The 56,693-nt window shown below is 58.6% G+C and carries 54 protein-coding genes and 4 pseudogenes (1 of these 58 running past the window's edge); 29 read left to right on the forward strand and 29 right to left on the reverse strand.

Annotated elements, in window-relative coordinates; genetic code table 11:
- The 5 genes from tssI to BJF91_RS24620 form a co-directional block, all read left to right on the forward strand.
- On the forward strand, window positions 1-1,654 hold a 1,654-nt coding region (gene tssI / locus BJF91_RS20780), incomplete at its 5' end, for a type VI secretion system tip protein TssI/VgrG (protein WP_075616464.1).
- A gap of 10 nt (window positions 1,655-1,664) precedes the next feature.
- The gene (locus BJF91_RS20785; RefSeq protein ID WP_075616465.1) at window positions 1,665-2,792 is read left to right on the forward strand and encodes a DUF2169 family type VI secretion system accessory protein; all 1,128 of its coding nucleotides are present in this window, start codon (window positions 1,665-1,667) and stop codon (window positions 2,790-2,792) included.
- Window positions 2,789-4,255 carry a DUF4150 domain-containing protein gene (locus tag BJF91_RS20790; protein ID WP_075616466.1) on the forward strand — a complete coding sequence of 489 codons (1,467 nt, stop codon included), beginning with the start codon at window positions 2,789-2,791 and terminating at the stop codon, window positions 4,253-4,255. The genes BJF91_RS20785 and BJF91_RS20790 overlap by 4 nt, the downstream gene beginning before the upstream one ends.
- A 12-nt stretch (window positions 4,256-4,267) precedes the next feature.
- Entirely contained in the window at window positions 4,268-5,353 is a 1,086-nt protein-coding gene (locus BJF91_RS20795) for a hypothetical protein (protein WP_139310806.1), read from the forward strand.
- Window positions 5,354-5,553: 200 nt separating this feature from the next.
- A complete protein-coding gene (locus BJF91_RS24620) occupies window positions 5,554-5,766 on the forward strand; it encodes a hypothetical protein (protein ID WP_234801688.1) in 213 nt (70 codons plus the stop codon).
- A gap of 286 nt (window positions 5,767-6,052) precedes the next feature.
- On the opposite strand, the gene BJF91_RS20800 is transcribed toward BJF91_RS24620, so the two are convergent.
- The 5 genes from BJF91_RS20800 to BJF91_RS20820 all read right to left on the reverse strand — a co-directional run bounded on the left by BJF91_RS20800 (window position 6,053) and on the right by BJF91_RS20820 (window position 10,737).
- Window positions 6,053-6,832 (reverse strand): anti-sigma factor family protein, encoded by a 780-nt coding sequence (locus tag BJF91_RS20800; RefSeq protein WP_075616468.1) that lies wholly within the window; start codon window positions 6,830-6,832, stop codon window positions 6,053-6,055.
- Complete coding sequence (locus BJF91_RS20805) at window positions 6,829-7,356, reverse strand: RNA polymerase sigma factor (protein WP_075616469.1); 528 nt, start codon at window positions 7,354-7,356, stop codon at window positions 6,829-6,831. Before BJF91_RS20805 ends, BJF91_RS20800 begins: the two co-directional genes overlap by 4 nt.
- 53 nt (window positions 7,357-7,409) lie before the next feature.
- The gene (locus tag BJF91_RS20810; protein ID WP_075616470.1) at window positions 7,410-8,870 is read right to left on the reverse strand and encodes a YncE family protein; all 1,461 of its coding nucleotides are present in this window, start codon (window positions 8,868-8,870) and stop codon (window positions 7,410-7,412) included.
- Between the two features lie 17 nt (window positions 8,871-8,887).
- On the reverse strand, window positions 8,888-9,367 hold the full coding sequence (locus tag BJF91_RS20815) for a DUF305 domain-containing protein (RefSeq protein ID WP_075616471.1): 480 nt from the start codon (window positions 9,365-9,367) through the stop codon (window positions 8,888-8,890).
- A 653-nt stretch (window positions 9,368-10,020) separates the two neighbouring features.
- Window positions 10,021-10,737 carry a FadR/GntR family transcriptional regulator gene (locus tag BJF91_RS20820; protein ID WP_234801689.1) on the reverse strand — a complete coding sequence of 239 codons (717 nt, stop codon included), beginning with the start codon at window positions 10,735-10,737 and terminating at the stop codon, window positions 10,021-10,023.
- Between the two features lie 129 nt (window positions 10,738-10,866).
- Here BJF91_RS20820 and BJF91_RS20825 point away from each other — a divergent pair, with 129 nt between their 5' ends.
- The 3 genes from BJF91_RS20825 (at window position 10,867) to BJF91_RS20835 (ending at window position 14,475) form a co-directional block, all read left to right on the forward strand.
- Window positions 10,867-11,796 carry a dihydrodipicolinate synthase family protein gene (locus BJF91_RS20825; RefSeq protein ID WP_075616473.1) on the forward strand — a complete coding sequence of 310 codons (930 nt, stop codon included), beginning with the start codon at window positions 10,867-10,869 and terminating at the stop codon, window positions 11,794-11,796.
- Window positions 11,797-11,835: 39 nt separating this feature from the next.
- Entirely contained in the window at window positions 11,836-13,026 is a 1,191-nt protein-coding gene (locus tag BJF91_RS20830) for a mandelate racemase/muconate lactonizing enzyme family protein (RefSeq protein ID WP_075616474.1), read from the forward strand.
- A gap of 78 nt (window positions 13,027-13,104) precedes the next feature.
- Entirely contained in the window at window positions 13,105-14,475 is a 1,371-nt protein-coding gene (locus tag BJF91_RS20835) for an MFS transporter (protein WP_075616475.1), read from the forward strand.
- A 284-nt stretch (window positions 14,476-14,759) separates the two neighbouring features.
- On the opposite strand, the gene BJF91_RS20840 is transcribed toward BJF91_RS20835, so the two are convergent.
- Window positions 14,760-15,659, reverse strand: a complete 900-nt coding sequence (locus tag BJF91_RS20840; RefSeq protein ID WP_075616476.1) for an AraC family transcriptional regulator — start codon at window positions 15,657-15,659, stop codon at window positions 14,760-14,762.
- Between the two features lie 171 nt (window positions 15,660-15,830).
- Here BJF91_RS20840 and BJF91_RS20845 point away from each other — a divergent pair, with 171 nt between their 5' ends.
- Genes BJF91_RS20845 through BJF91_RS20855 form a run of 3 tightly spaced genes read left to right on the forward strand, consistent with a single transcriptional unit; the run spans window position 15,831 to window position 17,914 of the window.
- A complete protein-coding gene (locus BJF91_RS20845; protein ID WP_075616477.1) occupies window positions 15,831-16,589 on the forward strand; it encodes an SDR family NAD(P)-dependent oxidoreductase in 759 nt (252 codons plus the stop codon).
- Between the two features lie 23 nt (window positions 16,590-16,612).
- Window positions 16,613-17,287: a glutathione S-transferase family protein gene (locus BJF91_RS20850; protein ID WP_075616478.1), complete on the forward strand. Its 675-nt coding sequence runs from the start codon at window positions 16,613-16,615 to the stop codon at window positions 17,285-17,287.
- Window positions 17,288-17,317: 30 nt separating this feature from the next.
- Complete coding sequence (locus BJF91_RS20855) at window positions 17,318-17,914, forward strand: isochorismatase family cysteine hydrolase (protein WP_075616479.1); 597 nt, start codon at window positions 17,318-17,320, stop codon at window positions 17,912-17,914.
- A 22-nt stretch (window positions 17,915-17,936) separates the two neighbouring features.
- Here the strand turns inward: BJF91_RS20855 and BJF91_RS25090 are convergent, their stop codons facing one another.
- The 9 genes from BJF91_RS25090 to BJF91_RS20895 all read right to left on the reverse strand — a co-directional run bounded on the left by BJF91_RS25090 (window position 17,937) and on the right by BJF91_RS20895 (window position 26,625).
- A complete protein-coding gene (locus tag BJF91_RS25090; RefSeq protein ID WP_162843901.1) occupies window positions 17,937-18,113 on the reverse strand; it encodes a hypothetical protein in 177 nt (58 codons plus the stop codon).
- A 3-nt stretch (window positions 18,114-18,116) separates the two neighbouring features.
- Window positions 18,117-18,824 carry an ABC transporter ATP-binding protein gene (locus tag BJF91_RS20860; RefSeq protein WP_075616480.1) on the reverse strand — a complete coding sequence of 236 codons (708 nt, stop codon included), beginning with the start codon at window positions 18,822-18,824 and terminating at the stop codon, window positions 18,117-18,119.
- Window positions 18,817-20,538, reverse strand: a complete 1,722-nt coding sequence (locus BJF91_RS20865; RefSeq protein WP_083943432.1) for a branched-chain amino acid ABC transporter ATP-binding protein/permease — start codon at window positions 20,536-20,538, stop codon at window positions 18,817-18,819. Before BJF91_RS20865 ends, BJF91_RS20860 begins: the two co-directional genes overlap by 8 nt.
- Before the next feature lie 25 nt (window positions 20,539-20,563).
- Window positions 20,564-21,397 carry a branched-chain amino acid ABC transporter permease gene (locus BJF91_RS20870; protein ID WP_075616481.1) on the reverse strand — a complete coding sequence of 278 codons (834 nt, stop codon included), beginning with the start codon at window positions 21,395-21,397 and terminating at the stop codon, window positions 20,564-20,566.
- Between the two features lie 51 nt (window positions 21,398-21,448).
- Window positions 21,449-22,597, reverse strand: a complete 1,149-nt coding sequence (locus BJF91_RS20875; RefSeq protein ID WP_075616482.1) for a substrate-binding protein — start codon at window positions 22,595-22,597, stop codon at window positions 21,449-21,451.
- Between the two features lie 35 nt (window positions 22,598-22,632).
- Window positions 22,633-23,478 carry a nitrilase family protein gene (locus tag BJF91_RS20880; protein WP_075616483.1) on the reverse strand — a complete coding sequence of 282 codons (846 nt, stop codon included), beginning with the start codon at window positions 23,476-23,478 and terminating at the stop codon, window positions 22,633-22,635.
- A 211-nt stretch (window positions 23,479-23,689) separates the two neighbouring features.
- On the reverse strand, window positions 23,690-24,328 hold the full coding sequence (locus BJF91_RS20885; protein WP_075616484.1) for an ANTAR domain-containing response regulator: 639 nt from the start codon (window positions 24,326-24,328) through the stop codon (window positions 23,690-23,692).
- Window position 24,329: 1 nt separating this feature from the next.
- Window positions 24,330-25,463 carry a transporter substrate-binding domain-containing protein gene (locus BJF91_RS20890; RefSeq protein WP_075616485.1) on the reverse strand — a complete coding sequence of 378 codons (1,134 nt, stop codon included), beginning with the start codon at window positions 25,461-25,463 and terminating at the stop codon, window positions 24,330-24,332.
- 379 nt (window positions 25,464-25,842) lie between these two features.
- The gene (locus BJF91_RS20895) at window positions 25,843-26,625 is read right to left on the reverse strand and encodes a TIM barrel protein (protein ID WP_075616486.1); all 783 of its coding nucleotides are present in this window, start codon (window positions 26,623-26,625) and stop codon (window positions 25,843-25,845) included.
- A 527-nt stretch (window positions 26,626-27,152) separates the two neighbouring features.
- On the opposite strand from BJF91_RS20895, the pseudogene BJF91_RS20905 reads away from it, so the two are divergent.
- Window positions 27,153-27,437, forward strand: a pseudogene (locus tag BJF91_RS20905) (TetR/AcrR family transcriptional regulator); the annotation flags it as partial.
- A 48-nt stretch (window positions 27,438-27,485) separates the two neighbouring features.
- On the opposite strand, the gene BJF91_RS20910 reads toward BJF91_RS20905, so the two are convergent.
- Window positions 27,486-28,082, reverse strand: coding sequence for a TetR/AcrR family transcriptional regulator (locus tag BJF91_RS20910; protein ID WP_075616488.1), 597 nt, complete (start codon window positions 28,080-28,082; stop codon window positions 27,486-27,488).
- Window positions 28,083-28,227: 145 nt separating this feature from the next.
- Here BJF91_RS20910 and BJF91_RS20915 point away from each other — a divergent pair, with 145 nt between their 5' ends.
- Window positions 28,228-28,680: a nuclear transport factor 2 family protein gene (locus BJF91_RS20915; protein WP_075616489.1), complete on the forward strand. Its 453-nt coding sequence runs from the start codon at window positions 28,228-28,230 to the stop codon at window positions 28,678-28,680.
- 88 nt (window positions 28,681-28,768) lie between these two features.
- On the opposite strand, the pseudogene BJF91_RS20920 reads toward BJF91_RS20915, so the two are convergent.
- From BJF91_RS20920 to BJF91_RS20935, 4 genes and pseudogenes are all read right to left on the reverse strand, one after another.
- Window positions 28,769-29,023, reverse strand: a pseudogene (locus BJF91_RS20920) (IS6 family transposase); the annotation flags it as partial.
- Window positions 29,024-29,056: 33 nt separating this feature from the next.
- Window positions 29,057-30,775, reverse strand: a complete 1,719-nt coding sequence (locus BJF91_RS20925; RefSeq protein WP_075616490.1) for an FAD-dependent monooxygenase — start codon at window positions 30,773-30,775, stop codon at window positions 29,057-29,059.
- 48 nt (window positions 30,776-30,823) lie between these two features.
- Entirely contained in the window at window positions 30,824-31,330 is a 507-nt protein-coding gene (locus tag BJF91_RS20930) for a MarR family winged helix-turn-helix transcriptional regulator (RefSeq protein ID WP_234801690.1), read from the reverse strand.
- A gap of 181 nt (window positions 31,331-31,511) precedes the next feature.
- Window positions 31,512-32,060: a TetR/AcrR family transcriptional regulator gene (locus tag BJF91_RS20935; RefSeq protein WP_075616492.1), complete on the reverse strand. Its 549-nt coding sequence runs from the start codon at window positions 32,058-32,060 to the stop codon at window positions 31,512-31,514.
- Window positions 32,061-32,155: 95 nt separating this feature from the next.
- On the opposite strand from BJF91_RS20935, the gene BJF91_RS20940 reads away from it, so the two are divergent.
- Window positions 32,156-33,211: an aldo/keto reductase gene (locus tag BJF91_RS20940; protein ID WP_075616493.1), complete on the forward strand. Its 1,056-nt coding sequence runs from the start codon at window positions 32,156-32,158 to the stop codon at window positions 33,209-33,211.
- A gap of 538 nt (window positions 33,212-33,749) precedes the next feature.
- On the opposite strand, the gene BJF91_RS20945 is transcribed toward BJF91_RS20940, so the two are convergent.
- Entirely contained in the window at window positions 33,750-34,172 is a 423-nt protein-coding gene (locus tag BJF91_RS20945) for a winged helix-turn-helix transcriptional regulator (protein WP_075616494.1), read from the reverse strand.
- A gap of 94 nt (window positions 34,173-34,266) precedes the next feature.
- Here BJF91_RS20945 and BJF91_RS20950 point away from each other — a divergent pair, with 94 nt between their 5' ends.
- Window positions 34,267-34,995, forward strand: coding sequence for an SDR family NAD(P)-dependent oxidoreductase (locus BJF91_RS20950; protein WP_075616579.1), 729 nt, complete (start codon window positions 34,267-34,269; stop codon window positions 34,993-34,995).
- A gap of 425 nt (window positions 34,996-35,420) precedes the next feature.
- Here BJF91_RS20950 and BJF91_RS20955 read toward each other — a convergent pair whose 3' ends face one another.
- The 5 genes from BJF91_RS20955 to BJF91_RS20975 form a co-directional block, all read right to left on the reverse strand.
- Window positions 35,421-36,542, reverse strand: a complete 1,122-nt coding sequence (locus tag BJF91_RS20955; RefSeq protein WP_075616495.1) for a glycerol dehydrogenase — start codon at window positions 36,540-36,542, stop codon at window positions 35,421-35,423.
- 92 nt (window positions 36,543-36,634) lie between these two features.
- Window positions 36,635-37,432, reverse strand: coding sequence for an SDR family NAD(P)-dependent oxidoreductase (locus BJF91_RS20960; RefSeq protein ID WP_075616496.1), 798 nt, complete (start codon window positions 37,430-37,432; stop codon window positions 36,635-36,637).
- Between the two features lie 28 nt (window positions 37,433-37,460).
- Complete coding sequence (locus tag BJF91_RS20965) at window positions 37,461-39,041, reverse strand: GMC family oxidoreductase (protein WP_075616497.1); 1,581 nt, start codon at window positions 39,039-39,041, stop codon at window positions 37,461-37,463.
- Between the two features lie 45 nt (window positions 39,042-39,086).
- Window positions 39,087-40,619, reverse strand: coding sequence for a UxaA family hydrolase (locus BJF91_RS20970; RefSeq protein WP_075616498.1), 1,533 nt, complete (start codon window positions 40,617-40,619; stop codon window positions 39,087-39,089).
- Window positions 40,616-41,305 carry a GntR family transcriptional regulator gene (locus BJF91_RS20975; protein WP_075616499.1) on the reverse strand — a complete coding sequence of 230 codons (690 nt, stop codon included), beginning with the start codon at window positions 41,303-41,305 and terminating at the stop codon, window positions 40,616-40,618. The genes BJF91_RS20970 and BJF91_RS20975 overlap by 4 nt, the downstream gene beginning before the upstream one ends.
- 287 nt (window positions 41,306-41,592) lie before the next feature.
- On the opposite strand from BJF91_RS20975, the gene BJF91_RS20980 reads away from it, so the two are divergent.
- The 12 genes from BJF91_RS20980 (at window position 41,593) to BJF91_RS21035 (ending at window position 54,485) form a co-directional block, all read left to right on the forward strand.
- Window positions 41,593-42,705, forward strand: a complete 1,113-nt coding sequence (locus BJF91_RS20980; RefSeq protein ID WP_075616500.1) for an iron-containing alcohol dehydrogenase — start codon at window positions 41,593-41,595, stop codon at window positions 42,703-42,705.
- 39 nt (window positions 42,706-42,744) lie between these two features.
- A complete protein-coding gene (locus BJF91_RS20985; RefSeq protein ID WP_075616501.1) occupies window positions 42,745-43,782 on the forward strand; it encodes a sugar ABC transporter substrate-binding protein in 1,038 nt (345 codons plus the stop codon).
- Between the two features lie 72 nt (window positions 43,783-43,854).
- Window positions 43,855-45,363, forward strand: a complete 1,509-nt coding sequence (locus BJF91_RS20990) for a sugar ABC transporter ATP-binding protein (RefSeq protein WP_075616502.1) — start codon at window positions 43,855-43,857, stop codon at window positions 45,361-45,363.
- Window positions 45,360-46,337, forward strand: a complete 978-nt coding sequence (locus tag BJF91_RS20995; RefSeq protein WP_075616503.1) for an ABC transporter permease — start codon at window positions 45,360-45,362, stop codon at window positions 46,335-46,337. Before BJF91_RS20990 ends, BJF91_RS20995 begins: the two co-directional genes overlap by 4 nt.
- Window positions 46,338-46,358: 21 nt before the next feature.
- Complete coding sequence (locus BJF91_RS21000; protein ID WP_075616504.1) at window positions 46,359-47,357, forward strand: ABC transporter permease; 999 nt, start codon at window positions 46,359-46,361, stop codon at window positions 47,355-47,357.
- Between the two features lie 55 nt (window positions 47,358-47,412).
- Window positions 47,413-48,444 carry an aldo/keto reductase gene (locus tag BJF91_RS21005; protein ID WP_075616505.1) on the forward strand — a complete coding sequence of 344 codons (1,032 nt, stop codon included), beginning with the start codon at window positions 47,413-47,415 and terminating at the stop codon, window positions 48,442-48,444.
- Window positions 48,445-48,466: 22 nt separating this feature from the next.
- On the forward strand, window positions 48,467-48,892 hold the full coding sequence (locus tag BJF91_RS21010) for an RbsD/FucU family protein (protein WP_075616506.1): 426 nt from the start codon (window positions 48,467-48,469) through the stop codon (window positions 48,890-48,892).
- Between the two features lie 24 nt (window positions 48,893-48,916).
- Entirely contained in the window at window positions 48,917-49,741 is an 825-nt protein-coding gene (locus tag BJF91_RS21015; protein ID WP_075616507.1) for an amidohydrolase family protein, read from the forward strand.
- A 43-nt stretch (window positions 49,742-49,784) separates the two neighbouring features.
- The gene (locus BJF91_RS21020) at window positions 49,785-51,323 is read left to right on the forward strand and encodes a sugar ABC transporter ATP-binding protein (RefSeq protein ID WP_324615726.1); all 1,539 of its coding nucleotides are present in this window, start codon (window positions 49,785-49,787) and stop codon (window positions 51,321-51,323) included.
- A complete protein-coding gene (locus BJF91_RS21025; RefSeq protein WP_075616509.1) occupies window positions 51,323-52,321 on the forward strand; it encodes an ABC transporter permease in 999 nt (332 codons plus the stop codon). Before BJF91_RS21020 ends, BJF91_RS21025 begins: the two co-directional genes overlap by 1 nt.
- An 11-nt stretch (window positions 52,322-52,332) precedes the next feature.
- On the forward strand, window positions 52,333-53,289 hold the full coding sequence (locus BJF91_RS21030; protein WP_075616510.1) for an ABC transporter permease: 957 nt from the start codon (window positions 52,333-52,335) through the stop codon (window positions 53,287-53,289).
- Window positions 53,290-53,378: 89 nt separating this feature from the next.
- Window positions 53,379-54,485: an autoinducer 2 ABC transporter substrate-binding protein gene (locus BJF91_RS21035; protein ID WP_075616511.1), complete on the forward strand. Its 1,107-nt coding sequence runs from the start codon at window positions 53,379-53,381 to the stop codon at window positions 54,483-54,485.
- A gap of 88 nt (window positions 54,486-54,573) precedes the next feature.
- Here BJF91_RS21035 and BJF91_RS21040 read toward each other — a convergent pair whose 3' ends face one another.
- The gene (locus BJF91_RS21040) at window positions 54,574-54,819 is read right to left on the reverse strand and encodes a lysozyme family protein (RefSeq protein WP_075616512.1); all 246 of its coding nucleotides are present in this window, start codon (window positions 54,817-54,819) and stop codon (window positions 54,574-54,576) included.
- A gap of 14 nt (window positions 54,820-54,833) precedes the next feature.
- Window positions 54,834-55,144 (reverse strand): annotated as a pseudogene (locus BJF91_RS21045) (DDE-type integrase/transposase/recombinase); the annotation flags it as partial.
- On the opposite strand from BJF91_RS21045, the pseudogene BJF91_RS21050 reads away from it, so the two are divergent.
- Together BJF91_RS21050 and BJF91_RS21055 are read left to right on the forward strand one after the other, a co-directional pair.
- A pseudogene (locus BJF91_RS21050) lies at window positions 55,140-55,313 on the forward strand (transposase domain-containing protein); the annotation flags it as partial. The pseudogenes BJF91_RS21045 and BJF91_RS21050 sit on opposite strands and share 5 nt — an antisense overlap.
- 60 nt (window positions 55,314-55,373) lie before the next feature.
- Window positions 55,374-55,826, forward strand: a complete 453-nt coding sequence (locus tag BJF91_RS21055) for a hypothetical protein (RefSeq protein ID WP_075616513.1) — start codon at window positions 55,374-55,376, stop codon at window positions 55,824-55,826.
- A 523-nt stretch (window positions 55,827-56,349) separates the two neighbouring features.
- On the opposite strand, the gene BJF91_RS21060 is transcribed toward BJF91_RS21055, so the two are convergent.
- Window positions 56,350-56,693: the 3' portion of an Eco57I restriction-modification methylase domain-containing protein gene (locus tag BJF91_RS21060; protein ID WP_075616514.1), read on the reverse strand. 3,736 nt of this gene lie beyond the right edge of the window; only the last 344 of its 4,080 coding nucleotides appear in the window; the start codon falls outside the window, past its right edge; the stop codon is at window positions 56,350-56,352.

Here is a 56,693-nt window from a genome sequence, read left to right on the forward strand (position 1 = left end):
GAGCCAGCCTTCGGCCTCTGCGGAAGGCGCCGACAAGGTGAGATTAGCGCAGGGATCGTCGGATCGCAACCATATCAATGAATGGATGCGGCAGTTTGCCTTCATCCCTGGCCAGCGCGCCGGCGCCGACTGGAATTTCGAGACACCGAGCACGGTGCCGCTCAACGTCACGCCATCGCTGATACAAATGCCGGGGGCGGCCAAGCGCGAGCTTTACGAATATCCGGCCCGCATCAGCGATGTGAAGGAAGCCGAACAGGCAGAGACCTTCCGCATGCAGGCGGTGGAGGCCGATCATGAGCGGGTGACGGGTAAGTCCAATGTCCGCTTTCTCGAAGCCGGCCGGCGCTTCACGCCCTATGAGGAGCCGCATCCCGAACATCAATACGAAGAGCATGTGATCACCAGCATCACCCACTGGGTGGTCGACCGCTCCTATGAGACGACGGAGAATGAACAGGAATATCGCAACGCGTTCGAAGCCATTCCCTCACGCGTGCCGCTGACGCCGCATCGCGACACCAAGCGTCCGCGCATCGAAGGCGCGCAGGTGGCGATTGTTGCAGGTCCCTCCGGTGAAGAGATCCACACGGATCAGTATGGCCGCATCAAGGTCTGGTATCCCTGGGACCGGCGCGCCAAGAAGGATGGTTCCGACACCTGCTGGATCCGCGTCAACCAAGCTTGGGGCGGTGGCACCTGGGGCGCACAGGTCATTCCCCGCATCGGCATGGAGGTGATGGTCTCGTTCGTTGATGGCGATCCGGACCGGCCTCTGGTCATTGGCGTCGTGCCCAATCCGAAGAACCCCGTGCCTTACGATCTTCCCGCCAACAAGACCCGAATGGTGCTGCGCTCCAACACCCACAAGGGCAGCGGCTTCAACGAGATGACCTTCGAAGATGAGAACGGCAAGGAGAACATGTTCTTCCATGCCCAGAAGGATCAGACCACTCGAGTGCGCAATGACCGCACCAAACGCATCGACCGGCATGAAGTGGCCTCCATCGGTGGCAACCGTGCCGTGGAAGTCGCTGGTAACCAGAAGCATGAAATCGGCGGCTCGGTGAACACCGTCGTTGGCGGCACGGGACCGATGGCGATGGCTCTCATGGGTGCAGTCCAGGGGATTTCTGGCCACACTGCGGGCCTTCTTGCTCAAGCTGGCCAGATTGCGGGCGGTGGCGGTCCTGGTCTGGCAAGCTTTGCCACAACGTTGGCATCGTCTGCGCTAGGCTTCCTTGGTGCGGGTGGTTTGATGGCTCGCGAAGGTGTGGTGGATGGCTCAAATCCCCGTACCGACGCTGGTACCGCTCTTGCAGGGTCCGGGACAGGCGTTGGTGATGACGCTGCTGGTCTCTTTCCGATGCCCGGCATCATGAACACCATCGTCGGTGCCTTCAAATCCGATACGATCGGCGTGGCACGCGCCGAGCAGATCGGTGTCAGTAAGGTTACCAATGTCGGACAGACTTCGCTTGAAAGCGTCGGCAAGTTCAAGAAGATCGCCGTCGGCGAAGAATTCGTCATCGAGTGCGGGGATTCCAAGTTCATCATGAAGTCGAACGGGGAAGTGATCATCCTTGGCAAGACGTTCAATTTCGTGGCGACGGACCACTTCCAGCTGCGCGGCACCCCAATTGATCTGAACTGAGGAGAGGCAGGTGGAACTGATCAACCGCCTCCCGTTCCCGGCCATGGCGTTCAGGCAATTCGATGCCGAAGGCAACCTGGATTGCATCGTCTCGATGCGTGGAACCTTCCTGCATGTTCAGGATGACATGCTTGACATCGCCCCTCAGCAGGAGAGCTTTCAATGGGAAGATGCCTATGAAGGCGACCCCCACGCCAGCGTCATGCTGCGGCAATCCGATCTGACGCCTGACAAGCCGGGCACCGACGTCACCTTCCTTGGAAACGCCCATGCTCCTGATGGCAAGCCTGCCACGTCGTGGCAATCGAGCCTTCGCGTCGGCTCCGTCTCCAAGACCGTTGAGGTGCATGGTGAGCGCTACTGGCAGCCCAAAATTCGGGAGAAGTGGGCGGGTTTTTCCGCCAAGGAACCCAAGCGGGTCATCAAAGATTGGGAATTGACGCAAGCACAGCCGACAGACATGGTGCCACTATGTTGGTCGAAAGCTTTTGGCGGCTCGATCCCAGGTACAGGCGATCCGGAAAAGGACACTCCTGTGGACGTCGAGCGCCGTAATCCGCTCGGCTGCGGTATTGTCAACTTGGATATGGCCCATGATGTCGGACCTGTTCCAGCGCCGCAGATCACCCACGTCGGCCAGAGCCTGGACTGGCGCGAGCGATACGAGCCGCAAGGGTTCGGATTTGTCTCTCCCTGGTGGAGATCACGACAGCAATATGCTGGCACCTATGACGAAGCCTGGCTGAATGAGCGGCACCCGCTTCTTCCGCGCGATTTCGATCCTCGGTTTTGGCAATGCGCTCATCCCGATCTGATCGCAACACCACACCTTACCGGAGACGAGGCCTACCAACTCGATCATCTTCATCCGCGCTTTGCCCAAGCACGAGGCCGCCTGCCTGGACTGACATTCGGGGTCCACTGTCAGCGCGAAGATCGTGATGATTGGCAGGTTCTCAAGCTCGACGGTGTGCATTTCGACTGGCGCTCGAAGGAAACCGTCATGCTGACCTGGCGGGTTCGATTCCCCCTTCCAGACGCTGGCGAAACGACGCTCACGTTGACTCGTGTTCGCGTGAAAGCCACGCCTGAAGCGTCCGTAGCTTCACCCGCCAGCCAAGCCACGGAGGACGCATGAGTATTCCCCGCGACCCTTATCTCGGTGAACCTGGCTATCCGGAGCCATGGACCACGAAGCAACCGCGTGAAGGCCTTCGCGATCTCGACGAAGCCAAAATCGTCTCGCTGTCCCCGGATGTGTGTTGGACGCCTTGCGGATCGTCGGTCGTTGCTGTCCCCTACCCCATCGTCGATTTCTGCGGACATGACGAAGGCTATACCTCCTCGGTTCGCTTCACGGGCAAGAAGGCCATGGTCATGCGGTCCCGCACGGCCCATGTGCACAACGACAAGCCTGGCACCAAAAAGGGTGTGAAGTCTGGAACGGTCGGTGACGTTTGCGAACCGGTTGGACACGCTGACCAGGTTCGAGCAGAGGGGTCTCACGTCATTCGTCATCTCGACCGGTTCAAGATGAACAAGGGCAACACCGATGGTGAAGCGCTGTTTGTGCGCGACACCTCGACCTATGCCCCTCCTGTCAATGATGATCCGGTTCCTGGGTCGTTGCGCGCTGTTGAAGTGGCCGATGCGTCTGATCCAAAGAAGACGGCGACCGATGCTGGCGGGTCAGGGGGGGCCACCCTTGGCTTCCTCGCTCCCGCAGCAGCACGTGCTATTACCGCAGCTGGCGGAAGCGGCGTCGCGACAGGTGGTGGAGCGGCTGCAGCGACTGGCGGATCAACAGCAGGTGGAGCTGCTGCGGCAGGAGCTGGTGTTGGCTTGGGAACTGTGCTGGCTGGCATAGGTGTATTTGCCGTTGGTATGCTGTTTCCGACCAACAAATCCAATTTTTCAGACTTCGTTCCACAGGATGAATTTGAGCGGCAGAAAATTTCGGATGCACAAAAACGGATCACCAACTTGCCGTTTTGGGACAGTGGCTCCTCGGTCCGCGACGACACAATCGCGGAACTCCTTCGTAGAAGGCAGACAGTGCCAAAACCTCAAGTCGCTCCACTCCCCCAGTCCGAAACTGTTCGGATTGCAGAGCGGGATGAATATCGCAAAAAATGTCAGGTTGATCGCTACGCCAAGATGAAAAACATCTGCGGTCAATATAGCATGCAGGCACATCATATTGTGCCGGATTGGACTTTGCGATACGACCGGCGACGAGCATCAGATGCGAGAATACCAAACATGCCCAGTTTGGATGATGGCATGAGCATTTGTGTTTTGGGGAACGCCTCCACGGACGGCACCGAGCATAATCAAGGACATGCTGCAGACGACACTATACAAACGGTAGGCGAGCGGTCTAATCCGAAATATACTGCAACACTTAATCAGGTTAAAGTAATTTCCATAGCCGCAATGATAAAAGTACGGCCTGATTGCGCTAAGCAAATTGTCGAAGCCGTCAATAAGCAGTTCGCAGGGAACAACCCCAATCAGCTTCTGAGAGCCAAAAGACTTCCCCCGTTACCAAACGAAACAGTCAAGGCGCTTAAAAGTGGCGCTATTCGCTCGCTTCCTTAAAGGAGTTATATTGTGATCGCATTCACACGTGCCGCCGCGTCGTCCCCTGACACCCTGATGGTTTCTGCGGTTTTGGATGAAGAACATAACGATGAAGCTATTTATGAAGCTGCAGCGAGGGTGTTCCAATACGAACACAAAAACGATCCGGATCGACGGTGGTATTTTGATGATCTTGATCTGAGCGTGCAGAGCATTGCTTATATAAATGACACTCAGATATCTCCCCCTTCGTCACATTTCTCGCTTCTAGGAGCGGAAGGTGATGTTTGTCATATAGTGAAACCAAGCCATAGTGTCGAACGCATCAAAGGTGCTGGCACAGCTTATCCAGAATCCAAATTTTACGGAAAAGTTTTTAAGCTTATCCAGATCGAAGACCGTTTATACGTCTGTGGAAGTGGCGGTCAAATATACGTCCGCCGGAAATACGACAGTTGGGGATTGCTGACTGATGCGGTAATATTTGATCCTGATGCTCATGTTAAACTGATGGAAAACGCTCCAAACACCGAAGACCCCGGTTTTTTGGAATGGCTTTTAAAAACACAAGAAGAAGAGCCAAGAAACTTGTTTTTTAACGACGTGAAAGGCCTCAGTAAAAATGAAATATATCTGTGCGGGGAAGAAGGGGTAAAACCTGTCCTCTGTTACTGGGATGGGTCAAAAATTCACGAAATTAACGTCTATCTACCTGAGGCAGCGCTAACTGGTATCTATATCGAGAACTCTGACAGTGTGTGGGTCTGCGGGCGTGAGGGAGTTCTTCTGCACGGCAGCTACGCAAGGGGATTTGCTCCTGTCAGTCTAAATACTCAGCTCAATTTGTTTCACATGATAACGCCCTATCGCGGCAAACTGGTTATGCCTGCCAGTGTGCGCCCCGGTGGCCTGTACGAGTATGATCCCAAAACGGGTGACTTTGGAAAGTTCGATCCGCCTCTGCCTCGCCTCCGCAGCCGAGATGATCCAAAGTCCATTGATGGTGGACCTTTCTTCGCGCAAGCGGTCGGAGACGTCCTATGGGTTGTCGCGTCAAAAGATATTTTCAGGTTCGATGGCAAGGAGTGGGAGCGGATTGATCATCCCGATCTGTGAGTAGGCTGCTCGCCGAGACCGTAATGCTGTGGTATCTGCTGCTCAACATCCGGTGGTTGGCTACGAGTTTCCAGTTCAAAAGTCCTGTCGGATTTCGACCGGAAAGTGAAATGACGAATAGCAAGAATGAAAGACCTCCTGGGAATGTCTCGTCAATGCAGTCAGATCAGGGTCATGGAGGCTGTTTTCACGATGAGGCCATGTACACCATCAATCGGATAGAAACGAGCCGACATCGTCAAAATGCTTGGCTGGTCCATTTAACCAGTGCTGGAAAGACAGCTCGGCGTATGGCCGAAGAAGAGCGCATCCGAATGGTGCTCGCCGTCGAAAACGGCCAAGACCCGGCCCTGCGCCGTCGACAAGCTGTTCAGTTGCACAGGAAGTTCTCGACAGACGACACATCTGACTGACTGGCACTGGCGAGACTGGTCGCGATGTCGAACACTAGCGGAATTTTTTCACTGTGATCACCTCGACCTGGTTCTTCCCATTAATTATCTTTCACGAGTAAGGAGCAACTTCGCCCTTGAAAGGCTATAGGTAGGATGCGCCAAGAAATCGCCTTCAGCGGAATCAAACCGGCGCCCCCTCAGTAGACCAGCTAAGCCCCTGAAATGAGATCGTTTTGGCGTAATCTAGTTTCCTAATATTTGCGCCAGAGGCCAGTTCGGCTCGGCCGGAGTGTTCCGGCCGCTTCTATAGCGATGTTGCCACTTGTGCTTTCGCAAGGTCGGCAATGGAGTGAAGATCGGCCGCAGGGAGCGAACCCACCAGGCTGAATCCCATTCCATTATTCGCCCAACTCCAACCTCTGACACTGGCATCCGAGTTCGCCACCATCGGTTTATCCTGATCGACCTGCATCCGCCGGGTCAACATGACAAGCCGACTTCCCTTGTCGTTGTCGTACATCAGCATGAGTCCTGGACCATGGGCGGTTGGGACCACGCGTCCACCCATCAGGCGATATCCGGACTTGCTCAAGTCCGGCAAAACGGTCAGCGCACCCAGAGTGTCGGAAGCGAGCTGCTTGAGACTGTCGGTCCCGTCAGCCCGAACCTCGACAGGACGGATCCTGTCCGAAGCAAAGACGCCGTAGCTGGCGGATGCTTCCTGCGCCAGAGCTGCAACGCCTTCTGTGGCGGGAATGGAAAGACCCTTAAGAGTCCAGCCCCCGGTCGCACCTATCGCGAGGATAATTGCCGCGGCCGCGGCCATCCGCCAAAACGACGGCGCTGTATTCGCTGCGCGGTTTGCAGCAATGTTCGCGAGATTAAGCCGGCTTGGTATTGGTTCCCTGGCGACGGGGTCCAATGATGCCCTCAGCATCAAGGATTGCCTCTCGTAGGCAGCAACTCGCATGGAAGCGTCGGGGTTGGTCAGGAGGTATTCGGCGACGTCGCCGCAACGTTCTGGAGATAGCGCCTTGTCGACATAGGCCTGCAAATCGTCTTCCGTTATGGGTTTCCTGGTCATTTGACCCTCCTGAGATGGGAACCGCCAACTCTAACGCCGGTCGGAGAGCTTTCGAGAAGTATACGTAACTGTTCACGCGCGCGAGATAATCTGGACATCACGGTACCAACAGGAACGGCGAGAATTTTCGCTGCCTCGACGTATGAAAGATCCTCGACCGATATAAGCAAGAGAACGCTTCGATGATCGGGTGGCAAAAGCTCGATCACCGACATGACTTCCTTGCCATAGACCGTTTGCTCTTGCGTAGCTTCGCTGGCCCCGCTCGCTTCAGGCATATCCTCGAGAGCCACCATATTTCCGCGGCGGGCCTTCTGTCGCAGGCGGTTCACGGCGAGATTGTGCAGGATTGCAAAGACCCAAGAGCGCGCGTTGTCGTCACGGCGGCGGCTCCAGTTCGCGACCACCCGCTCAAGGCAGTCCTGCACAATGTCGTCGGAGGCCTCGACGTCTCCAAGAAGACCTCGAGCGTAGCGACGGAGCGCCGGAATCATCGGCTCCACTTGCAACAGCATGTCGTCCATCAGCGATCTCCAGATGGGCGACCCGCATAGCACGCGGATCGCCTTGTAAGCTACTATTCGGCTTGGACCTGCACGACGTCGCCAGGCTTGTCATCGACCGAGGATGCGACGACCAGATACTGGCGCTCGTCCTTGCGCTTGGACTCGACGATCTGCCTGATGGGGCCGACCGCGTTGACGATCGCCGAGCCTGCCGGGTTCGTCATGAAGTTCGACAGACCCTGTAGTGGACCTGAGCCATCCGGCTTGCCGGACAAAGCCAGGACGTATGGCTTCTTCGGATCGAGCCCAGTCACGGAAGCCTGGAGGACCTGCGTCAGTCCCTGGTCAAACAGCGTGACTGTGGATGGCGTATCCTTTGATCCTTTATGACCTTTGGCGGCAAGTTTCAGATGAGCTGCCTCGCCTGCCTTGCCGAGCGGCACCAGATTTGCCAGGCCATCGCCTTCCGGCACGGCGTTCGGGACATAGGCGACTGCCTGCGGCGCCTGACCAATCGGAATGTTGGCGATGACCTTGTTGGTAAGCGTGTCGATGACCGCGAACTGATCCGCATTTTCCAGTCCGACATAGACGCGGGTGCCGTCGCCCGATGGCCAGATGCCGTGCGGTAGGTTACCGACCGGAATGGTCGCGACCTGCTCAAAGGTGTCGGTACGGAAAACCTTCACCTCGTTCAGTCCTCCGATAGTCACATAGGCGAAGTTCCCCTTCTTGTTGGTGACGAGATTGACGTGGTTGGTTATTGGGCCGGTATCGAGCGTCTTGATCAGGTCGAAGGGTGCCTGCGCGTTGAAGACCTGCGTCTTGCCGACATCCTTTAGCGTGAACCAAACCTGCTTGCCATCGGCAGAGGCGGCAATGTTCGGGCAGAATGGGCTTTCCTGCTTCACATGACCGACGATCTGATGGTCGGCGACGGACACCACGACCGTTTCCGGATTGAAAGAGGAGCAAATGTAGCCGTATTTCCCATCGGGCGAGAAAATCTGCATGCCGGGACCGGAGGGCACCTTGATCTGTGCCTTCTCCAGGAATGTCGAGGCGTCGATGACCGAGATATAGTCCTCACCGCGAACTGTCACCCAAACTTCCTTGCCGTCGGGGGTGAAGAATGCCTCATGCGGCGACCGCCCCACATAAGTCGTGTGCTTCACTACATTCGTGGCGGTGTCGATAAAGGTCACGGAATTGGAGCCGATGGAGACGACCGCAAGCGTCTTGTGGTCTGGAGAGAACCCCATCCCATGAACCAGGACCTGACCCTTGTAAAGCGGACTGAGGTTTCCGGGCTGCGGATCTCCGAGCTTGATGACGCCGAGCAGCTTGTTGGTCGAGGGGTCGCTTACGGACACGGTGTTCGAAAACTGCTCTGCCGCATAGACGCGGTCCTTCCCGCTGACTGGGATGTCCGGATCGGAAGAGGCTCCGGGAGCCTGGCCAGCGAAGACCGAAATGGGCGCAAGGATGCTGCCCGCCAACAGAGTGGCGGCGATGGATGCTCGGATATTCATGTTGATTGCCTCTTCAGTTACATTTTCATGCTCGGGTCCATGCCTTTCATGGACGCTGCTGGGCCAGTACTCGGTGTCACCTGGGTGGGGACAGCTTCGGACGGGGGGAGTGGATCGCCGATCGCGAGCTTCATCGCCGCTATCTCTTGTTGCTGATCCACAATGATTTCCTGCGCAATGCGCTTTAGCTGCTCGTTCTTGCCGTACTTCAGCACGGCCAGAGCCATGTCGATCGCGCCCTGATGATGCGGCGTCATCATCGCGACGAAGTCGCGGTCGACGTCGCCGCTGGGTTTGACCTCCATATCAGCCATCATTTTATCCATCGCGGCATTGTTCTGATCGAGGTAGGCCTTCTCCGAAGAGAGATCAGAGGTGGCATTTCCGTTCGCAGGCACAGGCGCTGTGATATCGGCAGCACGGGAAATCGAAGGGCCAAAAGCGAGCAGCCCCAGAACTGCACATGTGGCGGTCAGGTGCGGGATCGGTAGGTTCATCGTCGTTTCCTTTGTTGGTTCATGTTGGTAGACAACGGCAGCGACGATCTATTCCAAAGACATCGGAAATCTTTTCAGGAGGGGTCCTGGAGCCCGAATGAAGCGACCAGCGCAATCGCAGAAATGCCAAGCACTATCTTCGCCGACGTTCCTATGAGCAGCCAGTATCTGGACGGAACGGGGATCGGTTCTCAGCCTCGGCACGACCATGTACCGGTCGGTCAAGGCGATGCCGGTCATCGAGAAGCCGGCGCACACCTTCACGATCAGCTAGCCCGAGCGTGGGCAACGGGCTGTGCATGGGCGACTTGCACAAGGCTACTGGCATCCGCAGGTCTGCTCTTTCCCAGCATCTCCCTATATGGCGCATGGCCGACCTTGTAGAAACGCGTCGCCAAGCACAGACCGCTCTTGATATGGGTTCGCAGGCCGGTCTCGCCCTACCTTTGTCCAAGAGCGCGGCAAGCGGTGGAGATACCGTCTCGCCTAGTTCGAGCGTTTGCTCAAGGATCGTCAGCTTTTGTTCGATTGTCCACCGCCTGCGGCGCACATGACCCTTTAGCAGTTCATGTGTCGCTACGCGTTAGACATAGGGCTGTGCTTGAGCCTTTCTGCTTATGCCGATTGTCCAATCGAAAAGGAGACCAGTTCATTCATCGATCTCTGTGGCTGTCGGTTACCCGCTGTCTTAGTCGGTCCAGGTGGTATCGCATGGCAAGTTCGGCGCTTTGAACGTCTCGCCGCTCGATTGCCTGGAAGATCGCGTAGTGTTCGTCGAACACCCGCCTAGCGCGTTCTGGAGTACCTTCGCGCGTTAGGCTCAGCGCCACAGTCATTCCGCGCTCGATAAGATCGTTTAATGTCTGAAGGACTTGCGGGAAGAGGACGTTACCGCTCGCGGCCGCGACCGCGTAATGGAAAGCAAAGTCTGCGGACACTGGCAGATTGCCGGTCTTCATCTCTGCCTCAATGGCACTCAGGGCGTTTTCAATATCTTTCAGTTCCGACGACGTGCGACGAAGGGCGGCCAAGGCGGCCGCTTGGCTTTCAACAGCCATTCTCAACTCCAGACAGCGTAACATTTCCGAGACATCGGAAGGTTCGGCGAAACGCGTGAGGCCTTCAGGGGGCCGCTTCTGCACGAAGGTGCCAGCGCCTTGGCGAGATGCAACCAACCCGTCAGCTTGTAAACGTACGAGAGCTTGACGGACAACCGGACGCGATACGTTGAACGACTGGCACATTTGATTTTCAGACGGCAGCCGATCACCTTCACGCAAAACCCCGGATACGATCTGTTGCAGGATCTGCCCGTAAAGCTTGTCTCCCAAACGTTCTTTTTTCTGTGGAGTGAACATCAAAGCTGCCACCTATTTCCCCATTTGCGTCCGGATCGATGCCGGAACGATAAATCCGCGGCACCCTTGACTTGTTCGGAAACTTGTAAATATAAATTACATGTTAGCCATTCGCCGCACATCATTAGATGGAAGAACAACATGAACCAAGTCAACACGTCATTGAGAAAAGCGCTTTGCGGCGTCTCCGGTATTCTCGTCACGCCGTTCGATGCCGACGACCATATAGCTCCGCAGCATTTGACGCCGATTGTAGATCGGGCCGTCGCCGCCGGTGTCGGCACCTTGGTTTCGAATGGCAATACCGGGGAATTCTACTGCCTGACGACCGCTGAGGCCGAGGCGATGGTGCACGCGACCGCCGAGATCGTCGACGGCCGTCTGCCGCTTGTCGCCGGTGTAGGCCGCGGCATCCAGGATGCGCTGACGCTGGCCAAAGCGTCGCGCATAGCTGGTGCTTCCGCACTAATGGTGCACCAGCCGCCGGATCCATTTGTTTCTCCCCGCGGCGTCGTCGCCTATGTGGCAAGGATAGCAGAAGAGGGTCAAGATCTTCCGGTTATCCTCTATCTCCGCGATGATGAGATAGGACCAGATGCCATCGCGGCACTGTGCGCGATCCCGAACGTGATCGGCGTCAAATGGGCGTCAGCGTCTCCGCTCCGCCTTGGCAACGCAATACAGGCGAACGATCCATCCATCGTCTGGGTTGGTGGGCTAGCGGAAATCTGGGCGCCGGCATTTTATGCCGTCGGCGCACGCGGCTTCACCTCCGGATTGATCAACGTCTGGCCTGAACGATCCGTCGCCATCAACACCGCCCTGGAAAATGGCGACTTCAGCGGCGCCAATGCGCTGATCCGCGGCATGTCGGCCTTCGAGGCGTTGCGAGCCGAGGAGCGCAACGGCGCGAACGTCTCTGTCGTCAAGGCTGCACTGAAGCTGCTCGGACAGGATTGTGGACCGCCACGCGTTCCCGCGGCCTGGCCCCTGACGGCAGAGGCGAACCGCAGGCTTTCGGCGCTTCTGTCGGAATGGCCGGTTCCGCAGTCTGTCGCTCAGGCAGGCTGACGACAGACTGTCGTCGAGATAGATTGGGAGGAGCTCCATATGAAAATCGAACACGTGCATGCTTTCATGTCCAGGGACAAGGACCGCCCACGCGTCCTCTTGTCCATTCGCACGGATGACGGGATTACCGGATGGGGCGAATGCTACAACCACGGCCCAGACCGAGCGCTCATTCCCATACTAGAGTACCTTTCAACGTTCATTGCCGGCCATGATCCGCGTCGTATCGAATATATCATCCAGCTGCTGATGCAGCAGACGCGATTTCCGCCGGGCGCCTTGGGGCTGGCGGCAATTTCCGCCATCGACCATTGCCTCTGGGACATCTCTGCTAAGGCATTGAACGTGCCGGTATACATGCTGCTCGGCGGCCATGCGCGTGATCGGATCAAGGTCTATGCCGGCGTCTATACGGCGCCCGATCCCGACCATGCCCGCGACGAGATGGCAGCTCTTCACGAAGGCTGGGGCTTTTCCGCCTTCAAGCTCAGCCCCTACCGGATCGACATCCATGCCAATCGCTGGGGTGAAGTGGTACGCACAAGCGCCGAATATTTTCGCGAGCTGCGTGAGACCGTCGATAGCACTTTCGAAATTGCCTTCGATGCCCACGCCAAGATTTTTGAACCGCGCCAGGCCGTCCAGCTCGGCAACGCCCTTGCTCCATACGATCCGCTTTTCTTCGAGGAGCCGATCCGGCCGGAGAACTTCGAGGCCTGGGGGGAGCTGCACCGGGGGCTTAAATGTACGCTGGCGACCGGTGAATCGCTCTACAGCCGGTTTGAGTTCCTGCGTCTGCTGCAAGTGCGCGGCTGCGATATCATTCAGCCTGACATCTGCGTTGTCGGCGGCCTCCTAGAGATGCGCAAGATTGCCGCTATCGCAGAGGCTCATTATGTCACGGTCGCGCCCCACAATCCGATGGGGCCGCTGGCCACCGCCGTGAATTTGCACTTCAGCGCATCCCAGCCGAATTTCCGCATTCTCGAATACCGGCTACCGAACGAGAAGGCGGCAGCCAATGGCGCAAGGGTGCTGCGCGGCCAGACCATGGGCGACGCCCATTATGTCGTAGACCCCTATCTCCCCAAGAACGGCCACCTCGAGCTGCGGCCGGACCGCCCCGGCTGGGGTGTCGAAATCGACGAAGACTATCTGAAAACCGACCGCTATGTGCATTGGGAGCGCAAGGTCCCAAGCCGGCCGGATGGGTCGACAGCCTATATGTGACATAAAATTCACGAGCGATCTTCCGGGAGAGAAGATCGTCAACGCCCTAGATCAGGGCCGTTTTGGGAGAGAACCACCATGACACCGAGCGAGCCAGGCAGAGCCGGCTACCAACGATTCATCGTCCTTGCGCTGATTACCATCGTCCTCGCGCTGAGTACCGGAGACCGGGCGACGCTGTCTGTGGCTGGGCCGGGGATTGCGCGCGACCTGGGGATTACGCCGGTCAACATGGGCTGGCTGTTCTCGGCCTTCTCCTGGAGCTATTTTCTCTCGCAGGTACCGTCCGGCTGGCTGGTCGACCGGACCGGCGCGAAGGCTGCGATCTTGGTGTCGCTGGCCGGATGGTCGACAACGGTGTTTCTGGTCAGCGGTATCGGCTGGATCGCTTTTCCGGTTGTCACCCTATTCATCCTGCGCCTTGTCCTCGGACTGCTTGAAGGACCGGTTGCCCCAGCCTCGGCGCGCATCATAGCAGCTTGGTTCCCATCCGACGAACGCGGCGTCGCCGGCGCCATCTTCAATTCCGCGCAGTACCTCGCGCTGGCCGTCTTCACGCCGCTGATGGGCGCTCTCTACCACTATTTCGGTTGGGAATCGATCTTCTCGGTTATGGGCGGTCTGGGCCTTGTCCTCGCCATCGTCTGGAGCCTGACATATTTCGCACCAAGCCAACACCCGCGAGTCTCACAGTCCGAACTAGACTACATCAGGTCGCGGGGCGCATTGACCGATGTCGGTGCGAAACCCGCCCCCGATGCGCCGCCGCCGCTTGCGACCCGTCACGCCATCAAACAGATTTTGACAAACCGGATGCTTGTCGGGATCTTCCTGGCGCAGTATTGCATCGCTTCGCTCTCGACCTTCTTTATCTCCTGGTTTCCAAGCTACCTCGTCGAAGCGCGGCATTTTTCGATGCTTCAGGCTGGGTTTGTCGCATCGCTGCCGGCCATCTTTGGCTGTATCGGCGGCGTAACGACGGGCTTCTTTTCCGATTGGCTGCTTCGCCGGACCGGGTCGCTGAGCCTGGCCCGAAAGATACCAATCACACTTGGGCTAGGGCTGAGTGCGAGCATCATCCTCTGCAATTACACCGAGACGAATTACATCGTCGTGGCGATCATGTGCGCAGCCTTCTTCGGGAAAGGGTTTGGTGCGCTCGGGTGGACAGTCGTGGCAGACACGGCGCCAAAGGAAGCCATCGGACTGACTGGTGGCCTCTTTAACGCTTCGGGCAGTGTTGGCGGAATCATCACGCCCGTTGCCATCGGTTACATTATCCAAGGCACAGGCTCGTTTCACGGCGCCCTCGTCTATGTTGGACTCCATGTCATCTGCGCCGTGGTCAGTTACTGGCTGCTGGTCGGGCCGATTGAGCGCTTCACGCTTTCGCCTGCGCCGGTAGAAACCGACGTGAGAAAAGCGGCGCCATTGGCCGACGTCGGATAAAGCTTTGGGATAATCAGGTTGATTTTGCCGGCTCCCATCGTGTCCGAATGAAGCGTGTTCCCAAGTGAGTTGCGTTGAAAAGATCTGAGCCGGTCGCTCGGTAACTAGGTGACATTGATTATCGTAATTTTGGCAACATGCTCCGCTCCGGAATGACCGATATCGGGCCGGAAGCGGACGGTCAGATGTGAAGTTGGCAAAAGGCCCAAGCAGAAGAACATCCACCCGCAACCATTTGTAATTTTGGCAGGGCGTCCGGATAGCATCCCGACGCGGCCAGCCGACTATCCGACCACCTGCCCCCCGATTGACTGCCTGAGCTTGCGCATGTCACGGACCGGCGGCGCCCCGAATTGCCGTAGGTATTCTCGGCTAAACTGAGAGGCACTTTCATAGCCCACCGCATAGGCGACATCAGAGGCACTCCGCTCGCCCGCGAGCAACAATTGGCGTGCCTCCTGAAGGCGTAGCATTTTCTGATATTGGATCGGGCTCAATCCGGTCAGCGCAACGAAATGACGATGAAGGCTCGCGCGGTTCATGCCGGTGGCATCGCACAGCGCCTCGATCCTCAGTCGGGTGTTGCCGTGGTCCCGAATCCACTCAACAGCGCGGCGAATTCGACCAAGCGCCCCTTCCGGTTGAGCAATGTGGCGCAACAGGCGGCCCTTCGGACCTTGTAAGAGACGATAAAGTAATTCGCGTTCAGCCATCGGAGCAAGCGCGGGAATGTCTTCAGGCGTGTCAAGGAGTGCCAGCATACGCAGCAGTGTGTCACGTAGCGGAGCGGTCATCGGGTTGATCGCGATGCCACTTGTGGGCGTTTCCGCATCACGCGTGACCGGCATCGTCGAGGCGACCTCGGCAAGCAGCGCCGGATCAAGGACGAGCGAGATCGCCACATAGGGACTGCCGTCGTCGGCGTCATGGATCTGACCGCTTAAGGGAAGATCGAGTGCGCTGACCAGGTACTGAGATGCGTCATACCGGAGTAGGTCATCGTGGATCGCAACGTCCTTCGATCCCTGCAATATGAAGCAAATCATTGAGCGATAGAGACATGGCGACGTCCCTGACGTCGCCTGTCCAACGTTGATTTCGAGGCGCGGGATTAGTGTCTGGGTGATGCCGATCCGCCCGTGCCGGAGTGCGGCATCACGATGCGGCTGAAGGTTGTTTGTCATGCCAAAGAATATGACACGTTTCCTCACGTCTGCAAGGTCCTGAGACAATCAGGCAAGACTTTGAGAGCATCAGACGGCGCCTGGACTGCGCCAATCCTCTATCTGATCTGCAGCGGACGGACCGTTCTGAGGCCCGCCCTTCAGAAGATCAGACCGGAAGGAACCTAAATCATGTCTCAAAAAATCGTCCTTATCACCGGAGCCAGCCGCGGGCTGGGCCGCAGCATGGCGTTGACTCTCGCAAAACGTGGTGTGGGCGTTATCGGCACTTACCGAAACGGCGCTGCCGAGGCCGACACATTGGTGAACGAAATCGAGGCCTCGGGCGGCAAGGCCATGATGCTGGCGCTTGATGTGACCGTCGCGGACAGCTTTCCGGCCTTTGCTGAGCGCGTCGCGAATACCCTCAAGATTACATTCGGCGCAGAGCGGTTCGACTATCTGGTGAACAACGCGGGCGAAGGCGTCTATGCGATGGTCGCTGACGCGACCGAGGCGCAGTTCGACCAAATGGTCGACATGCATATACGCGGCCCGGTGTTCCTGACACAGAAGCTCCTGCCGCTCATCAACGACGGCGGCCGCATCCTCAACGTCTCCTCCGGCTTTGTGCGGGTCACCATGGCAGGCTACGGCCTGTATGCCGCCGCCAAGGCGGCAATCCAGACCCTCACCAAATTCATGGCGGTCGAACTCGGCGCACGCCAGATCCGTGTCAATGCAATCGCGCCCGGCGCAATCGCAACCGATTTCGGCGGTGGTGGCGTGCGCGATGACGAGCACATCAACGCCTATGTCGCCGGCACTATAGCGCTAGGCCGCGTTGGCCAGCCCGACGATATCGGCGCAGCAGTGGCCGCAATCCTGTCAGACGATCTGAGCTGGGCCAACGGCACGACATTCGACGTCTCCGGCGGCCAATCGATCTGACGCCTCATCATTGGAGATATGTCATGACTAACAATAGCCTCACTCTCATTAGCCATCCCCTTTGCCCATTTGTCCAACGCGCCGCGATCGTCCTCCTCGAGAAAGGCGTCGTGTTCGAACGGATCAATGTCGACCTTTCGGCCAAACCTGACTGGTTTCTGGCACTGTCGCCGACCGGCAGGGTGCCGGTAATGAAGGTAAGCCAGCCGATCGGAGAGGATGCAATCCTCTTCGAAAGCGTGGTCATCTGCGAATATCTCAACGAGACCCAAGGCGGCGCGGCAATGTATCCCGACGACGCACTGTCGCGGGCCCGGCACCGCGCCTGGATCGAATTTGCGACGCAGACCATGGCTGAAGGCTGGCAGTTCCTCCACGCCAAGGACACCGCGACCGCCGACGACAAGCGAGCCGCGTTTCGTGATCGCTTGGCCAAGCTTGAGGCGGAGTTGGGCGACGGGCCATACTTTGCCGGAGCCGACTTTGGACTGGTGGATGCTGTCTACGCACCGCTGTTTCGCTACTTCGGAATCCTCGACGCAGCAATATCCGCCCCGATATTCGACGGCCTGCCACGCGTGACCGCATGGCGCGCCGCGCTCGCCAACCGACCCAGCGTCAAGGACGCCGTGCTCGACACCTACCCCCAACTCTTCCGCGAACACCTGCGCCAGCAGGGTGCGATGATCGCTGCCTGAATCTCAACAGTAAACAAACGGAACAATCATATGACCGAACCAAGCAAAAGCGCTCTCATCCTCATCGAATATGTCAACGACTGGCTGTCGCCGACCGGCGGCATCTACCCTATGTTCCAGGACCGAGAGCAGCTCGATACGGCAGTTGCCAATTCGAAGATCATCTTGGATGAGGCCCGACGTCGCGGCATGCACGTCGTCCATGCCTCGCTGAAATTCGAGCCGACATACAAGGTCCTCGGCGAGGGCAAGTATGGCCTTCGCTCAATGATGCGCACCTATGGCTCGTTCCTCGGAGAGCTGGCAGACTTCTACCCCGGCTTCGAGCCTGCCGAAGGAGAGTTCGTCGTACGCGAACGTGGCGGTGGGAGCAGTGTCTTCGTCGGCACGACGCTCGACAGCTATCTGCGCAACAACGGCATATTCGACATCTATCTGGCTGGCTTTTCGCTGCGCCAGTGCGTCGAGTCCTCGATGCGCAATGCGCACGACCTCGGCTACCACACGAACATCATCTACGACGCATCGGCGGGATACACCCGCAAACAGCAGGACGACTTCGTGGCAGAGATCGCACCATTCTACGCCAACGCTATCACAACGCAGAATTTCTTGACGCAGGCCTGATCAGACGCCCCATCCGGCCCCATCATGGGGCCGGTCCGTTGAGCAGCAGATGCGAGCTGGCGCGACTCTCGGTGTGTTGGTCCAGCGCAAAGTTAAACTCGAACAATGTCGAAGTCCGAGCGGAAATAATTTCCGCAACGGGGCCAGGAGCAGACTGTTCCGGCGGATAGGGGAGAAATGCATCGGCAAGATGATTCATGGATCAAATCTTCAAATGCTGGAGCACGCGTTCGCGCGTTCCGGGGCCGTTCTGATCCTGGTCGTCGATCGCGCCAAGCTTCAGTACGGCCCAGCGATCGGCGACGGAGAGCGCAAAATCGAGGTTCTGTTCCACCAGAATTATGGTCGTTCCGTTGTCATCTCGCTCATAGGCGAGGACTTCTCCGATCTTAGAGACGACCGAGGGCTGCAAACCCTCAGAGATCTCGTCGATGAAGAGTAGGCGAGGCTTGAGCATCAGTGCGCGCGATAGGATCAGCATCTTCTGCTCACCGCCGGACAGCGTTCCGGCCTTCTGCTGCATCCTCTCCTTCAGAAAGGGGAAGTAAGTGAATACACGCTCGAGCGCCGGCTTTAGGTCCCGGTCGGTTCTGAGCGCAAGTCGCAGGTTGTCACGGATCGAAAGATCCTGAAACAACGGCTGCTCCTGCGGCGCATAGCCGATCCCGGCTGAGATCAGTTCGGCAGTGCTTCGCCCGCTTATTGGCTTGCCGTCGACGCTCACCTCGCCTTGGGTCGGTTTAATCAAACCCAAGATCGACTTCAGAAGCGTCGTCTTTCCCATCCCGTTCTTGCCCATCAGGGCAAAGATCTCACCTGATTTTACGGAGAGCGTTACACCGTTGACGATGCTGACGCTTCCGTAGCCGCTGCAAAGTCCCGAGAGTTCGAGTTTGACGGTCTCACGCATGGGCGCCTCCCGAATAAATAGTACGGACGGTCTCCGACTGCACGACGTCTTCGACCGTGCCATCGAGAACCAGCTTGCCCTGGTGCAAGACCACAATCCGGCTTGAAATTTCGCGAACGAAATCGAGGTCGTGTTCTACGAGAATTGCGGCGAAGCCCAGGTCCGCTGTCAGGTGTTTGAGGACCGTGCCGATGGTCATGCGTTCTGCCTTGCTGAGGCCGGCCGTTGGTTCATCCAGCAGAATGAGCCGCGGTTCCAGGGCCACGACCATGGCCAGTTCCAGAGCCTGGCGCTGTCCGTGAGACAGGAGAGACACAGGCCGGTCTGCCATGTCGGTCAACCCCGTCAGACGCAGGATCTCGATCGCTGCAGCGGGAAGGTCGATTGCATCATGGCTTTGCGTCAAGGCAGGTCTCTCGTGGCGCATACGCACCATGCGCAGGCACTCAGCCACGGTCATGCTGTCGAAAATGCTCGCCACCTGAAACTTGCGGCCCACACCGAGCGCTACAACGTCCTGCGGCGGCAGGCCGGCAATATCCCGGCCGGCAATTTCGACACGACCTTCGATCTTCTCCGTTCCATCGGACAGGCATCGCATCAACGTCGTCTTGCCGGCTCCGTTCGGTCCTACCACGCTGACGAGCTCGCCTGGCCGAACGGCAAAGTCGATACCCTTGAGCACGGAGAGTGCGCCAAAGGATTTACCAAGCCTCGTGACGGAGACAACCGGAACACCAGAGGCCAGCGTACCCAGAGGGGCCGTTGACGTAAGTGCGGCAAGACGATGCTTGCGTTCATTCCGTCGGAAACGAACCGTCACCAGAGATGCAAGGCCACCCGGCAAGAGGATGATCATCACCACGAACACACCCCCGACGACAAGTTGCCACAGGAATGGCAGCTCGCCGGACAGATTGGCGCTCAGATAATCGACGCCAATCGCGCCCAGTAGCGGCCCAAAGATCGTGCCGCGACCTCCCAGAGCAGTCCAGACGACCAGTTCCGTGCCGAACACGAAACCACTGTTTTCAGGGGCAACGACACCGGAGGCATTTGCGAAGAGAAAGCCTGCCAGCCCGGCCACGCCTGCGAGAACAGCCATCAGGGCGATCTTGATCCGGGCTGGGCTGATCCCGAGATAGGCGACACGCGTCTCGTTGTCGCGAATGGCAATCAGCAGACGACCGGCATCCGATCGCACGAATACGAAGGCAGCGACGGCAAGCACGAGCAGGCAGAGCCCCGTCAGCCGGAAGAAGCCCACGAGCCCGAGCGGCAGTGTTTGGTAACCGACCAGACCGCTCGACGAGCCGGTCCATATGCCACCTGAATAAATGAGTTGGGTAATGACGATCGGCACCACAAGGGAGATCACGGTTGCATAAAGGGGCGTCGAGCCGTGATAGAAGGACAGCCAGCCGACGGCGAGACCCAGCACGAGCGGAATGAGAACAGCAGCAAGCAGCGCCAACACAAAGAAGGAGGAGCTCGCGCCGATACGGGTCAGGACCATGGCTGTGGCATAGGCCCCGACACCGAAGAAGGCTGCCTGGCCGAATGTCAGAATACCGGTGTAACCCCAAAGCAGATCGACAGTGATGGCAAGCATCGCGTAGATCATCGACCGTGTCAGCACATTGAGGCTGAAGCGGTCAAGGATCAGAGGGCCGAAGACGACCAGCAACAAGGCGCACAGCGCGAGGGCAGCCATCAGGGTCAGTCGGAATTTGTGTTTGTCAGGCACGGGCAAATCCCTTCGGACGAATGCGCAAAACGATGGCGCAAAGCAGGGCGACGGTGATTCCGCCAAGGACAGGGCTTAAAAACATGGAGACCAGCACCTGCGCTGCGCCGAAAAGCAGACAAGCGGTGGCAAGCGCGCCAAAGGAAGTGCCGGCGACCATGACCAGCATGAAGGCGCCCGTCAGCCAGGCAACACCCATGTTGGGATCAACGCTGGTCAGCGGAGCCAAAAGCACACCGGCCAGTGCCGCGAGACCTGTGCCGATCATGAATGTCACCAATCGGATTTTGGTCGTGTCCATGCCAAGCGCGCGCGCCAGGTTCTCGTTCATGATGACCGCTTGAGCCGAGAGGCCGAGACGTGTCCCCTCGAGTAGAAAGGCAAAGCCGAGGCCGATCACGAGTGCGGCCACAACGGCAAACAGACGGTAGAGCGAGTAACTCGCACCGAAGACGTCGAGCGTGCCTGGCAGCAGAGCCGGCGTGAAATGCACATCGCGTCCGAACCAGAGGGTGATCAACTGTCCGACAACGATCCCCAAGCCCCAGGTGGCCAGGATGGCATCCAAGGGACGACGGTAGAGTGGGCGGACGATAAAGCGTTCGGCCAAGGCACCGAGAACTGCGCCGGTGATAAAGGCTAGGACTGCTGCCAGCCACGGGTTCCAGCCCAATTGATTGGCCACGACAGCACAATATGCACCGATCGTCAGCCAGGCCCCATGGGCAAAATTGATGATCTTCAGCACACCGAAAATGGTCAGCAGGCCGGATGCGACAACGAAGAGGATCGCTGCCGTACTGATGATATCTAGGAAAAGTGTCATGTATGTCATCCCAGGATCGAAGGTGGGGCTTTCGCCCCACCTTGCCAACAATCAGAGCTTCGGGCACTGCTCGCCGGGATCAACGTCCTTGTAGCTGTCGACCACCTTGACACTGCCGTCAGCCTGAACCTGCCCAAGATACATGGTCAAAGGTGCGTGGTGTTGCTTGCTCATTGCAATGGTACCACGCGGACCTGTGAAGGAGACAGACAGCAGTGCGTCACGCACTGCAGCCGTCTTGGTCGACCCAGCCTTTTCCACCGCAGCCTTGTAAAGGTAAATGGCTTCATATTGAGGAACCGAGAGATCGTTCGGCGTGCGAAGATCTGCACCGAACTTTTTCGCCATGGCGGCGAGAAAAGCCTTGTTTTCGGCACTTGCAATGCTGGTAACATAGGATGCCGACAGGAAGATGCCGCTGGCTTCACCACCCATGCTTTTCGCCGTTCCTTCGTCTACCGCGAGGTTGCCATAAGGGAGCGCAACACCAGACGAGCGAAGCTGCTTGGTCAGCGTTACGTTGGGCGCGCCGCCAGCAGTTGAAGTGATGATGGCATCAGCACCAGAGGCCTTGAGTTTTGAGATAACGGCTGTCCAGTCACTGCCGTCCATCGGCAGATATTCCTCGCCGACAACCGAGGCGCCAGACTTCTGGATGTAGGTTTTGGCAAACTGCAGCATCCCACGGCCGAAGGCATAGTCGGAACCGATCAGGAAGAACTTCTTTGCGCCCTGCTTGCCAATGAAATTGTCGACCAGCGGCGGCACCTGCTGTTCAGGGACCCAGGCGTTAACGAAGAGATTGGCATTGCATGACTTGCCTTCGTAGAACGAGGTGTAGATGTAGGGCACATCTCCCTTGGTGATGTTCGGCAAGCCTGCGTTCCGGGCAGCGCTGGTTTCCATCGAGATCACGACGTCTACCTCTTTCTGGAAGACGAGTGAGTCGAAAGCTTTCTGCGCGCCTGCAGCCCCCGAAGCATCGTCCGCGATTTCGAGTTTGAGTGATCGGCCGAGGACGCCGCCTTTTGCATTGATTTCCTCGACCGCCAGTTCGGCTGCCTGAACGACCGATGGTGCAACGACGCTGTTGGCCCCGGACAATCCGACAGGTACGCCGATTTTGATCGGATCCGCTGCATAAGATGCCGGAGTGAAAGCGACGGATGCCAGAGCGAGCATGATGGTTGTACGTATCATTGTGTTCCCCTTTTTTTGATGGTTATGGTTGCTTGTCAGCGATAGACATCCGTCCGGCGATCGCCGAGCAGATGATTGAAACTGTTGAGGATGCGGCTTTGCGGCACACTCGATAGATCAATTACGGCGAGAAGAACCTCCTCGCGATCTGCACTGGCCGGGCCGGCCAATGGCCAGCCGTCAGGACCGACGATCAAGCTGCGGCCAATGAAGGGCTGGCCGCGCTCGGTACCGATCCGGTCCGCACAGACAATGTGAACGCCGTTGGAATGCGCTGCCGCCTTGGTAAGAATGTTCGACATCGTGTCGTCCCGACTTTCCGAGCCGGGCATGGGAACCCAGTTGGTCGGCACGCAGATCAGTTCGGCACCACTGAGTGCGAGCTGGCGAAACACTTCCGGGAACCAGCCATCGTAGCAGATCGCGATACCGACCTTGCCGATGCCAATGTCGAAGACCGGCAGCCCCAGATTGCCCGGCGCAAAATACCGGTTCTCGTCGTTCCACAGATGAAGCTTGCGATACTTGCCGAGATAGCCTTCCGGCCCGGTAAGGATTGCAGCATTGTAGAAGCTGTCGCCATCGCGCTCAGCGAGACCGCAAACGATGTGAATGGCGAGATCACGGGAAAGCGAAGCAAGGAAGCGCACGCTCGTGCCATCCGGAACCGATTCCGCAAGGGTGGCAAGCTCGGTCGTGCTTTGGAACAGGTAACCTGTATTGGCGAGTTCCGGCAGGACGACCAGATCGGCGCCTTCGCTCGCCGCTCGACGAACCATCCTGTCGATGGCAGCAAGATTGAAAGCTCGATCACCGATGTGCGGCTCGAACTGGGTCGCTGCCACTGTCAAATTTCGTGACGTCAGAACCGGATCGGACAAGTCATTCTCCAAACGCAAAAAACCTCCGGCACGGAAATCAATCCGTGAACCAGAGGCTGCTTAGCCAAAATGTGAAAGCGGCAACCTTGCCGCAGAGCAGTCCTGCTCGCCGACAAAGCTTCCACGGAAGCAAACGCAAGTCAAGACGCAAAATTGAGCAGATTTGGCCGCTGTTTAAATCTTCGGCAAAAGGGCCTTAACCGGGATCAGGTCAAGTCTCGGTTGTCTTCTTCACCGTCGAGCCCGGCAGAGGCAGTCCGAAGCTGCGCATGGTGTCATGCGCAGCAACGATCGATTCAGCGACCTGGGACATGGGAACCCGCTTCGCAGTCGCCTGATCTCGCAACAACTTATAGGCGGTATCTTCATCAAGGCTGTTCATGGCACGCAAGGCCGCGACAGCCTTCTCCACGAGCCGGCGTCCCTTCAACGTCTCTTCGAGTTTCTGAACCTTTCCGACCAATCGCTTCTCGTAGCTGTGCCGGTAGCGAGCCAAGGCAAACTGGGTAAGGATCCCCAGTGGACGGAGCGGTTTGGAAATGACGCCATGGGCATTTAAGTCTATGATTGCCTGCAATGCAGTGGGACTTTCATAGGTTAGGATCGCGATAATTGCCGGCTGCTGTGCCTCGCTGATTTGCACCGCGTGCTCGACGGACGTATCCTCTATATGCAGAAACAGGGTGTCGATGTCAGGCGGCAAGCTTGCAGGCAGGGGCCAGATTGCCCTCACCTCGCAACCGAGGCGGCGGAGATGAGAGACCAGAACATCGCCGTCTTCGTCACGTGGGTGCGCAACCAAAACGCGAGCTCGCCGTAGGTCTTGAATGATCCTGTTGGGCCCAGCCATCTCAAACCTCCAGCCATGCATCTTCGAAGCGAGATGCCGTGAGATAAGGATCGGGCCTAATCGGGCCGGGTGCTTGCCAGGCGATATCGAACAAGCCGTCCTCGCGGGCAATGCCGATCCGCGGATGGAGCCAGAGGTGACGTGTATCGCTGTCGAAACTGACACGACCTTCCGGGGCCATGAAGTCCTCCATCAAGACCTCTTCGGAGATGCGGTGTGTCTCAAGCGAGCCGGCGCGTTCGAGCGCCCGCGCAAAAAGATGGACCTGTGTGTAAGCCGGCTGCGACCAGACGCTAGTGGTCACATCACTCCCGAAGCGGCTCTTATAGGCCTCGACGAAGCGACTGTTTGCCTCGCCTTCAACGGTCTGGAAGTAGGTCGCAGACAGAATGTGCCCGGTGCAGAGGTTAGCTCCAATCTCGCGGATCTCGGTCTCGGCCATGGTCAGACTGGCGATCGGCATGTGACGGCGGTCGAACCCCGCGTCGGCATACATCCGATAAAACTCCTGGGCCGGCCGGCCGACCACGGTCGAAAAAATCGCATCCGGCTTCAGTCGCGTGATGTCCGAGAGCACCTGCTGCAGAACATCGCTGTCGGCATGCAGCGGAATGTAGCGTTCACCAACGACCTGTCCGCCCTTGGATTCGACGATGTCGCGCATCACCCGGTTTGATTCACGAGGGTAGATATAGTCGACACCGACGAAATAAATGCGCTGGCCATAATTGCGCAATAGGAACTCCGCCAGTGCAAAGGTGTTCTGGTTCAACGTGGCGCCGGTGTAGACGACATTTTCCGAATACTCGAAGCCTTCATACATCGAGGGATAGAAGAGCAAACCATTGTGACGCTCAACAATCGGAAGCACCGCCTTGCGGCTCGCCGAAGTAGAACAGCCAAAGATGATGTTGACGTCGTCCTCCGCCAGAAGGCGGCGGGCCAACTTCCGATAGGAACCGCTATCCCCGCCGGGGTCATAGACGATTGGCTGTATCGGCCGTCCAAGCACGCCCCCCGCAGCATTGAGTTCTTCAACCGCCAATGCGGTTCCCAGGAAATGCTCCGTCTCGGTCACCGTGGTGACACCGCTGCGGGAAAAGAGAACGCCCACGCGCCATTCGCTGTTTGACATATCCAAGCCCCATCAGGTCCATTGGTCTTGAAACCTATAGAGCGGACAGCTCTTGCGATATCAAGCAGCGGTGTCGCTTCGGCGCGTTCGTTGGTCTTCCACAGGCTTTCCTGGTCCCAAAACACTCACCACCGGTCGCGGATGCCGGATGGCGTCAACCTCTCGCGACACCATCACGGCAGAGCACAGCACTATTACTGGATCGAAAGCGCCTATGAGACGAGTGCGCAAGCGTAGCCGTGTCCGCTTTCGGGCGGCGGCAAAAACGAGATCTATGACTGGGATGGAAGCGCAAACCTGCCGGCCTGAACATTTCGGTGCGCGCAAATACGCCGGCCCTAGCATGTCATAACATGCTCGCTCGTCCAGTTTCTGCTCGTCATACCGTGAATGCCGCTCGAAACGCTTCAAGTGCGACTGCCGGATCACCTTTCGCGAAGGCTTCCATCCCGACTGGCCCACGATAGCCCATCTCGAAAAGAGCCCGAGCAATCGCATGGTAGTTGATCTCTCCGGTCCCTGGCTCACAGCGTCCTGGCACGTCAGCAACCTGCACCTCGCCAATCCAGGGCAAACATGCCCGGCAGGTCTCGATGAGATTACCTTCGCCAATCTGCACGTGGTAAAGGTCGAGGTTCAGCCTCAGACGTGGATGATTGACCGAAGATACCAGAGCCAGAGTGTCGGCGGCCCGGCCGAATGGCGTACCCGGATGGTCGACTGAAAGATTGAGGTTCTCCAGTGTGAAGACGACATTTTCTTCTTCTGCGAGCTCCACAATCCGGCAAAGCGTGTCTCGGGCCTTGAGCCACATGGCGCCAGTCACGATCTCCGCCGGTCGAGCAGGTAGGCCACCGGGACCGAGACCAGTCCCATGCAGATTCAGCCTCGCCACGCCAAGGTGTTTGCCGACCTGCGCCGTCTCTCGTGCGGACCGCAGCAGTTCATCCGCTCCCTCGTCATCGGCCAGTCTTCCAGTCAGGTAGCCATTCATGATCGAAAAAGTGGCACCCGATCTCTCCAAGGCGTTCACATCATGATCCGGCCAATTCCAAAGCCCCACCTGAAATCCCATTTCAGCAAGACACGCAGCCCGCCACTCGATCGGGCGATCCCGCCAGATCATTTCGGCGCAGGCAGCGAGAACGAATGGCTGTTGCATGTCAATTCTCCTGTTCAATTCTATGTAAATGAATGTGGGGACGTCTGAGGCAATTGCGGCCCCCAGTTATATCGTCTGGGCGAGCAGCATGCGATCGCTATTCGATTTGGCCATCGCATTGATCACGTGTTCGATCCCCAGTCCTTAAGCGAAATCCGGCCCGGTGTTCGGTGCGCCAGCTATCGCCATCAGGAGATCCTGGGCCTTTATGATCATCTGCTCATTGAATCCGGAATTGTGCCCGGGTGCGGGGCAGAAGACCAAAAAATCGGGTTGATCGGGGCCAGTAACATAGCGGACCAAGCCCGCCTCCCCGGGCCTGTGTATCCACAATTCGTTCATGTTCTCCTGGCAGAAGACGATCGTGCCTTGGCTCCCATGGGTCTCCCATTGTAGCCTGCACTTCCGACCACGAGCCACGCGAGATCTCGCGAAAGATCCATGCGCCTGAGCGAAACGCACCGCCATCGCACTGTACTCGTTCTCGGTCGCCTTTGGGTCGTTCGCCGAAGGCCGGGCGGGACCGCGATCCGGAGATCCAGCGCATCGTGCTGCTGGATGGGCCGGCCGTTCTTGGTGATCCCTCGCAATGGCCGAGCCAGAGCAGTTGTTTACAAGCCACCAAACGCACTATCGAGCAACTCGTCTCCGATGGGGTTATGAAAGACGTTGATCCTGAAGCAGCTGCCCGGTTAATGAACGGCGCGGCGCTAAATGCGGCTTTGTGGGTTGCGGCTAGCGATAAGCCGGAAGTTGTCCTACCAAAGGCCATTGAGGCCTTTCGTCTCTTGGCTGAAGGATTTCTTGCCTAGCCTTTATAAGGAACGCTTCTGCATCAAGCCAGACAAAGACACGCCGGATTAAGACCCACTGAGTGGTCGCGACCACGTAGAAATAATATGATCCACTACCGGCCGAAGCAGGTCTTTCGAGACACCTGCCTTGGCTTGAACGGCCATCCCTTGCGTCACCATCATGACATATTTCGCCAGGGCGCCACAATCCGCTGAGGCGCTGAGTTCACCCTCATCTTTTGCCCGCTCAAATCTCCCTCGCAATGCGGCTTCGGATTGTGTCCGTCGATCAATCAGGGCTTGGCGGACGGCTTCCGCATCATCAGAGCACGCCAGGGCGCCGTTTATCCCAAGGCATCCGCGGCTTTCACCGCCAAACGTATGAATGTCCAGCGCGTCCTCTAGGATGATGCGAACAACATCTTGAACTTTGGGCTCGTCAAGCGCGTCCGTCATGAACGCCATGTGCTTGGCTTCATATCGTTCGAGTGCTTTTCGAAAAAAGCTCTCTTTGTTCCCGAACGTCGCATAAAGGCTTGGGCGCGCAACGCCGGTCGCGCGCGTGAGATCATCGAAGGAGGTACCCTCATAACCTTTCTTCCAAAACATGGTCATGGCCGCTTCCAAAGCGACGTCCACATCAAATTCACGAGTTCGCCCCATCGCCCACCTCTTTCTGTACCGTTCGTTATAAAACGCTTGACGACACATGTCTAGATAATCTACCGCTCGTTACTATAACGATCGGTAAAGTATCCAGCGGCAGCTGCGTGCACGCTTGCGCCGGAAAACCAGAAAGAGACAGACAATGACCGAAGACCGAAATCAGCAGCGCATCGCCGTGGCAATAGACTACTTCCGCAAGGTGGACGCTGGCGATCCATCGATAATGGACCTTCTGACCGATGACATCCAAATTTATTTTCCGAAGTTCGGGGTGGGATATGGCAAGGCCGACGTCGGGCGCGCTGTCCAGGGAATGATGAGCTCACTCCGCAAAATCGAGCACGACTTCGATCGCATGAATATTCTCGTCTCGGGAGATCATGTGGTGGTCGAAGGCTTCGAAGGCGGGATTAGCGCCAATGGCACGCCGTGGCCGGTCGAAGGACGCTCCGAGGGCCGCTACTGTAATGTTTTTCAATTCGACGGTCTCAAAATAAAGCGTCTTCATATCTACGTCGATCCTGACTTCGGCAGCACGCACGAAGAGCGCTTCTTATGGCAGACAGTTGGCATGACGCGTCCCGGCGATATCTGATTTGAGAGGAAGTGACGCGGCCGCTGACCGTCTGCCCTTCAACACGATCAACAGAGCAAAACCGCCATTGCTTCTTGCCGCGGATTTAAACAACAACCTCATCGAGGTACCATTTATCTCCGAGCGGACCGGATGATCGACGGCGGATCTCTTTGGTGAAGGTGCGGCCGAATTTTTCCGCCCACTGCTGGATTGTCTGATGGGAGACGATGATCTCACGGGCAGCCAGCAGGCCCTCGACCATCCACAGGCTGAGAGGAAACTGGAAATACAGCCAAGGCGCATGGGCAATGACTTCAGCAGGTAAGTGATGGTGGCGATAGAGCGGATCACGGTCTTTCACGGCCGTCATCCGCATATCAAATTCCAGATTCCGTTACATTGACGATACCTGTGCATCGCCTGACTTCGCCGCTGGCCCGAAGATCTTCTCGCAATAGGACCGTAGCTTTTCCGGATGGTCCGCGGCTCCCCGATAGGCGATATGGCCGTCGGGACGCACGAGGATCAACGCTGCCGCCTGAAGGCCATAGGCTGCGTGCGCTTCGTGATCCAGGTCCGACAGGGTGATAAGATCGCTGGCGGAGGCGAACGCCGCGGCGAGAACCAGCCTAGGACGCACGAATTGCCAGCCGCGCACTGCGGCGCAGGCGGCGTCGAGTGCCGCGATCGCAGCTTTATCGCGCCCGTCGAAGGCGAGAAGCGTCCAGCCCCAGCTGTGACCATCGGGATTGTAGAGATACTGGAACAAGGTCGCCGAGCGTCCATCCGGCGCAATGACCTTGGCATCCGGCGCGCGCTCACCCGCCTTCGGCGCGTGTTTCCCGACGAGATCGGCGAGGCCGGTGAGATGATCCTCGTTCAGTGGACTGTCCGGATAGGCGACAGACAATTGCTGAAGATCGGCCGTGCCCTGGATGTATGCGCCGATGCTCGGCACGAAACGGGCGGTAAGATCGATGGCGGCATCCTTGAGGACGCCACGATACACGCTGTTTTCGAAGCCGCGCACCTGGCGACCATCCAGTGCACGATGCTCGCTGCCGCGCTCCGGGTCGTAAGAATCCAGCACAAGGGACGTACCGCTCCTGTTCAGGGCCATGGCCAATCGCCAGGCAATGCCGACGGCGTCGTGGAAGCCGGAATTCATGCCTTGCCCACCGGCAGGCAGGGACTCGTGACCGGCGTCGCCAACCAAATATACCCGTCCCGCGGCATAATGGTCCGCGGCGCCATGCTGGAAGCGGCTGTGTGTGATCCAGATCGGGTCCGTGATGGTCAGCGTCTCGTCTTCCGTCACCTCCCGCGCGATCGCCTGCATCTCCTCCAGCGTCGGATCACGATCGGGGATGCCGGTATCATCAGAGAGGAAGAACAGACGATGATACCCCTTCCAGACTGGAAGCACGCCACAGAAGCCATGACGATAATAGAAGAACCACAGGTGATCGAAATCGAGCGATCGACGCCAGCTGAGCTTGGCATCAAGCTGCCGATTGATCACGTGCGGCAGTTTCTTTAACTCGAAATCGAGGCCCAGCGCCTTGCGCACGGTGCCGCCATGGCCGTCGGCACCGATCAGGTATCGGCACCGTAGCTGCTCAGTCGGCCCCTGCACGTGATGACCATCATCGTCTCCGACGGTTCCGATCGTCACCGTGACACCAGCGGTATCTTGCTCGAAGGAAAGCGCCTTGATCCCCCGCTCCACGCGGCCACCTTTGGCCTCGATCTGCTCGGACAGCGTTTTCTCGATCACGTCCTGCCCGCTGTAGAGAACTGGTCCGTAACGGCTTGGCACATCGGCGATGGCGACCGGATCGACCGGACGCCCGTTCAGAAGCGTGTTGATCTGGGTGATGCTATAGGCGTTCTTTGCGATCGCATCGCGGATGCCGATGCTGGCCAGAAGCTCTTGCGGCCGAGCCCAGAGATTGTTGGCACGCGAGTGCGGCTTCGGATGCCGTCGCTGCTCGAACAGGCGGAATTTGATGCCGTGATGCGCCAGCGCACAGGCCGTGGTGAGGCCGATCGGGCCGGCCCCGATGATGATGACATCCGTATCGAAACCGTCATGCACGGTTGCATTGGTCATGGGTATTCCCTTTTCTTTACGGGCTTGGAAAGCCTTAAGCGGAATGGCCTAATCGGGGTGGGTTGGCACCGGTGTTGTCGCGAGTGTCTCATCAATGACCTCGTTGAGGTGGCGCAAAACCTCCATGGCGACCGCGAGACGTTCGCGGCCAATCCGGTCGAGAATTCGTGCATCAAGGGGACGCGAGGCGGCTTCGGCGCGAGTCAGCACGTCGCGCCCGGCGGGGGTTAAAACAACGAGCTTGGCACGCCGATGATGGGGGTTGGGCTCAAACGTGACGAAGCCCTGCTCGACGAGAAGGTCGCTCACCCGCTGCACTGCCTGGCGGGTCAGCCCCATATTGCGGGCGATGTGAGCCACGGGCAGCGGCACCGGCGAATAACCGAGAGCGCCCAGAACCTGCCACCAGGCGGTGGTCAACCCCAAGGGTCGGACTAGCGTATTGCCCGCATCCACAAGGCGGCCATTCGTCTCGAACACGGCGAGCACGAGTTCGCGAACATTCTTTTGAGCGTCTTCAGTGATCATGACAGCCTGACGTCCTTTCGACAACATGCTGTCAATGCCTAGTTTAGAGTTTAGTTCCGAAAACCTCTACTGCATTCACATATTCCAGCGGGACCAACGCCCTTGGCGGTCAGTCTGACATTAAACGTCTGCTCCAACGAGCAAACAATGGCAACGCCCTGCTCCCGAAGATGTCGCGCGACCCCTGTGGCCGGCGCTAGCGGGCCGTTTATTGGCGCACCATGATTGCGTTGGAAACAACCTCGAACAGGTATTCCGCTCGCGGCTTGAAGGGAGCTTGATCGTTCATCCAACCGAGCGCGCCGATTAGTGCGAACAAGTCGCTTCCTTCCATGTCGCTGCGCGCCACTCCTTGGGCTTGAGCGCGTTTTAGAAGCCGCTCACCTGCCTTGCGTAATTCATCGCACGAAGTGTGCAGTGCGGATTGAGGGTCTGCGAGGGCTGCCGCCATAATCGTCACCACGCCGCTGTAGACCTGCACAAACCCGACAGCATCGCGGAGCCAGATCAACAATGCTTCCCCTGGCGAGGACGAAAGTTCCAACGAGCCTGCTTTTGCCGTTAGCTCTTCCAGGCTCTTTCGCAGCAAGGCATCGAGCAACGCCTCACGCGTCGGAAAATGTCGCAACAGTGTGACGTGGCTCACCTCGGCTCTTCGCGCAATATCACGCAAAGAAGCACCCGCCCCTTGCTGCGTGATCACGTCACGAGCGGCGACAAGCAGGTGGTGATAGTTTTCTTTTGCGTCAGCGCGCATCGATCATCCTTGACAAACGGACCAGTGGTACTTTTATATGTACCACTGGTACAGTCTATGCAATCGCCCTATCAAGCACAACAAGGAATGATCAATTGCGCTACAAACTGTTTGGCAAGCACACGGGGCTTCGGGTTTCCGAACTCGTTCTCGGAACCGCTAACTTTGGCACAGCTTGGGGAGGGCATGGTGCTCAACCCGAAGAAGCTCGACAGATTTTAGATACATACGCAGAAGCGGGCGGCAATTTCCTCGACTCGGCAAACGGCTATCAAGAGGGACAATCGGAAATGGTTCTTGGCGACCTGCTCGCCGGCCGTCGCGACGAGTTTGTTTTGTCGACGAAATTTGCCGTGAAGACGACTGCGGATTCTGGCCTGCTCGTCACAGGAAATAGCCGACAGGCAATGGTTCTTTCTGTTGACGCGAGCCTGAAACGACTGAAAACAGATCGGATCGACCTGTACTGGGCACACGTTTCGGATGGCGTGACCCCACTTGAGGAAATCGTCCGCGGTTTCGACGATCTCGTCAGGGCGGGTAAGATACTCTATGCGGGCCTATCGAATTTCCCGGCCTGGCGCGTGGCGCGTGCCGCGACAATTGCCGAGCTCAGGGGAGCTGTCCCCATCGCTGGCATTCAGGTCGAACACAGCCTCGTCCAGAGGACGACAGAACAGGATCTAATCCCGGCCAGCAAAGCCCTCGGTCTTGGGGTTGTGGCGTATTCTCCACTGGGTGGCGGTGTGCTGACAGGCAAATACCGTTCAGGCAAATTTGATAATAGGCGCGACGAAGCCTGGGCTGGCGCAGGTTTCCAGCCTGAAAACTCGCAGCAGCGGACTGCGATCATCGACACCTTGATCGCGGTCGCCGAGGAGGCTGGCGTGACACCCGGCGAGATAGCGATTGCCTGGGTTGCCGGCAAGGGCTCGCTGCCGATCATCGGGCCACGCACATTTGCGCAACTTGAATCAAATCTGGCAGCAGCGAAGGTGGTTTTATCGGCAGAACAAGTGACGCGTCTCGACGATGTCAGCGCAGTACCGCGGGGCTATCCCTACACAGTGCTTGACGACCCTCGCATCAAGGACCTCATAACGGGCGGGAAGTTCGATAAAATCGATGTTCCCGCGGAGCCCATCGCCTAAAATTCAAAACAGCGCTCGTGCAACTGGCGGCGTTATCGGGCGAGTTCCACCTCCTCTATGATTTGGAATAGGTCATCTTGCGCCGATCTGTAGCCACGACGACCAATTTGGGCAAGGTCCGGGCAGGACGATAGGTCGCGGCTCATCTCAAGCGATCTTCCGTGAGGCTATTGAGTGGAGTCGAACAGCCGTTCACCTAGATAATGACTTTGGTGGTGTTCGTTGGAGTGACAGCGGCTTCATGGCCTATGCCAGCCTGCACAACATCGGTCACCCGACGCCTGGTGAGACTGTAGTCGTCGCCACGGCTCGCGGAGCGGTTGGCTCTGTCGACAGCCAGATCGCCGATCCAGGGGACACGCGTTGTAGGAATTGCCGGGAGGCCAGACATTTCATGCCAGTTAGCAGCGGCCTGCCCGAACTGAATCGATATCTATTTCGAAAATGTCGGCGGTGCCGTCTGGGGTGCGGTCCTGTCTGGCAAGCTGGTCGTTCAGGGTGTCGGGCTAGCCGTAGAACGGCGCCGGGTGCCAGCGCGTTAGTCGCGAACGCGATCGTATTCCTGTTGCGCGGCCTCAAGCTCGGGACCGTAGGTCATCGACCATGCATATAGCGCCTCGAACGGTTGCTGGAGGGAGCGGCCGAGCGGGGTAATGGTATATTCGACACCAACAGGTGTCGTTGTGGTCAGCACTTCGCGGCGGATGAGCCCATTGCGCTCCAGGCGCTTCAAGGCGTCGGAAAGAGCCTTGTGCGTGATCCCATCAAGGCGCCGCATGATCTCGTTGAACCTGGATGGCCTGGAGCACAGGACTGTCAGGATCAGCACCGACCATTTATTGGCAATCTGCTCCAGCACTGGCCGGGCCTTCTCCACGTCCAGCAGTGCCTCGGTGGAGACGGCCTTGGGCCGGCGTGATGAATTGGCTTTCGCTGACAGAGCTTCATCCAATACGGGCATGGGTATACTCCTCGATATCTGCTTTACTTATAGTGCGTTATTGACCGTAGGTATAGAGGATATATCTATCTCCATCATTATTGAAGGAGTGAACATGAGCAAATTGGCAAACAAGGTCGCCCTCGTGATCGGCGGCGTCGGTGGCATCGGCGGAGCTATTTCCAAGAGGTTCGCCAGCGAAGGCGCGCAGGTCTACTCGACCAGCCGGAAAGGTGGGGAGCGCGCGTCCGAAACAGGGGGCTTGGGCAGCATCCGGATCATTCAGGCGGACGCCAGCGAAAAGGCCGATCTTCATCGCGTCTTGGAGCAGATCAGATCGGAACAAGGCCGCATCGATGTACTTGTCGTAAACGCGGGTCTATCCGAACATGCGCCCCTTAAAGAAATTTCGGACGACCATTTCGACCGGACATTCGGCCTGAACGTCCGATCCCTCGTCTTCGCCGCACAGGGCGCGATCGACCTCATGTCGTCCGGCGGAACGATTGTGCTCATCGGCTCCATTGCCGGCGACATAGGCACAAAGGGATACGGCGTATATGGTGCGACGAAGGCAGCAGTCCGTTCGTTTGCCCGCACATGGGCCAGCGAACTTGCCCCCAGAGGCATTCGCGTCAACGTTGTCAGCCCAGGACCAACCGATACAGCGATGATGGCAAGCGCCTCACAGGAGGTTCGGGATGCTTTATCCAGCATGATCCCTCTGGGACGCATGGGTCGACCTGAAGAGGTGGCGGCAGCAGCTCTCTTCCTCGCAAGCGACGAGAGCAGCTTTACGACAGGTGCGGAGCTGGCTGTCGATGGAGGAATGGCCCAAGTCTGATGTTCACCGTCGATTGGCTCAGGGAACACGCCTGTGCCAGACGACTTAAACCGCATGGTACCAAAGGGAGCCGACCGGAACGCTGCGCATCCAGACGTCCCTCGGAGCTTCGCGGATGGTTCTCTCACCTCTCATTGGTGAATATCTACGCCGCTCTCTGTATTACCTAGGTCGCCGAAATATCCCTGCAAAATTGCGATGCTTAGTAAACCTCATCGGACCGATGAGAGCGGCAGCTCAAGCTACGACTTCTGCGGATCATCCCTTAGACGAATGGCGTTGAGCCGATCCCGAGCAACCACCGAAACAGGAATAAATTGATGGATGGTTCATGAGCTATTTAAGCAGGAAGATGGAACGGCCAATAGGCCGCTCCATTATCGCATTAACCGTGAGGTCATTGAATCAGACTGTTCTGCCAGAAATTATCCTGGATAACCTGGGCGACGTTTCCGATCCGCCGCCAGCGAACTGGCAGTCCAGATGCAGTCGGCAACCAGTTGAGGGGTTAGCTTTACAGGCACGGAATGGATAACGCTCTTCGGATCGAGCGCGATTTCGCCTACCTTCAGCAGTTCTTCCGCTGTGACGTTCTCCAGTCCAAGATCGGTGAGGGTGGTGGGTAGGCCGATATCCTGGCAGAAATCGATCGCCTCATGGATTTCCGTCAGTGGACGGTTTTCCAGAACAAGAAGGCCGATGATGCCGAATGCAACCTTTTCGCCGTGGAAGAAATGATGCGTCGGCTCCAGTACCGTCAGAGCGTCGTGAATACCGTGCGCTCCGGATACGCCGCAGTTTTCAAAGCCCAGACCGCTTAGCAGCGTATTGGCCTCGATGATGTTTTCCACCGCCTGCGTCAGCTTGCCATCGCGGGCCGCAGCATAGGCCGCTCGACCGTCCCGCATCAGCACGTCATGGCAGCGCCGCGCGATTGCTTCCCCGGCTGCCGTGGTGACATAGCCATCGCCGATATAGTTGTTGGAGCGGCTTTCAAAATTCGACCGCGCCTCATACCAGGTCGAGAGCGCATCGCCCATACCAGACACCAGGAAGCGGACAGGCGCCTTGATGATCAGGGCGCTGTCGACCAGAACGACATCGGGGTTGCGCCCGCAACGGATAACGCGATCATAGACCCCGTCTTCGCTATAGATCACACCGAGCGAACTTGTAGGGGAATCGGTCGATGCTATGGTTGGAACGGTTGCCGTCCGCGCGCCGAGATGTAGCGCGGAAATCTTTGCCGTATCGAGCGCCTTGCCGCCGCCGATGCCGATCACCACCCCTGCCCCGGTGGCCTTACCCTCGGCTATCGTTCGGTTCACCTCGTTGTCGGAGGATTCACCGGAAAACTTTACAAAATGGCTTTTGACGCCCTGCACCGTGAGATTGGCTTCCACCTTAGGGCGCAGCGTTTCCCAGAAGAAGCCGTCGATCACGATCAGCGCCGATTTTGAAAGCGGTGCGATGTAAAGCCCGATGTCATCGATGACGCCAGGGCCCTGCACGTAGCGAAGCGGCCCGCCATATCCTCTTGCGGTCATGGTCTTGTTCCTTTTGATTTATGGCAGATCAGCGCGTCGGACCGAAAGGTGGGGACCGGTTTTCGGAAACAATTCGACGCGCAAACAACAAGTTAACGCAGCGTCAGGCCGCCATCGACGGTGATCACCTCGCCCGTCGTGAACGAGCCGGCATCGCTCGCGAGATAGACGACCGACCCGGCCAGTTCCTCGACCGTGCCGATACGGTTCTGCACAGCACCCTTTTCCCAATAATTGGCGACGACATCAGGGTGCTCGCGCAGCACCTCATCGGTCAGTTCGGTGCGGATATAGCCAGGCGCCAGCGCATTGACGCGGATATTGTGCTCTGCCCATTCGGTGGCGAGCGCCTTGGTCAGCATATGCACACCCGCCTTCGACACGTTATAGGCGGCGTGGCGGAAGGGCCAGTTGACGATCCGGCCCGACATGGAGCCGATATTGATGATCGACCCGCTCTTTTGCGCAATCATCCGCCGTCCGACATGCTTCGAGACGAGGAACACACCGTCGAGATTGACGGCCATGGTCTGGCGCCACTGGTCAAGGCTGCAATCCTCCGCCGGTGCGGGTAGCACGATGCCGGCATTGTTGATGAGAATGTCGATACGCCCGAAGCGGTCGATTACACCTTGCGTCATCCGCTCCACATCAGCCTCGTCGGAGACATCGGCCTGAAGCGCGAAGCTGTCGCGGCCCTGGGCCTTGATGGAATTGGCGACCTCTTCTGCGCGATCCAGCGTCGAGCGCACGATGATGGCGACGTCGGCACCATGGGCAGCGAGCGCCTCTGCCAGCGCCTTGCCTATGCCGCGCGATCCGCCCGTGACGATCGCCTTGCGACCAGTCAGATCGAATAGGCGGCGGTAATCCTTAGCCGTGTTTGACATATTGTTTCCTCCCTAATTTTGGAAATATTCAAGCCGCCGTCGGCGATGTCTGCGGCGTAGCAAGGGGCAGCGCATTCACCGGCTCACCCCAGCGGGCGAGAATGTGTTCGGCGGTGCGCTGCGCCTGGGCAACGATGGTCAATGACGGGTTCACTGCGGTCGAGGACGGCAGGAAAGACGCGTCGACGACATAGAGATTGTCGACATCCCAGACCTTGCAATGCGGATCGAGCACGGAGCTTTCCGGCGCCGTGCCAAAGCGGGCGGTGCCGCATTGATGCATCGACACCTTGATATCCATCTTGTTGGTGATGATCAGCGGGTAGCCAAGCGAGCGCATGATGCGCGACCAGACTTTGACCAGCTCATTGTGAGATTTCAGGTTGTTGGCGGTGTAGCTTAGGCGGATGCGGCCGTCGGGGTCGACGGTGACGCGATTGTTCGGATCGGGCAGGTCTTCCGACATCAGCCACCAGTCGACACTGCGATCGGCAAAGGTCGACATCAGCCATTCCGGCGCCCAGGTGGCACTCGCTGTCAGCATGCCGCCCTGCAATTTGCCGAGCCCTTGCACATTGCCGAGCGGATAGGGCTTTTCGTTATTGGCGAGGTAGAAATCATTGATCGCCATCGACTTCTGAAAGACCACGCGGTTTTTCTTGAACGGCGATATCGCCATCATCGCTGTATTGTTATGGGCCATGTAATTGCGGCCCAGCTGGTCGGACATGTTGTTGCCGAGGCCCCGCTTGTGCGCATCGTTGGCGGAACGCAGCAACAGCGCTGCCGAGTTGATTGCGCCAGCGCTGGACACAAACAGGTCGGCCTCAATCACCTGCTTCTGGCCCTTGTGGGTCAGTTCAACGCCGGTAACGCGCTTGCCGGTCGAATCGGTCAGCAGCCGGTGCACAAAAGTCTCGGTAATCAGTTCGATCTTACCCATGGATTTGGCAAGCGCCGGGTTGACCAGACGCACTTCCGCATCGCCCTTGGCACCCAGCTTGCAGGCAAAGCCATCGCAGGTGCGACAGCGGATACAGCTGCCGCCCTGATGATAGTCGATGGCGATCGGCAGCGGGAAAGGATGCAGGCCCTTCTCCTTCAGCTTCTTTTCGAAGAAGGCGATTTCCGGCTCGTGACCGATGGCCGGATAAGGCATGGGACCGGAGCGCGGTGGCTCCGTCGGGTCCATGCCCGCAGTGCCATGGGTGCCCATCAGCCTTTCGGCGACAGCATAGTAGGGTTCGAATTCGTCATAGGAAACCGGCCAGGCAGGGGCAACACCATCCTCGTGCTGCAAATCCTCGAAATCCTCGCGGCGGAAACGTAGGGTGGCTGCCCCGAAAAATTTGCTGTTGCCGCCGACATAGTAGTAGGTGCTGGGATTGAAGAGTTCGCCGTCTTTGTCGCGCCATTCTTCCTTGGTGGCGTATTTCTTCTTGTGGAAGACCGCATCGACATTCCAGTTATCATCTTCCCTGGGCAGGCGCGGCCCGCGCTCGATCATCAGGATATTGCGGCCGGTCTCGGCCAGCCGGTTGGCAAGCGCACCACCGCCAACGCCGGCACCCACGATGATCACGTCGTAAAATGTCTTCAAGTCGCTCATGTCTCTCTCCCGTGCGTGAACGTTCTTTTCCTCGAAGCCCGCTCGTCACATGATGGCGCCCACCTGCCAGGGCACGAATTCGTTGTCGCCGTAATTGTAGATTTCGCTGAGCGTCCGCTCGCCCGAGGCCGTCGCAACGATCGCCTCGAATATCCGGTTGCCTACCTCTTCCACCGTCTCGTCACCGGTGACGATGGTGCCGCAGTTGAGGTCCATGTCCTCCTGCATCCGCGCATACATCGGCGTGTTGGTGGCAAGCTTCAGCGACGGTGCCGGCTTGAAGCCCGAGACGGAACCGCGTCCGGTTGTAAAGCATATGACGTTGCAGCCGCCTGCGACCTGGCCGGTCACCGCAATCGGGTCATAGCCGGGGGTGTCCATGAAGACGAAGCCGCTTTCGGTGATGCGTTCGGCATATTCATAGACGGCATTGAGCCGCGTCGTGCCGCCCTTGGCAACAGCCCCCAGCGACTTCTCAAGAATAGTGGTGAGACCGCCCGCCTTGTTGCCATGGGACGGGTTATTGTTCAGCTCTGCCTGGCCGCGCTCGGCATAATCGCGCCACCATTCAATCCGCTGCAGCAGTTTTTCCGCAACGGCGGGGCTTTTCGCGCGCCGCGTCAGCAGATGTTCGGCGCCGTAGATCTCAGGCGTTTCGGCAAGACAGGCCGTCCCGCCATGGCTGACCAGGAGATCGGCGGCATAGCCCAGTGCCGGATTGGCGGAAATGCCGGAATAGCCATCCGACCCGCCGCATTCCAGCGCAAGCTTCAGCTTGGACACCGGCTGCGGCGTGCGCGTGAGTGCGTTGACTGAAGGCAGCATGGCATCGATCGCGGCAATCGAGGCTTCGATGGATTTGCGCGTGCCACCGGTCGCCTGGATGGTGAGCGTGTGGAAGCGCTCGCCCTCTTTCAAACCATGCGCGGAAAGCAGCGCTGGAATCTGGTTGGTTTCACAGCCCAGACCGATCATCACGACGCCGCCGACATTGGCATGGGTGGCGTAGCCGGCAAGCGTGCGCGTCAGATAGCGATAGCCTTCCGCCGCCGTGTTGATGGCGCAGCCGCCGGCATGTGTCAGTGCGATGACACCGTCGACATTGGGATAATCCTCAAGCCGTCCCGGCGCGGCGTAGTGCTGCGCCACGGCCTTCGCGACAGTCGCCGAACAGTTCACCGAGGAGACGACGGCGATATAGTTCCGGGTCCCCGCCTCGCCATTGGCGCGCTCGAAGCCCATGAACCGCACTGGTTCCGCGACAAAGATCGGCTCATGCGCATCCACGCAGAATTCATGGGCGAGTTCCACGTCGCGCATGGCCATGTTGTGCGTATGAACATGGTCGCCGACGGCTATGTCGCCGGTGGCAAAGCCGATGATCTGGCCGTATTTGATCACGGCATCCCCCGCCTTCAGTGCGGAAATAGCAACCTTGTGGCCCTGGGTAATGCGCCCGGTCAAAGCCGCTCCGCCAAGTTCCGGCAGGGTCACCGGCTCGAGCGTCAGACGTGCCACTGCGACATTGTCGCGCGCGTTCAAGCGCAAAAGCGGTGACGACGCTGAATAGAGTGTCATGGGGCGTCCTTTCTTTCGAAGAGCCCGCGCTGGTCTTCGTACATCCGCGCCATAACGGCGAAGGACGTGTCCAGATGGATGCGCATGGCAAGTTCCGCCTGATCGGCGTTGCGGTTGGCCAGCGCCCGAACAATCGTGTCGTGCTGTTCGGTGACCACGACCAGATGGCCAGGCACAGGCGCGCTGAGCTGGCGCATCCGGTCGAGATGCACCTTGGCAAGGGTGATGAATTTCCAGATGCGCGGATAGCCGCTGATGCCGGCGATCGCGCTGTGAAAGGCGTCGTCACAATCGAGATAGCTGTCGAGCTGGTTGTTATCCAGAATGGCCTGCATGTCGCCGATCAGCACTTTCAGGCGTGCAACATCCGCATCGCTGACATTGGCAACGGCTTTTCGCACGCTTTCGATTTCCAGCGCGCGGCGAATGACAAAGCCCTCTTCCGCCACCGTAAAAGAGATGCGGCTCACATAGGTGCCCGAATGCGGAAAGATGTCGACAAGCCCTTCATCTGCCAATCGCTGCAGTGCTTCCCTGACCGGGGTCCGAGATACGCCCAACTCGGCACAAAGGTCTTTTTCCGAGATCACGGCACCCGGCTCCATCTCTAGGTGTACGATTGCCTGCCGCAACAACCAATATATCTGTTCGGCCTTTGGAATCGGTTTTGTTTTTTCCGCGCTCATCTGGAACCCATGTAAATCAGCATTTTAAATGATCAATAAGAAGTTTAGGTAACCCTGTTGACAGCTTCTTTTGGATCTGCATTTATATAACTCATATATTAGTTTGTGGCGCAAGGAAAATTTTTCGCGACTACGAACAGGAGGAAGGGTCGGGGTGGCGAGGAGGCTAGCCCACCCTGAAAGATCTCGAAAAGCATGACATCCCTGAGGACAGCGGGTCCGCTGCAACGCCAATTCTGGCGGCGTCTGTGGGCCGACGGGATGCAAACAGATGAGCGCAGGCGACCATGGCAACCATCAATTATCTCACCCGAATTGAATTCGACTCAGGCTCGATCTCGAAGCTTCCCGCCCTTCTGGCCGAGCTTGGGGTGAGAAATCCCTTGATCGCCACCGACAAGGGTCTGGTGTCGACCGGCCTCGTCGCCAAGGTGCTGAATCTCTTCCCCGTGCCACCGATCGTGTTCGACGGCACGCCGGCCAATCCGACCGAAGAAGCAGTCATGGAGGCCTATCGGCTCTACTCGGCAGAGCGATGTGATGGAATTGTCGGATTGGGCGGCGGCTCGTCCCTCGATCTTGCCAAAGCTGTGCGGCTCCTGACCGGGCATGCCGCGCCGCTCGCGCAATATACGGCGGTCTCCGGCGGTGCCGCCAAGATCCACGGCAAGATCTGCCCGATGATCGCCGTTCCCACGACATCAGGGACCGGCTCGGAAGTCGGCCGCGCCGCCGTGATTATCACCGCTGATGGCCGCAAACTCGGCATTCTCAGCGGCTATATGCTGCCGTCGATCGCACTTTGCGATCCAGAACTCACCTATGGCCTGCCGCCCTTCCTGACGGCCGCCACCGGCATGGATGCGCTGTCGCACTGTCTCGAAACCTATATGGGTCCCACCGTCAATCCGCCGGCCGATGCGATCGCTCTCGACGGGCTGAAGCGCGGCTTCCCGGCTATTCGCAAGGCCGTGGCCAATGGCCAGGACCACCAGGCGCGCTGGGACATGATGATGACCGCGCTGGAAGGCGCGATGGCTTTCCAGAAGGGCTTGGGCGCTGTTCATGCCCTGACCCATCCGCTTGGCGCGATCCGCGAACTCAACCTGCATCATGGCACTCTGAACGCGGTGCTGATGCCTGCCGTGCTGCGCTTCAACCGTTCGGTGATCGGCGGCAAATGGGATGTGATGGCCGACATTCTCGGCGGCGCGCCTGATGAGGTCATGGCCAAGCTCAACACGGATATCGGCATGCCCCAGGGGCTCACAGCCATGGGCGTCACCGACGCGATGATGGAGAAGGTGTCCGGTGAAGCGCTGAAAGACCATTGCCACGCAACCAATCCACGGCTCGCCAGCCGCGAAGACTATCTGGCGCTGCTGAAGGAGTCGGCCTGACGTTACAGGCAACGACATAATCCAGAGGGAGGAGAACCTATGTCTGAATTTGAGGAAACCAAAGAGCGCGCCCGCTTCATGGGCGACCTGAAGCTCACCCGGCGCGGGGTTTTAAGCGCCGGTGCGGCGATTACAGTCGCGGCAGCGCTCAGCAAGCCACGGGCCGCCGGTGCCGAAGACCTGAAATTCTGCGCGTCGCTTGGCTGGACGGTGTGGGAATCCGGTCGCCATATCGTCAACGGTTACAAGGATGCAGTATCGAAGCTCGGCGGCACGCTGACCATTGCCGACGCCAATTACGACATCAAGAAGCAGGCCGACCAGATCGCCGCTTTTGTTGCGTCAAAACCGGCCGCGATCTTCATCACACCCGCCGATGCCGCCGCAATCTCGCCGGCCGTGCAGGCTGCGGTGGCATCGGGCATCCCGATCTTCTGCGGCGACAGCTATGTGCCGAACACGACGGTGACATCCACCGCCATGTCGAACAATTTCGGCCTTGGCGCGGCCGGGGCCGAATACATCGTCAAGCGGTTGAACGGTAAGGGCCAAGTGGCACTCGTCAGCCTGCCGTCGAACGAATCCTGGGACCAGCGCACGCTCGGCGCCAAATCTGTCTTCGCCCGCTTCCCGGACATCAAGATCGCCTCGGAAATCGCCTTTGCGCTCGGCGGCACCACGACCCCACGCCAGGTGGTGGACAATATCCTCACCGCCAATCCCGATCTCGAGGCCATCTGGTGCGCCTGGGATGGCGCTGCCTCGGAAGGCACGCTCGCCATACGTGCGTCGGGCAAGAAGGTGTTCATCACAGGCATCGACGGCGGCCGTCAGTCCTTCGAATACATCAAGGCTGGCTCGCCATTCGCGATGACCATGGCGCAGAGCTTCTACGAGATGGCCTACATGAACGCCTTCTACGCCCATGAGGTCGTGGCTGGCCGTAAGGCGCCGCGCTTTGTCATCACGCCGTCCTATGCCGTGACGCAGGACAGCCTGAAGAACCTCAAGGATCTCCCCGACAACTACGATCAGCCGGGCGAAGCAATCAAGCTGGGCTGGGCCAGGGCTCTTTGAGCCATAGGTGACGGCGGGCCGCGCTTAGCGGCCTGCCGTTCAAGATGAAGCCGGAAAGGATCTGTGCTGACAATGGCAGCCATTCTCGACATGAAGGGAATTGAAAAGCAGTTCGGCGTCGTCAAGGCGCTGGACAATGTGGATTTTTCCCTGGACGCAGGTGAAATCCACGCTTTGCTCGGCATCAACGGTGCCGGCAAGTCGACGCTGATCAAGATCCTCTCGGGCGTCTATTCCAAGGATGCCGGCACCGTCACAATCGCGGGCAAGACCGTTGAGCTTGGATCGCCGGCAGCGGCAATCGCCTGCGGCATTGCCTCCGTGCAGCAGCACCCTGAACTGGTCGATGATTTCACCGGCGTGGAAAACATCTTTCTCGGCCAGGAAGCCAAACAAGCAGGCCTCGGCCGGCGGGTGGACCGCAAGGCGCTGAAGCGCCAGGCGGAACAGCTGCTGAAACGCTTCCCGATCGAAATCGATCTCGAGCAGCGCGTCGGCGAAATGCCGGCCGTGGACCGCGAAATCGTCGCCATCCTGCATGCGCTGAGCCGCGAACATATCCGCATTCTGATCCTCGACGAGCCGACCTCGACGCTAACCGAGCGCGAGAAGACCTCGCTGTTTGCGCTGATGCGGCAGTTGAAGGCGGCAGGCATCGCGATCATCTACATCACTCACCGGCTGGAAGAGGTCTTCGAAATCGGCGACCGCTTCACGGTGTTTCGCGCCGGCAAGCGCGTGACGACGCTGAGCTGTCGCGAGGCGCGGGCAAGCCAGGTTTCCATTCCCGAACTGATGCTGGATGAAAAGCCCGGCGACATCTTCCCCCCCAAGGCGAAGAACGCCGCAGGGGAAGCGCTTCTCGAAGTCAGAGGGCTCGACCGGCCCGGCCTGTTTTCGGATGTCAGCTTCACCCTGCGGCGTGGCGAAATTGTCGGCATTTTCGGGCTTGTCGGCTCCGGCGCAGACGAGTTGTCCAAAGCGCTGTTCGGCGTCATCCGCCCGGAAGCCGGCACGATCACCCTGAAGGGCAAGCCGGTCACGCTGAGAGGTCCGCATGATGCCTTGCGCAAGGGGATATTTCTGGTGCCCGGCGACCGCCGCACCGAAGGTTTAACCCTGTCGCGCGACGTGATCTTCAATATGACGCTCGCCCATCTCGGTAAAGCGTCTGTGCTTGGCGGGCTGTTTCGGTTCACCTCTAGTCGCAAGACATCTGCCGAACTCGCTAAGCGCGTGGCGCTGCATCCGATGACGCTCGACCGGCCGGTCAGTGCGTTTTCGGGCGGGAACCAGCAGAAGATCGTCATCGCCAAGGGTCTCTATCGCGATGCCGACATCTACATCTTCGTTGAGCCCACCGTCGGTGTCGACATCGGCGCACGCGCCACGCTCTACGCGCTGATGCGCGAGCTTTCGGCTCATGCCGGCGTGCTTGTCATCTCCTCGGATTGCGATGAGGTGCATGGCGTCGCCGACCGGATGATCGCGCTCTACAAAGGTCGCCCCGTCACCGTGCCGGACCAGCGGCCGAGCCGCGACCAGCTTCTCTCGGCAGGCATCATGGGAGCACGCGCATGATAGCGCTCAAATCCTCGCCGCTGACCTTGCGGCTTCTCGCCTTCGTTCTGCTCCTGGGTGTGATCGCGGCCGTCTTCCAATCATTCGCGCCCGCCTATCTCAGCGAAAACAACCTGCATGCGCTGCTGCGCCACATGTCAGTCAACGGCTTGACCGCCATCGGCCTGACCTTCGTCATTGTCGTCAGGCATTTCGACCTGTCGTTTCCGGGCGTGGCGTCACTCGGCGCCATGACGCTGGGCTGGCTGCTCGCCAACGACTACAGCCTTGCGGAAAGCGTGGCGGGCGGCATCGGCATCGGGTTGCTGGCCGGGTTGATCAATGGCAGCGTGATCTCCTATTTGCGCCTGCCCGATATCGTAACCACGATCGCGACCGGCGGCGTCGCGGTCGGTCTGTCCTATTTTTACAGCAACGGTACGTCACTTTCGGAAAACTTCTTCATGTCGGGCATTCTCGACCTGAACGATTCCAAATTCCTGTCGCTCGACATGCCTGTCGTCATCCTGCTTGGCGCCGCCATCGTCGCGTTCATCGTCCTCCATTGCACCCGCTTTGGCCGGGCTTTTTATGCGACCGGCGAAAACCGCCGCTCGGCATTGTTTTCCGGCATCCGCGTCAAAGCCTATGTGCTGACAGCCTTCGGCCTCTGCGGCGCGCTCGCCTGTCTTGCCATCACCCTTCTGGTGGCTTCCTCGGGGGCGGCCAATGTCACGGCAGGCAACCAGTTGATGATGCCGGCCTTTGCTGCCGTCTATCTGGGCGCTGCCCTGTTCGGCGCGCCCTCGATCCCGGCTACGCTGGCCGGAACGCTGCTGATGTCAGCCATGCTCAACGGCTTCACCCTGCTGGCGATACCCTATTACTACAGCGATGCCATCGTCAGCACCGTGCTGATCCTGGCGATCGGCATATTCGACCCGAAACTCACTACACTGGTCGGCGGGCTCTTCACCCGCAAGCCGGCACGCTGAGGAAAAGGAGGGCATGAGACCATGACGGATTTTCCCATGAGCACCACGGACAGCGCATCGGCCAGATGGACAGCGGACCTCAAGAGCTTTTTCCTGCGCTACGGGCTCTTCCTACTGCTGGTGCTTGTCATCCTGGTATTCGCCTGGCTGCGTCCAAGCTTCGGCAGCGCCGGCAATATCAATGACATGCTGCGCTCGGCCAGCATCGCCGCGCTGATGTTTCTCGGTCTCACCTGGATTATCGCCGCTGGTGAAATCGACGTGAGTTTCATGTCGGTTGCCGCCCTTGCCAATATGGTTGTCGCTGCACTCGTTGCGTCTGGCCATGGCTGGGCGCTGGCCTGTCTGGCAGGGCTTGCGGTCGGCGTGATCTTCGGGCTGGTCAATGGCTTGCTGGTGGCGATCTTCCGGCTTCCGGCACTGGTCATCACCATCGCAACAGGTGGGCTGGCGGGATCTGTTGCGGCAGCGATCGGCCTCGGCACCTCGATCTCGCTGCCTTCGACCGGCTTTGTCGGCGCGCTGCTTCACGTCAATTTTGGCGTGGTCCCGCTTTTGACTGTCATCGTGGCGCTACTCTATGCCGGCGCCTGGTTTGTGCAGGAGCGGCTGACCTTTGGCCACTATCTCTATGCCCTGGAGCAGAACCGCGCCGCCGTGGTCGAGGCGGGCGTACCGGTCAATCGCCTGCTGCTGATGCTCTATATCCTGTCAGGCGTCGTGTCTTCCATCGCGGGCATCCTGCTGACGGCGGATCTTTCGTCCGGTCAGCCCTACATCGGCAGTTCCTATTTCATTGACGGGCTGACCTCCGTGCTGCTGGGCGGCATGGCTCTAAAATTCGGCAAACCCAACGTGATCGGCACGCTGACAGCAGTCGTGCTTCTGGCAGCGCTGCTCAGCGGCGCCGCCCTGCTCGGCTGGACGGATGCGCAACGGCAAATCGTCCGCGGCGCGCTGCTGCTTTGCGGCGTGGCCGTCGTTGTCTGGGCACGACGCAAGACCCGGGCGCATATCTAAGCAACTGGCGTCCGAAATCGCGAAAGACAAAACAAGAGAATGACGAGGATAAGGCATGAAAGCGACTGACAAACGTCCCATCGGCAAAACCGGCATCAGCGTCACGGCACTCGGCGTCGGCACAGCACCGCTTGGTGGCCTTTATGCCTCCGTGGCAAAGGAAGACGCCACCGCCATGCTTGATCATGCCTGGGACGCCGGCATCCGCTATTTCGATACCGCGCCGATGTACGGCAATACGCGCTCCGAGCATCTGACCGGTGAATTGCTGCGGGAAAAGGCGCCGGAGAGCCGCGACTGGGTGATCAGCACCAAGGTCGGCCGATTGATGACGACTGAGCGTGCCGGCCGCAAGCTGTCGCCCGCCCCGCCAAAGAACCCGCTCGATCCGGGCTGGTGGAACGGTTTGGATTTCCGCGAAGTGTTTGATTACACCTATGACGGCGTGATGCGCAGCTTCGACGACAGCCAGCAGCGCCTCGGCTTTCCCCGCCCCGACCTTCTCTACGTGCATGACATAGGTCGCGTCACCCATGCTGATTTGCATGAGCATCACTGGAATGCGCTGACCAAGGGCGGCGGTTTCAAAGCGCTCGGTGAGTTGCGGGCTGCCGGCGATATCAAAGGCTTCGGCCTTGGCGTCAACGAATGGCAGATAATCCGCGATGCCTTGCAGGAGGCAGATCTCGACTGTTCGATGCTGGCCGGGCGCTACACCCTGCTGGACCATGATGCGGAGGCGGAGTTCCTACCGCTGGCGCAAAAACACGGCATGGCGGTTGTCGTGGCAGGCGTCTTCAATTCCGGCATCCTCGCCTCCACTTCGGGCCGCCGCAAGTTCAACTATGCCGACGCGCCCGCAGAGATGATCGAGCGAGCCGAAAAGCTGCGGGCCGTCTGCGACAGTTTCAACGTACCGCTTCCCGCCGCCGCCATCCAATTCCCACTGCGCCACCCGGCTGCGACTTGCGTCGTTATCGGCGCGAAGACGGCCGCGCAAATCGCCACCAATATTGAATGGTTCGAACAGGAGATCCCTGACGATCTCTGGACCACGCTGAAGGCCCAGGGCCTGATCACCCAATAATCTGACATCGGGGAGACCGACCATGCTGAAATCCATCAACCCGCTTCTGACTGGCGAGCTTCTCGCCATCCTCGCCGATATGGGCCATGGCGATGAAATCGTCATTTCCGATGGCAATTTCCCGGCGGTCACGGCAGCACAGCGGCTGGTGCAGATGCCTGGTATCAATGCCTGCGCGGTGACGGAGGCCATTCTGTCGCTGATGCCACTCGACGATTTCGTCGATTTTCCAGCAGCTGTCATCGACGCGCCGGGCGATCGGCCGGCGATCTACGCGGAGTTCGAGACGATTATCGAAAACGCTGAAGGCCGTCGCATTCCGCTGGAAGGAGTCGACCGCTTCGCCTTCTACGATCGCTCAAAGGTTGCCTTTGCCGTGGTCTCGACCGGCGAGCGCCGGCTCTACGGCAACATCATCCTCAAGAAGGGCGTCGTGCGTCCTGAGTGACGCGCGGTTCGGGAGGAGACCGACATGCTCGACAGTCATCAACATTTCTGGAAGGTGGAACGCGGCGACTACGGCTGGCTTACGCCGGAGATCGGCTCGATCTGCCGCGATTTCATGCCGGAGGATCTGACGCGCGAGATACGCCGGGCCGGCGTCACCCGGACCATTCTCGTGCAGGCGGCAGAAACGGAAGCGGAAACGGATTTCCTGCTCGATATTGCCGACAAGACGGATTTCGTGGCGGGCGTGGTTGGCTGGATCGATATGGAGGCCGCAGACTTCAAGGCGCGGCTTACCCGCTATCGGCAGCATCCGAAATTCGTCGGCATCCGCCCGATGCTGCAGGGCTTGGCTGATGACGCCTATATCCTGCGGCCAAAGGTGATCGACAGTCTGAAGGCAATTGCCGATGCGGGCCTGCCCTTCGACATCCTGACGTTCACCCGGCATCTGCCGCATGTGATTGCGGCCTTGAAGCAAGTGCCGGATCTGCGGGCCGTTGTCGACCATATCTCAAAGCCCGAGATCGCCAAGAGCACACTCGATCCCTGGCGGACGCATATCGAGGAAATCGCCGGTTTCCAGACCGTCTGCTGCAAGGTGTCGGGCATGGTGACCGAAGCAAAGCCCGATTGGGCGCTAGAGGATTTTCGTCCATACGTCGACCACGTCGCCCGCTGCTTTGGGCCGGAGCGCTTGATGTTCGGCAGCGACTGGCCGGTTTGCACGCTCGCGGGAAGGTATTCGGACGTCGCCAATCTCGCTCGCACTCTACTGTCTGCGCATTTTGGGCCGGAACAGCTGCGCTGGATTTTCAAGGACAATGCTGCCCGTTTCTACGGCGTCTGACACAGGCGCAATGGAAATAGCGTGTGAAATGAGGAGGAACGACGTGTCTAACCCTGAGGAAACGGATCGGCGCCGGCCCTATGTGCGGCTGGCCGGGATTTCCAAATCCTTCGGCCCCGTCAAGGTGCTGAAGGATATCTCCTTCGACGTGCGGCCCGGCGAAATCCATGCGCTGCTCGGTGAAAACGGCGCCGGTAAATCGACGATGATCAAGATCCTGTCCGGCCTCTACCAGCCGGACGGCGGCGTGATGGAAATCGATGGTCAGCCAGCAAAGTTTGCCTCTGCCAAGGATGCCAACAGCGCCGGCATTGCCACCGTCTATCAGGAATTGCTGCTGTTTCCCGAACTGACAGTCGCGGAAAACATCTTCCTCGGTCACTATCCAAGGAAAGGCATGGGCCGGATCGATTGGGCCGAGGCCCGCGCCAAGGCGCGCAACCTGCTCGACAACCTCGACTGTCATGATCTCGATGTCGACACCCGGATCGCAACGCTGTCGGTCGCGCAGCGTCAGCGGGTGGAAATTGCCAAGGCCCTCTCCCACAAGGCGCGTATCCTGATCATGGACGAGCCGACAGCATCGCTCACCGAAAAGGATGTTGCGCGGCTGATGGATGTGGTGCGCAACCTCAAAACTCGCGGCGTCGGCATCATCTATGTCAGCCATCGCATGGCAGAAATCTTTGCGCTGGCCGACCGGGTTTCGGTGCTACGCGACGGCATGATGATCGACACCCGCGACATCGGCGACGCGGATGAAGCATTGCTGGTGTCGATGATGGTCGGTCGCTCGATCGAGCAGCTTTTCCCGAAAGGCGAGGCTGAGATCGGCGAAGCGGTTCTTGAGGTGTCCAAGCTCAATCACGGTCGGCTGGTGCGCGACATTTCCTTTTCGCTGAAGCGTGGCGAAGTGCTGGGCATTGCCGGCCTCGTTGGCTCCGGTCGCACGGAACTGGCGCTGACGCTGTTCGGGATCACGCCCGCCACATCAGGCGAAATCCGGGTGAAAGGCAAGCCGGTGACGATCAAGACGCCACGGCAGGCCCGAGACCTCGGTCTTGCCTATGTGCCCGAGGATCGCGGCCTTCAGGGCCTCGTCAAATCGATGACCATCAATGAAAACCTGTCCATGGCATCGCTTGACCGGATCGCCCCCGGCCTGTTCCTGAACTTTGCCGAGGAAGCCCGCCGCGCGGTAGAGGCTGTCAAGCGGCTGGGTGTGCGGGCGCGGGCGGGTATTCACCAGCCGGTCGGTGAACTGTCTGGCGGCAACCAGCAAAAGGTGGTGATTGCCAAATGGCTGGCCACAAACCCTGATATCCTGATCCTCGATGAGCCGACCCGCGGCGTCGATGTCGGGGCCAAGGCCGAAATCCACGCGATGATGAGCGAGCTGGCGGCAAAAGGCCTCGCCATCATCATGATATCGAGCGAACTGCCCGAAGTGATCGGCATGAGCGACCGCATCCTCGTCATGAACAACGGTCAGGTCACTGCTGTCATCGACCGTGCCAATGCCACGCCCGAAACGGTTGGTGCCGCGATGACCGCGCAAACGGCGTCGAAGGAGGCTGCGTGATGGCTGCTATTCAGCAATCCGCTGTCCTCACAGGCAAATCCAGGCCCCCTCGCCCCCTCCTGTCGCGACTGGTCAGCGATTACGGGCAGGAATTTGTGATTATCGCGGCCATGCTGGTGCTGTTTGTTGCGGTTGGGCTCTACAATCCGCGCTTTCTCAGCACCTCGAACCTCAACACTATTTTTTCCGGCAATGCCTATATTGCGGTTGCCGCCATCGGCATGGCGATGGTCATCATCACAGGCCATATCGACGTCTCCATCGGCGCGTTGATCGGGGTGCTTGCCACAATCTCAGGCACGCTTGCCGTCTCCGGCTATCCCGTCTGGGTCGCCTGGGGTGCGCCTGTCATCCTCGGCATGGCCGTGAATTTCATTGTTGGCTGGCTGGTCGCCTATGCGCGGATTCCCTCCATCGTCGTGACGCTTGGCATGATGTCGATCCTGCGCGGCGGGCTGATCTCGATCACCGGCGGCACCTGGATCTCCGGCCTACCGAAGGAGTTCATGATCGCTCAGTGGAAGCCGTTCGGCCTGCCCTTCCCGATCATCGCCATGGTGTTGCTGACCGTGCTGGCTGCCTGGTGGATGCGCAATTTCCCCTTCGGTCGCTCGCTCTATGCCGTCGGCGGTAATCCGGAGGCGGCCCGCGCAACAGGTCTCTCTGCCGAGCGGCGGGTGCTGGCGGTCTTCGTGATCCATGGTGCATTCGCGGGCATCGCCACCATTCTGTTTGCCACGCAATTGCAGGTGATCCAGTCCACCGTGCCGCCGAACCTGGAACTGACTGTCATTACGGCCGCCGTGGTCGGCGGCGTCTCGATCCTCGGCGGATCGGGCACCGTGATCGGTTCGACCCTTGCCGCCATCCTGTTTGCCACCATCGGCTCGGCGCTGATCTTCGTCAATGTCTCGGCCTATTGGCTGCGGGCGGTGATAGGCGGCCTGATCCTCATCACTGTGCTTGCGGACATGATCCGCCGCCGTCCGGCTCGTTAAGGAGAAAACCTATGTCCTTGCATAACATCTCCTGGCGCAATCTGCTGCGGCACGAGACCATCCTGGCCATTGTGGCCGTCGCCCTGCTGATCCTGCTGGCCTTCCAGTCCAGCCAGTTCTTCACCGGTGCCAACCTGCTCAATCAGGGCCGGCTGATGACGGAAGTGGGTCTGGTGGCGATCATCATGACCTTCGTGATCATCACAGGCGGCATCGACCTTTCCGTCGGCTCGATCCTCGGGCTGACCGCCATCCTGACCGGCGTGTTCTGGCAGAACCTCGGGCTGCCGCTGGTCCTCGCGGCCTGTCTGGCTATTGCCGTTGGCACCTTCTGCGGCTTCGTCAACGGGTTCGTCATTACCCGCTTCGGCGTGCCACCGTTGATTGCCACGCTCGCGACGCTAGCGCTTTATCGCGGCCTTGCCGAAGGCATAAGCCAGGCGCGCTCGGTGCGCGGTTATCCTGAATGGTTCTATGTCCTTGGTCAGGGCAGCCTGCTTGGCGTACCAACACAGTTGTGGATCCTGATCGCGCTCGCAATCTTGGCCAGCATTCTCCTTGCTGCCACTCGTATTGGCCGCAGCATCTATGCCATTGGGGCCAATGAAGTGGCGGCCTTCTTTTCAGGCCTGCCGGTCAATCGGACCAAAATCGCCGTTTACACGGCATCGGGTTTTGCCGCCGCGCTGGCTGGCGTAATCTTCGTTTCCCGCGTTTCCACCACCCGCTCCGACATGGGCACGGGACTGGAACTCGATGCCATTACCGCTGTGGTTCTGGGCGGCACGTCGATCTACGGCGGTCGCGGCAGCGTCATCGGCACGCTGATCGGGCTCGTCGTCATCCAGAGCCTGAAGAACGGACTGTCGCTGGCGGGCGTCAAGGCGGAAGGCACCGCCGTGCTGATCGGCCTGATGCTGATCGGCGCCATTCTCATGACCACGGTGCTCAACAAGCGACTTGCCTGAATTTATTCGCTTTTCGCATTTCCGGACGAAAAACCGTGTCACACTTTTTCTGGAAATGCTTCACGTCTCGCAATAAGGAGGAGGAACCCATGCGCAGATATATGATCACCAGCCTACTGGCCCTAGCACTGTCAGCCGGCACATCGCAGGCCGCATCTACCTGGACTGGGGGCGACGATCTGCCCACCAATCCGCTCGCCTGCGACGGCACGCCAGCCGCAGCCGCGCCTGTCACCTATGATGGCGGCAGCCCAGCCAAGGCGCCGGACCGCAACGGCAAGCAGATCAAGGTGGTCGATGTGCCGAAGCTCGTCGGCATCGGCTATTTCAACTCGACCTCGAAAGGGGTGATGGAAGCCGCCAAGGACCTGGGTAATGTCAGCGCCAAGACCGACGGTTCCACCAAGGCCAATATCGACGACCAGATCACGCTGATCGACAACTACATCACCTCTGGTGTCGATGGCATTCTGTTCTCGGCCAATGACCCTGTTGCAATCGCGCCGGTGCTGAAGAAGGCGCTCGCGGCCGGCATCAATGTTGTCGGCTATGACGCCGACGCCCAGGCAGATGCCCGGCAGTGGTTCGTCAACCCAGCAACGCCAAATGGTGTGGCGAAGTCGCTGATCGATACCCTGGCCAAAGAAATCGGTCCGGACGGTTCTTTTGCAATCGTAACTTCGACTTTCACCACGCCCAACCAGGCGCGCTGGATCTCTGAAATGTCCGCCTACCAGGCAAAGTGCTATCCGAAGATGACGTGGCTCGAAACCGTTGAGGCACAGGAAGACAACATTCTCTCCTTCAATCAGGCAAATACGCTGATCAACAAGTATGGCTCCGACATGAAGGGCATTATCGGCATGACCAGCGTTGCGACGCCGGCCGCCGCCGATGCCGTGACCCAGGCCGGACAATGCGGGAAGATTTCCGTCGTTGGTCTCGCCACGCCGAACCCAATGAAACCTTACATCAAGGCCGGCTGCGTGAAGTCTGCGGTTCTGTGGAGCACAACTGATCTCGGCTATGCCGCCATGGAAGCACTGCGTGCGTCAGCCGACGGCACGTTGAAGCCGGGCGACAAGACCTTCAAGGCGGGTCGTCTCGGAGAATTGCAGATCATCAACGGCAGCCAGATCCTACTTGGCAGTCCCGCCGTGTTCACCAAGGATAATGTTGACAAGTACGACTTCTAAGCCTTTCCAGAACCGCCCGGATCGGGATTGATCCGGGCGGTTCTGTGGTCAGCTATCAGTGGAAATTAACATACTGGATTTGCGGGAATCACGGCCTTGCACCGATGTCCGAAAGATCGATCTTGATACTCGCGTTGTTCGGATCGGCAGGGCGTGCCTCGGTCGCATCGTCGTGGTTTTCCAAGGCACCGCTTCGGCCAGGCTTTAAGCGATAGGCCGTTTCAGGCCTTGTTATTTCCGCCTGCCCCGGATCCTCCGCACAAAACACCGCCACCCCTTCGAAATAGCCGGTTTGCCAGCCGATGGTCGCATCGTACGTAACCTGAGGCGGCACGTCTCTGGCCGTTGGAGTGCCCCGACGGGATCATGAATGGAGACGAACCGCTGGAGCTGTGGAGCTGACTTGAAGCATTTCATGATCCGCTCTTGCCGTCGTGTCGATTGACGGGAATTTTCCGCGCGGTTGTTCAGTCCTTATGAGAACGATGTTCGACGCCAGACGTGATCTCCCGCTTGGCCGCGCCATATGCGCGTAGCTTGTCAGCGATCATTACACGCGGAAGCTGGCCTTGCGCTTTGAGGAAATTACGCATCAAACGCTTTGCCGTCTCCGCTTGGCGGCAGCTCTGCACCCGCACGTCGAGCACAAAGCTTGACCGTGCCGCCTTCATGGCTACGCTGATCACGACGGCAAAGCTCAACGACATCGATCCGCAGGCGTCGCTTGCCGATGTTTTTGCCCGCATCGCTGACACGCCGATTATCAAGCTGGAGCAACTGCTTCCGTGGAATTGGACACCTACGACCATCGAAGCTCAAGCGGCCTGACCTACGGCTTTCACGGGAAGCTTACCTCGCAGCAGCCAACTGCCTTAGGAGTATCGGAACATGTCATCCACTGACTGGGAAAACGATCAAACTCTCTTTGCCTCTCTCACTGGCGGGCAAACCGTCATAGACTGGTTCGGCTTCTGTCCGAGGTTCCATGATGCATCTCTGGAGCGACTGGAAATTGCGAATGGCAATGTCCTCTTGGCGATCCATGCATTCCGGATGACAGACGAACTCGATAAGCATGGCCGGTTCATTTGCGATCGCCATGCCATTGTTACGCTAAGGATGAGAGGAGTGTCCGGCATTACACTGTACGGTAGTGCCGGTTCAATCATCTTTGATCTTAAAATACGTCGGCTCCCCTCCGACGAGGCAGCAACAAATTGGAAAACGTGCGCCGCGCCCGTCAAAGGCGATATTGAGGTCACATTTGATACGTCGATGGGGCTCTATGGTACGATATACACCAAGGAACTGGGGTTTGGGCTCCAACCAATGCCAAAATAGTATCCCGCAGGGCTATGGCGTATGTTCGAGCGGATATCTCGAACACTAAAGATCGGTAACAAGGTGTGAGCAACACATCGGAAGCGCTTATGTTGAATGTCCGGTAGAAAGAGCGGCGGACCGCGAACTGACCTGCGGCCTTGCCCGCACCACCGCCGTCGAGCATGCCGAGCATCGACTGATGCTGATGGTGCGCGCGGTGATCGAGACGGTCGTGATCGTTGATGTTTTTGGAACGCAAAGAACCCGCCAGACTGACTGACGGGGTGAGTTTGATTTGATTTTTTTGATTTGGTTGCGGGGGCTCGCAGCCAACGATTCCTGCGATTGGTCGAGACGTCTATCCCAAGATTTACGGCGCAGATCGTCGAGGAGCAAACCCCGCGCCCAAAGGTAAGCCGAAATCCCTAAGGCGCGGTCGTCTTTTTGGTTCTCGAAATCACTGCAGAAGATTGCGCAACCTAAGATGGCTGCCGCAACCTGGCCCCAGTCTGGTTCAGCAGGAGCGCTGATTTAGACATTCTCACAGAACGATGTCGGCGTTGGGATGTCCGGCCGCAAGTGCGCTCATGTATGCGAGGCACAACTCGCAGGAACGGTATTGCCCACCATAGATCTCCTTCTCTTGGCGTTCAACAATTGGGAACGTGGAGTAGATGTAACGAACGTCGTCCCGGTCGACGATTCCATAGAGATGAAAGAAGACCGCGTCGAGTTTGGCTCTCAGTTTCAGCCTCGCCCCTTCATCCCATGCGAAAGGCGGTCGGACCTCGCCGGTCACGTCAACGTATCCGATGTCGCGAGCAAACGGAGCTATGTCGTGTGCAGTGTAGGTAAGCTCAAGAACGATATCGATGAGGACCTCGG

The organism is Gillisella taibaishanensis, assembly GCF_001938985.1.
Taxonomy (GTDB): Bacteria; Pseudomonadota; Alphaproteobacteria; order Rhizobiales; family Rhizobiaceae; genus Allorhizobium; species Allorhizobium taibaishanense.

Excerpts from the sequence above, each read along its gene's own strand:
- BJF91_RS20790 (WP_075616466.1), top strand. The coding sequence starts at position 2,789 with ATGAGTATTCCCCGCGACCCTTATCTCGGTGAACCTGGCTATCCGGAG.
- BJF91_RS24620 (WP_234801688.1), top strand. The coding sequence starts at position 5,554 with ATGTACACCATCAATCGGATAGAAACGAGCCGACATCGTCAAAATGCT.
- BJF91_RS20800 (WP_075616468.1), bottom strand. The coding sequence starts at position 6,832 with ATGACCAGGAAACCCATAACGGAAGACGATTTGCAGGCCTATGTCGAC.
- BJF91_RS20805 (WP_075616469.1), bottom strand. The coding sequence starts at position 7,356 with ATGGACGACATGCTGTTGCAAGTGGAGCCGATGATTCCGGCGCTCCGT.
- BJF91_RS20810 (WP_075616470.1), bottom strand. The coding sequence starts at position 8,870 with ATGAATATCCGAGCATCCATCGCCGCCACTCTGTTGGCGGGCAGCATC.
- BJF91_RS20815 (WP_075616471.1), bottom strand. The coding sequence starts at position 9,367 with ATGAACCTACCGATCCCGCACCTGACCGCCACATGTGCAGTTCTGGGG.
- BJF91_RS20825 (WP_075616473.1), top strand. The coding sequence starts at position 10,867 with ATGAACCAAGTCAACACGTCATTGAGAAAAGCGCTTTGCGGCGTCTCC.
- BJF91_RS20830 (WP_075616474.1), top strand. The coding sequence starts at position 11,836 with ATGAAAATCGAACACGTGCATGCTTTCATGTCCAGGGACAAGGACCGC.
- BJF91_RS20835 (WP_075616475.1), top strand. The coding sequence starts at position 13,105 with ATGACACCGAGCGAGCCAGGCAGAGCCGGCTACCAACGATTCATCGTC.
- BJF91_RS20840 (WP_075616476.1), bottom strand. The coding sequence starts at position 15,659 with ATGACAAACAACCTTCAGCCGCATCGTGATGCCGCACTCCGGCACGGG.
- BJF91_RS20845 (WP_075616477.1), top strand. The coding sequence starts at position 15,831 with ATGTCTCAAAAAATCGTCCTTATCACCGGAGCCAGCCGCGGGCTGGGC.
- BJF91_RS20850 (WP_075616478.1), top strand. The coding sequence starts at position 16,613 with ATGACTAACAATAGCCTCACTCTCATTAGCCATCCCCTTTGCCCATTT.
- BJF91_RS20855 (WP_075616479.1), top strand. The coding sequence starts at position 17,318 with ATGACCGAACCAAGCAAAAGCGCTCTCATCCTCATCGAATATGTCAAC.
- BJF91_RS25090 (WP_162843901.1), bottom strand. The coding sequence starts at position 18,113 with ATGAATCATCTTGCCGATGCATTTCTCCCCTATCCGCCGGAACAGTCT.
- BJF91_RS20860 (WP_075616480.1), bottom strand. The coding sequence starts at position 18,824 with ATGCGTGAGACCGTCAAACTCGAACTCTCGGGACTTTGCAGCGGCTAC.
- BJF91_RS20865 (WP_083943432.1), bottom strand. The coding sequence starts at position 20,538 with ATGGCTGCCCTCGCGCTGTGCGCCTTGTTGCTGGTCGTCTTCGGCCCT.
- BJF91_RS20870 (WP_075616481.1), bottom strand. The coding sequence starts at position 21,397 with ATGACACTTTTCCTAGATATCATCAGTACGGCAGCGATCCTCTTCGTT.
- BJF91_RS20875 (WP_075616482.1), bottom strand. The coding sequence starts at position 22,597 with ATGATACGTACAACCATCATGCTCGCTCTGGCATCCGTCGCTTTCACT.
- BJF91_RS20885 (WP_075616484.1), bottom strand. The coding sequence starts at position 24,328 with ATGGCTGGGCCCAACAGGATCATTCAAGACCTACGGCGAGCTCGCGTT.
- BJF91_RS20890 (WP_075616485.1), bottom strand. The coding sequence starts at position 25,463 with ATGTCAAACAGCGAATGGCGCGTGGGCGTTCTCTTTTCCCGCAGCGGT.
- BJF91_RS20895 (WP_075616486.1), bottom strand. The coding sequence starts at position 26,625 with ATGCAACAGCCATTCGTTCTCGCTGCCTGCGCCGAAATGATCTGGCGG.
- BJF91_RS20910 (WP_075616488.1), bottom strand. The coding sequence starts at position 28,082 with ATGGGGCGAACTCGTGAATTTGATGTGGACGTCGCTTTGGAAGCGGCC.
- BJF91_RS20915 (WP_075616489.1), top strand. The coding sequence starts at position 28,228 with ATGACCGAAGACCGAAATCAGCAGCGCATCGCCGTGGCAATAGACTAC.
- BJF91_RS20925 (WP_075616490.1), bottom strand. The coding sequence starts at position 30,775 with ATGACCAATGCAACCGTGCATGACGGTTTCGATACGGATGTCATCATC.
- BJF91_RS20930 (WP_234801690.1), bottom strand. The coding sequence starts at position 31,330 with ATGTTGTCGAAAGGACGTCAGGCTGTCATGATCACTGAAGACGCTCAA.
- BJF91_RS20935 (WP_075616492.1), bottom strand. The coding sequence starts at position 32,060 with ATGCGCGCTGACGCAAAAGAAAACTATCACCACCTGCTTGTCGCCGCT.
- BJF91_RS20945 (WP_075616494.1), bottom strand. The coding sequence starts at position 34,172 with ATGCCCGTATTGGATGAAGCTCTGTCAGCGAAAGCCAATTCATCACGC.
- BJF91_RS20950 (WP_075616579.1), top strand. The coding sequence starts at position 34,267 with ATGAGCAAATTGGCAAACAAGGTCGCCCTCGTGATCGGCGGCGTCGGT.
- BJF91_RS20955 (WP_075616495.1), bottom strand. The coding sequence starts at position 36,542 with ATGACCGCAAGAGGATATGGCGGGCCGCTTCGCTACGTGCAGGGCCCT.
- BJF91_RS20960 (WP_075616496.1), bottom strand. The coding sequence starts at position 37,432 with ATGTCAAACACGGCTAAGGATTACCGCCGCCTATTCGATCTGACTGGT.
- BJF91_RS20965 (WP_075616497.1), bottom strand. The coding sequence starts at position 39,041 with ATGAGCGACTTGAAGACATTTTACGACGTGATCATCGTGGGTGCCGGC.
- BJF91_RS20970 (WP_075616498.1), bottom strand. The coding sequence starts at position 40,619 with ATGACACTCTATTCAGCGTCGTCACCGCTTTTGCGCTTGAACGCGCGC.
- BJF91_RS20975 (WP_075616499.1), bottom strand. The coding sequence starts at position 41,305 with ATGAGCGCGGAAAAAACAAAACCGATTCCAAAGGCCGAACAGATATAT.
- BJF91_RS20980 (WP_075616500.1), top strand. The coding sequence starts at position 41,593 with ATGGCAACCATCAATTATCTCACCCGAATTGAATTCGACTCAGGCTCG.
- BJF91_RS20985 (WP_075616501.1), top strand. The coding sequence starts at position 42,745 with ATGTCTGAATTTGAGGAAACCAAAGAGCGCGCCCGCTTCATGGGCGAC.
- BJF91_RS20990 (WP_075616502.1), top strand. The coding sequence starts at position 43,855 with ATGGCAGCCATTCTCGACATGAAGGGAATTGAAAAGCAGTTCGGCGTC.
- BJF91_RS20995 (WP_075616503.1), top strand. The coding sequence starts at position 45,360 with ATGATAGCGCTCAAATCCTCGCCGCTGACCTTGCGGCTTCTCGCCTTC.
- BJF91_RS21000 (WP_075616504.1), top strand. The coding sequence starts at position 46,359 with ATGACGGATTTTCCCATGAGCACCACGGACAGCGCATCGGCCAGATGG.
- BJF91_RS21005 (WP_075616505.1), top strand. The coding sequence starts at position 47,413 with ATGAAAGCGACTGACAAACGTCCCATCGGCAAAACCGGCATCAGCGTC.
- BJF91_RS21010 (WP_075616506.1), top strand. The coding sequence starts at position 48,467 with ATGCTGAAATCCATCAACCCGCTTCTGACTGGCGAGCTTCTCGCCATC.
- BJF91_RS21015 (WP_075616507.1), top strand. The coding sequence starts at position 48,917 with ATGCTCGACAGTCATCAACATTTCTGGAAGGTGGAACGCGGCGACTAC.
- BJF91_RS21025 (WP_075616509.1), top strand. The coding sequence starts at position 51,323 with ATGGCTGCTATTCAGCAATCCGCTGTCCTCACAGGCAAATCCAGGCCC.
- BJF91_RS21030 (WP_075616510.1), top strand. The coding sequence starts at position 52,333 with ATGTCCTTGCATAACATCTCCTGGCGCAATCTGCTGCGGCACGAGACC.
- BJF91_RS21035 (WP_075616511.1), top strand. The coding sequence starts at position 53,379 with ATGCGCAGATATATGATCACCAGCCTACTGGCCCTAGCACTGTCAGCC.
- BJF91_RS21055 (WP_075616513.1), top strand. The coding sequence starts at position 55,374 with ATGTCATCCACTGACTGGGAAAACGATCAAACTCTCTTTGCCTCTCTC.